Origin of the sequence: Streptomyces sp. NPDC058221 (assembly GCF_042882365.1) — a bacterium.
Taxonomy (GTDB): domain Bacteria; phylum Actinomycetota; class Actinomycetes; order Streptomycetales; family Streptomycetaceae; genus Streptomyces.
In genome coordinates this window covers 1-50,260 of the sequence record NZ_JBHVWF010000051.1, presented here as the reverse complement: position 1 = coordinate 50,260, position 50,260 = coordinate 1, and the positions used below count along the sequence as shown (strand labels likewise).

Sequence of the window (50,260 nt, the reverse complement as noted above, 5' to 3'; positions counted from 1 at the left end):
AGCAGGGACCACGCGAAGTACCCGCGCACGTCGGCGCCCGCGTCGATCGCGGCACCGACGGCGTCGACGTGGTCGTGCAGGTACGCCACGCGGCGGTCGTCGTGCACTGGTCGAGGCGGTGTACGGCGCGGAACTCGATGACGTCACCGCGAGCGCCCCCGTCGTGCTCGCCGAGTTCCCGCCCGAGGTCGCGCTCCGTGCGTGGCTTGACCGCTACGCGGCGTTCGTCGCGACGAAGCGTGGGATGCTCGACACGCTGCATGCGGGCTGGGCGTCGGGGCGGATCGCGACACCGACCACCCGGCGGCGCATCACCGCCGCGATCGGGGCGATCCTCGCGGAGGGGGTGCGAGCGGGTTCGCTCCGTGCGGATGTCGACCCCGACGACGTCACCATGATGCTTCTCGGCATCTTCTCCACGGCGGCCAGTAACACTCCGGAGCAGACCGGCCGACTGCTCGACCTCGTCGTCGACGCACTGCGCCCGAGAAGTGCGGCAGGGGACCTCCCCGGCCTGAAGGGCTGACAACCCTCGTTGCACTGGTCCCGCTCCGGATCGCCACCTCCCTGGGCCCCAGGGAGGTGGCGATCACAATCTCCTGGTCCGCCACCTCACCCAGGGACGAGCCGAGGGCAACCGGGCCGGTGACCACCCCACGCCACGCGACCCGGCTCCTGCTCACTCACCCCGAACGCCTGTGGACCAAGGACACCACGCTCTTGTCGACCCTCACTGCCGCCTGTCCCGAAATGGCCGAACTTTCCAGACTGGTTGTCGAGTTGGTCACCGTCACGGGCGACAAGGAGGGCCTTGTCGAGCTCGGGACGCCGAGCGAGCTTGCCGACGCCGCCCTGGCGCTGGTCGCGAGCTTTTCCGACATCAGCGCCGCCCGGATCAGGCACGGACTCACATGCCGCCACTTCGCCATGACCGGCGACGAACGCCGGACGGGTGTAGCTCTCGTTACACCCAATTCAGCTTGACGCTTTCCCCCCGGCTGACTGCCCCGACCATTCATGGACCAGAGCAGGTCCCCTGTTCACCGAGGTTGAACGGCAAGTTAAGACCCGGCCAGGTACCCGGTCAGCGTGGTGCCGGCCAGTTCACGCATCTCCCGGGCGAGATGCGCCTGGTCGGCGCAGCCCGCCGCCGGCGCGGCTTCGGCGTACGGCATGCCCGACCGTACGAGAGCCAGTGCGCGCTGCAGCCGCAGGATCCGGGCGAGCGTTTTGGGGCCGTATCCGAAGGCGGCCAGCGAGCGGCGGTGCAGCTGGCGTGCGCCGAGACCGACCGACCTGGCCGTGTCCGCGACGGACCGGCCGCTGTCCAATTGTCCGGCGACGAACCGCATCGCCGGGTCCGGCGGCGCGGTGCCGGCCGCCCGGTGCAGTGCGATCTCCTCCAGGGCGGTGGCCGGGTCGGCGGCCTCGGCGACCCGCTCGGTGAGCTCGCGGACCTCCGCCTCCGGCCACAGACCGGCCAGTGCGATCCTCCGGTCGCGCAGTTCGTGCGCCGGTACGCCCAGCAGGGCGGGCGCCGTGCCGGGAGCGAAGCGGAGGCCCGCGTAACTGCCGCCGTCGCTCCCGGCCGGGGTTTCCGCGTGGGTGTCCGGGCCCGCGACGAGCAGCCGGCCGCCGATCCAGAGCAGGTCCATGCAGCCGTCCGGCAGCACCGGGTGGACCGAGCCCCGCGGCACGGTCAGGGTCCACACCTTCGCGCCGTCCAGCCTCGACGCGCGCTCTTCGTACCCGTCGCCCATGCCACTAGTCTCGTCGACGGACGGACAACGGGCGGAATCGGCATTCCCGGGGGCGGTCATGGCGGCACTGATGGAGTTCACCACCGACAGCGGCGCGACGGTGACGGTGGAGGTCGACCGGCACGCCCCCGGTGCGCAGCTGGTCGCGCGGGACGGCAACTCCCTGGCCCGGTCGGCGCGCACCTTCGACCACGCGCTCCAGGGGATCCGGGCAGCGGCCGAATCGGCACTCTCGGTGTTCCGGGACGGCTCCCTGAAGCCGGACGGGGTGGAGATCGAATTCGGCGTGAAGATCACCACCGAGGCCGGGGCGGTGATCGCGAAGAGCGCGGTGGAGGGCCATCTGACGGTCAAGCTCTCGTGGTCGCCCGGTTCGACGCCCGCCCCGCCGGCACCGGAGCCCGTACGGGCCCCGCAGATGCCTCGGCCCCCGGCGGCCCCGCCCGCCCCTGCCGCCGGCTGACGGCCCCGCTCACTCGCCGGGCCGGTGCGGTTTGTCGCTCTCCTTCTCCCGGCTCGGCTGCAGCCTGGACTTCACGTCGTCGGGCGGAAGGAACCGCGACCACCGTTCCGGGAACTCGGACGGCATGTACGGGCTGTCCCCGTCGTCGCCGTAGTCGTCCTCGTCGCCCTCGCTCCCGTACCGGCTCTCCGCCTGGGTGCGGGCCACGAACTCCGCCGCCTGGACCGCGCGCACCCGGTCGTTGGCCGCTCGTGCCGCGGCCGTCGCGACCGAGGGCCACACCCGGTCGATGGCCGCGTTGACCGCGGCGCCCACCAGCACCGCGAACGCGGAGATGCCGATCCACAACAGGACGGCGATCGGTGCGGCCAGCGAGCCGTAGATCGTCGGCCCCTCGACCGTACTGGTGAGGTAGATCCGGAGCAGGAAGCTGCCGAGCACCCAGATCGCGAGCGCCATCAGCGCGCCCGGTGTGTCCTCGATCCAGGGCGAGCGGACGGGGACGGACACGTGGTAAAGCGTCGTCAGGAAGGCGATGGACAGCAGGATCACCAGCGGCCAGTACAGGACGCTTATGAGCTCGGTCCCCCAGGGGATGAACTCCACGACCCGGTCGGGGCCGACCACCAGCAGCGGCAGCACCACCGCGCCCAGCAGCAGTGCCACGACGTACAGCAGGAAGGCGAGCATCCGGGTCTTGACGATGCCGCGATGGCCGTCGAGTCCGTACATGACGGTGATGGTGTCGATGAAGACGTTGACCGCGCGGGAGCCGGACCAGAGCGCGATCGCGAAACCGATCGAGATGACATCGGGCCGGGCCCCGGTGGTGACGTCCTCCAGGAGCGGCTTGGCGAAGTCGTTGACGCCCCGCTGCGAGAGCACGGTCCCCGCGGCGTCGAGGATGTTGTGCTCGATGGAGGCGACCGTGGTGGTGCTGGTCCACTCGTCGACGTAGCCGAGCAGGCCGATCAGTCCGAGCAGCAGCGGCGGCAGGGACAGCAGGGTGAAGAACGCCGCCTCGGCGGCGAGTCCCAGGATGCGGTACTCCATGCACGAGTTGACGGTGTCCTTGAGCAACTGCCAGGCCATCTGCCGCTTGGACACGTTGCGGTAGAGCACTCGGGCCCGGTGGAGCCGGCCCGGTGGCCGCTCGGGTGTTTCGTTTGCTGCCTGCACCTCCTTACCGTATCGGCATGGCAGCCACCACCCACACAGTGTCCAACCAGGCCCCTCCCCTCCTCGGCTACGACGTCTTCACGGCGGACCGGGCGCTCACCGAAGCCGTGGAGCGGCACCTCCCGGCGGAGCTGCTCGACGAGGCGCGGGACGGGCTCGTCGAGCTCGGCCGGTCCGCCGGGTCCGCCCAGTGCGCGGAGTGGGGAGCACAGGCGAACGAGAATCCGCCGAAGCTGCGGACCCATGACCGGTACGGGCACCGCATCGACGAAGTGGAGTTCCATCCGGCCTGGCACCGGCTGCTCGGCCACGCCGTCGCCGCCGGGCTGACCGATGCCTGGGACCGGCCGGGCGGCCATGTGCGCCGGGCGGCCGGCTTCCTGGTCTGGAGCCAGGCCGAGGCGGGCCACGGCTGCCCGGTCTCGATGACGCACGCGGCCGTGCCCGCGCTGCGCACCGATCCGGCCGTGGCCGCCGAGTGGGAGCCACTGCTGACGTCGCACGTGTACGAGGAGGGTCTGCGGCCGGCCGGGGACAAGGCCGGGGTGCTCCTCGGGATGGGCATGACGGAGAAGCAGGGCGGCACGGACGTCCGGTCGAACACGACGCTCGCGCAGCCGCTGGCGGGCGAGGGCGCGTACCTGCTCACCGGGCACAAGTGGTTCTGCTCGGCACCGATGTCCGACGGATTCCTGGTGCTCGCGCAGGCGCCCGGCGGTCTGACGTGCTTTCTGCTGCCCCGGGTGCTGCCGGACGGCACCCGCAACACCTTCGCGATCCAGCGCCTCAAGGACAAGCTGGGCAACAGGTCCAACGCCTCGGCCGAGGTCGAGTTCGACGGTACGTGGGCGCGCCGGATCGGTGAGGAGGGGCGCGGGGTGCGCACGATCATCGAGATGGTGGCGGCGACCCGGCTGGACTGTGTGACCGGATCGGCCGCGCTGATGCGGCAGGCGGTGGCGCAGGCGGTCCACCATGCGACGTACCGGAGCTCTTTCGACGGACTGCTGATCGACAAGCCGCTGATGCGCAACGTGCTGGCCGATCTGGCGCTGGAGTCGGAGGCGGCGACGGTGCTGGCGATGCGGCTGGCCGCGGCGTACGACGCCGGGACGGAGAGCGAGTCGGCGTTTTTGCGGATCGCGGTGCCGACGGCCAAGTACTGGGTGACGAAGCGGTGCACACCGATGGTGGGCGAGGCGCTCGAATGCCTGGGCGGCAACGGCTATGTGGAGGAGTCGGGCATGCCCCGGCTGCTGCGCGAGGCGCCGCTCAACTCGATCTGGGAGGGCTCGGGGAACGTACAGGCGCTGGACGTGCTGCGGGCGCTGCGCCGCGAGCCACTCGCGCTGAACTCCTTCCTCTCGGAGGTCGGGCGGGCGCGCGGCGCCGATCACCGGCTCGACCGGGCGATCAAGGACCTGCTGACCGAACTCGCCGATCTCCAGGGAATCGAGGCACGGGGCCGCCGGCTCGTGGAGCGGATGGCGCTGGTGCTGCAGGGCTCGCTGCTGGTGCGCTGGGCACCGCCGGAGGTCGCCGACGCGTTCTGCGCGTCCCGGCTGGGGCGGGACTGGGGCTCGGCGTTCGGGACGCTGCCGCACACCCTCGACCTGGCATCGGTCGTCGAGCGGGCGCGGCCCGTGGAGCGCTGATCGGACAGCGCGCCGTGCTCGCACCCGCGCCGGGGCAGCAACAGGGGGTGGTGCTGCGCCGACACGGCACCACCCCCCATGCTGTACACACCGGGCTTCGAGGCCGTGGCCGCGCCGTCCGGTGTACCGCCACTCTTGTACGGACCGAGGAGCGTCGCCAGAGTTGCAGAGGGTTGCAACCATTGTGTGGAGTTGCGGCATCGGGACCACTGCGGCGGCAGGATGGGGCGTGCGGCCTTGGTCCGGTCTGATCCAAGCGAGAGGCCCGAGGGGGATGCGGCGTGGACACGAGTCCTGTCGATGTGATGCGGCTGGCTGCTATGGAGTCGCAACGGGCCACGCGCCTGGTCCACCGGGCCCGCGAGGCGTGGATAGCGGGTGACCGCTCGCCGGTCGCGCCGCGCGCCGAGATCGGCGCCTCGTGGAACCGGGCGCTGCGCAGCGGGGTCGACCCGGAGAAGTCGACCCACAGCGTGCTGCTGGAGCTGGACGAGATCGAGCACCGGCGCCGCAGCTCCACGCTGGGTGAGGTGATGCCGCTGCTCGGCGACGGTCTGGCGGCCATCGCGGACGCCTCGCAGCAGATCATGGTGGTCACCGATGTGGAGGGCCGGGTGCTGTGGCGCCAGGGCAACACGGGGGTGCTGCGCCGGGCCGACGACATCTGTCTGGCCGAGGGGGCGGCCTGGTCGGAGGACAGCACCGGCACCAACGCGATCGGTACGGCGCTCGCCTCGCGCGCCCCGGTGCAGGTGCACTCCGCGGAGCACTTCGTACGCAGTCTGCACGGGTGGACGTGTGCGGCGGCCCCGGTGCGCGACCCGCGGGACGGGCGGCTGATGGGGATCGTCGACATCAGCGGTCCGGCGTCGACGTTCCATCCGACGACGCTCGCCCTGGTGGGTTCGGTGGCCCGGCTGGCCGAGAGCGAGATCAGGACCCGGCATCTGGAGTCGATCGACCGGCTGCGCTCGGTGGCGGCACCGATGCTGTGCCGGCTGGGCGGCCGGGCGCTGGCCGTGGACGCCCACGGCTGGCTGGCGGGGGTCACCGGGATGCCGCCGGTGGACCGGCTGCCGCTGCCGAAGTCCCTCCAGCCGGGCCGGGTGTGGCTGCCCTCGCTCGGGATGTGCCGGGTGGAGCCGCTGCCGGGCGGCTGGCTGGTGCAGGTGGCGGACGGCGCGATGGACAGCCCGCCGCGCCGGGTCGTGTTGGATCTGAGCCTGCCGCGCGGCCTCGCGGTGAATGTGGTGAGCCCGGTGGGCACCTGGACGCAGCGGCTCTCCCCCCGTCACGCCGAGCTGCTGTTCGCCCTCGCGCTGCACCGCGACGGGCGTACCGCCTCCGAGCTGGCGGAGGACATCTTCGGTGATCCGACCCGGACGGTGACGGTGCGGGCCGAGATCTCCCGGCTGCGGCGCCATCTCGCGGAGGTGCTGGCGCACCGCCCGTACCGCTTCGGAGAGGGCGTGGAGGTGGAGGTGATCCGCCCGGAGCACCCCGGCGACCTGCTGCCGAGGTCGAAGGCCCCGGTGGTGATGGCGGCGCGCGGCGCCGGCTGAGCGGCGTTGAAGGCGGAGTCGGACAACAGCTTCTTCGCGCAGGTCCTGGGCGTCCGCCTGCCGGTACCGGCTTGGGCCGGGGCCGCGGGACGTGGTTTTCTGGCAGCCATGAACAACCCCGCACCCTCCGCCTCCGAGGTGACCATCTGGTCCCTGGAGCAGACCTCCCTCGCCGATCTTTCACCCTCCGCCGTGCCCGAGGGCGACATCCGGATCGTCCGGTCCGGGATACCGCTGCCCGAGTTCAGCCGTTTCCTCTATACGGCGGTCGGCGGCGACCTCCGGTGGACGGACCGGCTGACGATGACGTACGCGCAGTGGCAGGAAGCGCTGGAGCGGCCCGGGGCCGAGACCTGGGTGGCGTACGTGGACGGGACGCCGGCCGGTTACATCGAGCTGGACCCGCAGGACGACGGTGTCGTCGAGATCATGTACTTCGGTCTGCTCCCGGCGTTCCGGGGGCGCCGGATCGGCGGCCATCTGCTCTCGTACGGGGTGGCCCGCGCCTGGGACCTGGCTGAGCGGTGGCCGCAGCGGCCGCAGACGAAGCGCGTCTGGCTGCACACCTGCTCCGACGACGGCCCGCATGCCATGGCCAACTATCTGCGCCGCGGCTTCCGGCTCTTCGACACCAGGGCGGAGCCGGGGTCGGGCGCCGCCGCACCCGGACCGTGGCCGGGCTCCGGCCGGGAGCTGCTTCCGTAGCGGGAGGCCCGTAAGAATTGCCCGTGGTTGTCCGGTTTTCCGGGCGGCCGGGCGCCCGTCAGTTCAGTGACGGGCGCCACATAGTCTCACCTATCGGGACAGTCTCGTCCACATCATGGATAGTGGTGGACTGCTCCGAGATGCGCGTGACACGCTTCCGTCATGTCTGGAACTGGAATTGCCTTGGTGAGTCGACGCCACGTCGACCTCGGCCGCATGTCCAGCGCCATCTGTCCGGCGAGCTGAGAGTCTCCAGCTCCGCCGCGCTCCCCCCTTTCTCTGCAAACCCTGCGCACCGCCGCGCCCGTACGCGGGTGTGCAGTTCAGAGCCGCCCTCCTGCAGTCCCGAAGGACGTACTGTCATGGCCGCTACCCCGGAACAGCCTGCGCCCGCCGCACCCCGCCGCAAGGCAGGACGCCACCGCGGCGAGGGTCAGTGGGCCCTGGGGCACTACACGCCCCTCAACGGCAATGAGCAGTTCAAGAAGGACGACGACAGTCTCAACGTACGGACGCGCATTGAGACGATCTACTCCAAGCGCGGGTTCGACTCGATCGACCCGAACGATCTGCGCGGGCGTATGCGCTGGTGGGGGCTGTACACCCAGCGCAAGCCCGGGATCGACGGCGGCAAGACCGCTGTGCTGGAGCCGGAGGAGCTGGACGACCGCTACTTCATGCTCCGGGTCCGCATCGACGGCGGCCGGCTGACGGCGGCGCAGCTGCGGGCGATCGGTGAGGTCTCGCAGGAGTACGCGCGAGGCACCGCCGACGTCACCGACCGGCAGAACATCCAGCTGCACTGGATCCGCATCGAGGACGTCCCGGCCATCTGGCAGAAGCTGGAGGCCGTCGGCCTGTCCACGACGGAGGCCTGCGGCGACTGCCCCCGAGTGATCATCGGCTCCCCGGTGGCGGGGATCGCCGCCGACGAGATCATCGACGGGACCCCGGCGGTCGACGAGATCCACGACCGCTACATCGGCAGCAAGGAATTCTCGAACCTGCCGCGCAAGTTCAAGACCGCGATCTCCGGCTCGCCCGTGCAGGACGTGGTCCACGAGATCAACGACATCGCCTTCGTCGGCGTCGTCCACCCCGAGCACGGCCCCGGCTTCGACCTGTGGGTCGGCGGCGGCCTCTCGACCAACCCACGGCTCGCCGAACGGCTGGGCGCCTGGGTGCCGTTGGACGAGGTCTCCGATGTCTGGGCCGGTGTGGTCGGGATCTTCCGGGACTACGGTTACCGGCGGCTGCGCACCCGTGCCCGGCTGAAGTTCCTGATGGCCGACTGGGGTCCCGCCAAGTTCCGTCAGGTGCTGGAGGACGAATACCTCAAGCGGCCCCTGCTCGACGGGCCCGCCCCCGAGCAGCCCAGCAGCCGCTGGCGCGACCACGTGGGTGTCCACGAGCAGCAGGACGGCCGCCTCTACGTCGGATTCGCCCCCCGGGTCGGCCGGGTGGACGGCCCCACGCTGACGAAGATCGCCGATCTGGCCGCCGCACACGGATCCGACCGGCTGCGCACCACCGTCGAGCAGAAGATGCTGATCCTCGACGTGGAACCGGACCAGGTCGACTCCCTGGTGGCGGGCCTCGAAGAGCTCGGCTTCCAGGTGAAGCCGTCCCCGTTCCGCCGCGGCACGATGGCCTGCACCGGCATCGAGTACTGCAAGCTGGCGATCGTCGAGACGAAGGCGCGTGGCGCCTCGCTCATCGACGAACTGGAGCGCCGCATGCCGGAATTCGAGGAGCCGCTCACCATCAACATCAACGGCTGCCCCAACGCATGCGCCCGCATCCAGACCGCGGACATCGGCCTCAAGGGCCAGCTGATGCTGGACGGCGAGGGCAATCAGGTGGAGGGCTACCAGGTGCACCTGGGCGGCGCGCTCGGCCTGGAGGCCGGTTTCGGCCGCAAGGTCCGCGGCCTGAAGGTCACTTCGGCCGAACTGCCCGACTACGTCGAGCGGGTCCTCGGCAACTTCCAGAAGGAGCGCGAGGGTGACGAGCGCTTCGCGACCTGGGCGGCACGGGCCAGTGCGGAGTCGCTGTCATGAGCGAACGCGCCGCACCGTTCCACTGCCCCTACTGCGGGGACGAGGACCTGCGCCCGCACGAGGCAGGGCACGGGGCCTGGGAATGCGCCTCCTGCAACCGAGCGTTCCAGCTGAAGTTCCTGGGCCTGCTGGCCCGCGGGCTGCGGCGCAACGACGTTGAAGCGGACGGGATATGACGGACACTCTGGAGATCGAGAAGCTCACGTCGGACGAGCTGAGGGAGCTGGCCGAGCGGGCCGGCCGCGAACTGGAGGACGCCTCGGCGCCGGAGATCCTTGAGTGGGCCGCCCGGACCTTCGGCCCCCAGTTCTGCGTCACCTCCTCGATGGAGGACGCGGTCGTCGCCCATCTCGCCTCCCGGGCGCTGCCCGGCGTGGACGTGGTCTTCCTCGACACCGGCTACCACTTCCCCGAGACGATCGGCACCCGCGACGCGGTGGAGGCGGTGATGGACGTCAACGTCATCACCCTGACCCCGCGGCAGACCGTGGCCGAGCAGGACGCCGAGTACGGGCCGAAGCTGCACGACCGCGACCCCGACCTCTGCTGCAGACTGCGCAAGGTCAAGCCGCTCGAAGAGGGACTGACCTCGTACACCGCCTGGGCGACCGGACTGCGGCGCGACGATTCCCCCACCCGGGCGAACACCCCGGTGGTCGGCTGGGACGAGAAGCGGCAGAAGGTCAAGATCTCGCCGATCGCCCGCTGGACCCAGGACGACGTCGACGCGTACGTCGCGGAGCACGGTGTGCTCACCAACCCGCTGCTGATGGACGGATACGCCTCCGTGGGCTGCGCGCCCTGCACCCGCCGGGTGCTGGAGGGCGAGGACGTACGTGCCGGCCGCTGGGCCGGGAGCGGCAAGACCGAGTGCGGGCTGCACGGCTGATGACGACTGATCAGGAGACCTCGATGAGCGTGACGGAGACGGGAGCCACCATCTGGCTGACCGGTCTGCCGAGCGCGGGCAAGACCACCATCGCGTACGAACTCGCCGGGCGGCTGCGCGGCGAGGGCCACAAGGTCGAGGTGCTCGACGGCGACGAGATCCGGGAGTTCCTCTCCGCGGGCCTCGGCTTCTCCCGCGAGGACCGGCACACCAACGTCCAGCGGATCGGCTTCGTCGCCGAGCTGCTGGCGGCCAACGGCGTGAAGGTGCTGGTCCCGGTCATCGCGCCGTACGCGGACAGCAGGGACGCCGTCCGGAAGCGGCACCGGGCGGAGGGCACCGCGTATCTGGAGGTGCATGTCGCCACTCCGGTCGACGTGTGCTCGGTACGCGATGTGAAGGGGCTTTACGCCAAGCAGGCGGCAGGCGAGATCAGCGGGCTGACCGGGGTGGACGACCCCTACGAGGCCCCCGAGTCGCCGGATCTGCGGATCGAGTCGCACCAGCAGACCGTGCAGGAGTCCGCGGCGGAGCTGTATGCGCTGCTGAGCGAGAGGGGTGCAGCGTGACCACCGTCGCGACTGTGTCGGAAGGCACCGACAATCCGTACGCACTCAGCCACCTGGACTCCCTGGAGTCCGAGGCTGTGCACATCTTCCGTGAGGTGGCGGGAGAGTTCGAGCGGCCGGTGATCCTGTTCTCCGGCGGCAAGGACTCGATCCTGATGCTGCACCTGGCGCTCAAGGCCTTCGCGCCCGCGCCGGTGCCGTTCACGCTGCTGCACGTGGACACCGGGCACAACTTCCCCGAGGTCCTGGAGTACCGCGACCGTACGGTCGCCGAGCACGGGCTGCGGCTGCACGTCGCCTCCGTCCAGGAGTACATCGACGCCGGGAAGCTCCGCGAGCGCCCCGACGGCACCCGCAACCCGCTGCAGACGGTGCCGCTGACCGAGGCGATCCAGCAGCACCGATTCGACGCCGTGTTCGGCGGCGGCCGCCGCGACGAGGAGAAGGCGCGCGCGAAGGAGCGGGTCTTCTCGCTGCGCGACGAGTTCTCCCAGTGGGACCCGCGCCGCCAGCGCCCCGAGCTGTGGCAGCTGTACAACGGCCGGCACGCCGCCGGCGAGCACGTCCGGGTGTTCCCGATCTCCAACTGGACCGAGCTCGACGTGTGGCAGTACATCGAGCGAGAGGGCATCGAGCTCCCCGGGATCTACTTCGCCCACGAGCGCGAGGTCTTCAGCCGCTCCGGCATGTGGCTGACCGCGGGCGACTGGGGCGGCCCCAAGGAGCACGAGGAGACCGAGACCCGTCAGGTGCGCTACCGCACGGTCGGCGACATGTCCTGCACCGGCGCCGTCGACTCCGACGCCACCACGCTGGCCGCCGTCATCACCGAGATCGCCGCCTCCCGGCTCACCGAGCGGGGCGCGACGCGTGCCGACGACAAGATGTCCGAGGCCGCGATGGAAGACCGTAAGCGCGAGGGGTACTTCTAACATGACCACACCCATCCAGCTGGCCGAGCAGCTGTCGACGACGACCCTGCTGCGGTTCGCCACCGCGGGCTCCGTCGACGACGGCAAGTCCACTCTCGTGGGCCGGCTTCTGCACGACTCCAAGTCGGTCCTCACCGACCAGCTGGAGGCGGTCGAGGACGCCTCGCGCAAGCGCGGTCAGGAGGCGCCGGACCTGGCGCTGCTGACCGACGGGCTGCGGGCCGAGCGCGAGCAGGGCATCACCATCGATGTCGCCTACCGCTACTTCGCCACCACCCGGCGCCGGTTCATCCTCGCCGACACCCCGGGCCATGTGCAGTACACCCGCAACATGGTCACCGGCGCCTCCACCGCCGAGCTGGCCGTGGTCCTGGTCGACGCCCGCAACGGGGTCGTCGAGCAGACCCGCCGGCACGCCGCCGTCGCCGCCCTGCTCCGCGTCCCGCACGTGGTGCTGGCCGTGAACAAGATGGACCTGGTCGACTACGCGGAGCCGGTGTTCGCCGCCATAGCCGAGGAGTTCACCGCCTACGCGGCCTCACTCGGGGTCCCCGAGATCACCGCGATCCCGATCTCCGCGCTGGCCGGCGACAACGTCGTGGAGCCGTCCGCCAACATGGACTGGTACGGCGGCCCGACCGTCCTGGAGCACCTGGAGACGGTCCCGGTCAGCCATGACCTCACCGCCTGCCACGCCCGTTTCCCGGTCCAGTACGTGATCCGGCCGCAGACCGCCGAGCACCCCGACTACCGGGGCTACGCGGGCCAGATCGCCGCCGGTGTGTTCCGGGTCGGCGAGCCCGTCACCGTACTGCCCTCGGGCCGCACGTCGACGATCGCCGGGATCGACCTGCTCGGCACGAGCGTGGACATCGCCTGGGCCCCCCAGTCGGTGACCGTCCGGCTGGCCGACGACATCGACGTCTCGCGCGGCGACCTGATCGCCCCGGCGGACGACGCGCCGGCTGTCACCCAGGATGTGGAGGCGACCGTCTGCCACGTAGCGGACCAGCCGCTCACCGTGGGCCAGCGGGTGCTGATCAAGCACACCACCCGCACGGTCAAGGCGATCGTCAAGGACATCCCCTCCCGCCTCACGCTGGACGACCTCTCGCAGCACCCGGCACCCGGACAGCTCGTCGCCAACGACATCGGCCGGGTCGTGGTGCGCACCGCCGAGCCGCTCGCGCTCGACGCGTACGCCGACTCACGCCGCACCGGTTCGTTCCTGCTGATCGATCCGGCGGACGGCACCACGCTCTCGGCCGGCATGGCGGGCGCTTCCTTCGCAGCCGTCCCGGAGACCGGGACTCCGGTGGACGACGACGCGGAGTGGAACTTCTGATGGGTCAGGATGTCTTCTCCACCTTCGCGAAAGAGGGCGGCCGCGTCGGCAGCGGCGCCCTCGGCAGCGGGCAGGGCGGGGTCGCGCGATGTGCGCGATGACGTACGCGCACTGCCTGCGCGCCCGGCAGCACCACCCGCACTGCCCGTTCAGACGAAGACCTGCCGACTTCCCGGCCACCTCCCCGGACTTCCGGGGGACGTGAGCGCCGGGCCTCCGAGAGGAAAACCTCCCGTGTCTGCCCCTCGTACCACGCTGCGCCGCAGCATCGCCGCCGCTGCCGCCCTGCCGCTGCTCGCCGTGGCACTCACCGCCTGCGGCTACGGCTCCGACGCGAAGGACGACGACGCCAAGAAGGCGAACGTCTCCGCCGGGGGCAAGAAGCTCTCCGCGGACACCGTGAAGATCGGCTATTTCCCGAACCTCACGCACGCCACCGCCCTGGTCGGTATCCAGGAGGGCATCATCGCCAAGGAGCTCGGCTCCACCGAGGTCAAGCCCTCGACGTTCAACGCGGGACCCTCCGAGATAGAGGCGCTCAACGCCGGCTCGATCGACATCGGCTTCATCGGCCCCTCGCCCTCCATCAACGGCTACACGAAGTCCAAGGGCAAGAGCCTGCGCATCATCGGCGGTTCGGCCTCGGGTGGCGTGAAGCTGGTCGTCAACCCGAAGAAGATCAAGACCCTGGACGACCTCAAGGGCAAGAAGATCGCCACCCCGCAGCTCGGCAACACCCAGGACGTGGCATTCCTCAACTGGGTCTCCGAGAAGGGCTGGAAGGTCGACGCCCAGAGCGGCAAGGGCGACGTCTCCGTGGTCCGCACGGACAACAAGGTGACTCCGGACGCCTACAAGTCCGGTTCCATCGACGGCGCCTGGGCCCCGGAACCGACCGCTTCCAAGCTGGTCGAGCAGGGCGCGAAGGTGCTCCTGGACGAGTCGACGCTGTGGCCGGACAACAAGTTCGTGATCACGAACATCATCGTGTCCCAGAAGTTCCTCACCGAACACCCGGACGTCGTCGAGGCGGTGCTGCGCGGTTCGGTCAACACCAACAAGTGGATCAACGCCAACTCGGACGAGGCGAAGGCCTCCGCCAACGCCGCGCTCAAGAAGCTGTCCGGCAAGGAACTGCCGGCGGACGTCATCGACCCGGCGTGGAAGTCGATCCAGTTCACCGACGACCCGCTGGCCGCCACCCTCGACGCGGAGGCCGATCACGCGGTGAAGGCCGGTCTCCTGGAGAAGCCTGACCTGACGGGCATCTACGACCTGAAGCCGCTGAACAAGATCCTCAAGGCCGCGGGCAAGCCCGAGGTCGCCGACGCCGGTCTCGGCGTCAAGTAAGCACCCGACCGTTCCAGGATCTCCCAGGAGGTGACGACCATGGCCACGACCACGCTCACCAAGGCCGAGGACCGTACGGCGGTCGGGCACGCGGCCCGTCTCGACCACGTCTCGAAGTCCTTCGGTGGACCGGAGGGGCAGCAGCTCGTCCTGGACGACATCACCCTCGATGTCGCTCCCGGCGAGTTCGTCACCCTGCTGGGAGCTTCCGGGTGCGGCAAATCGACGCTGCTCAATCTGGTGGCTGGGCTCGACCGCCCGTCCGCGGGGTCCATCGAGACCCCCGGCGGGCGGCCGGCCCTGATGTTCCAGGAGCACGCCCTCTTCCCGTGGCTGACCGCGGGCAAGAACATCGAACTGGCGCTGCGGCTGCGCGGCGTACCGAAGTCGGAGCGTCGCACCGAGGCGGAGCGGCTGCTCGAACTCGTCCGCCTCGGCGGGGCGTACGGCAAGCGGGTGCATGAGCTCTCGGGCGGTATGCGCCAGCGGGTGGCGATGGCCCGTGCGCTCGCCCAGGACAGTCAACTGCTGCTGATGGACGAGCCGTTCGCCGCACTCGACGCCATCACCCGGGATGTGCTGCATGACGAGCTGACCCGGATCTGGCGCGAGACGAACGTCTCGGTCCTCTTCGTCACGCACAACGTGCGGGAGGCGGTCCGGCTCGCCGAGCGGGTCGTGCTGCTCTCCTCTCGGCCGGGCCGGATCGCCCGGGAGTGGACGGTCGACATCGAGCAGCCGCGCCGCATCGAGGACACCGCCGTGGCGGAGCTCTCCGTCGAGATCACCGAACAACTGCGTGGGGAGATCCGCCGACATGGCCAGCACTGAGACCACCGCCAAGGGCAGCGCCGCCGAGGACGGCGTTCCCGGGGAAGCCTCCCGGGACATGGCCGGCCTCGAAGCGGGGCTCGACGCTCTCGACGCGGTGCGGGTGACCCGGACCCCGGTGCGCCAGGTGCTGGTGCAGAAGGTGCTGCCGCCGGTGGTGGCCGTCGCCCTGGTGCTCATCCTCTGGCAGATCCTGATCTGGGCGAAGGTCACCGACGACTACAAGCTCCCGCCGCCGTCCCACGTCTGGGACGAGGTGTCCGACGCCTGGGCCCAGGGCACCCTGCTCGGCTACATCTGGACCAGCGTCTCGCGCGGTCTGCTCGGCTTCCTCCTCGCGCTCGTCATCGGCACCCCGCTCGGGCTGCTGGTCTCGCGGGTCAAGGTGGTGCGTGCGGCGATCGGCCCGGTGCTCTCGGGTCTCCAGTCGCTGCCGTCGGTGGCGTGGGTGCCGCCCGCGGTCATCTGGCTCGGGCTGGACGACAAGATGATGTACGCGGTGATCCTGCTGGGCGCCGTCCCGTCGATCGCCAACGGCCTCGTCGCCGGTGTCGACCAGATCCCGCCGCTGCATCTGCGGGCCGGCCAGACACTCGGCGCCACCGGGCTGCGCGGTACCTGGCACATCGTGCTTCCGGCGTCCCTGCCCGGCTACCTGGCGGGGCTGAAGCAGGGCTGGGCGTTCTCCTGGCGCTCGCTGATGGCCGCCGAGATCATCGCCTCCTCGCCCGATCTGGGCGTGGGACTCGGCCAGTTGCTGGAGCAGGGCCGGGAGACCAGCAGCATGTCGATGGTCTTCCTCGCCATCTTCCTGATCCTGATCGTCGGCATCGCCATCGACCTGCTCATCTTCAGCCCCCTGGAGCGGTGGGTGCTGCGCAGCCGCGGCCTCCTCGTCAAGAACTGAGTCCTGTCATGACTGCTCCGGTCCTCCTCGTCGTCGCCCACGGCAGCCGCGATCCGCGGCACGCCGCGACCGTGCACGCGCTCACCGGGCGGGTACGGGCGCTGCGGCCGGGGCTGCGGGTGGAGACCGGGTTCCTGGACTTCAACGCGCCGTCGGTGCCGCGGGTCCTGGAGCGGCTGGCCGGACAGGGTGCGGATGACGTGGTGGCGCTTCCGCTGCTGCTCACCCGGGCCTTCCACGCCAAGTCCGACATCCCGGCGGTGCTGCGGGAGGCCCGCGGCAGGCTTCCCCGGCTGCGGGTGCGCCAGGCCGAGGTGCTCGGCCCGTCCCCGCTGCTGAACTCCGCCCTGGAGCGGCGGCTGTACGAGGCCGGGGTCCGCCCCGGCGACAGAGGCTCGACCGGGCTCGTCCTGGCCTCGGCGGGCTCCACAGACCCGGAGGCGACCGCAGTGATCGCTGAAATCGCGCGGGAGCTGCGGCACACCGGTTGGTGTTCCGTGCGGCCTGCGTTCGCCTCCGCATCCCATCCGCGCACCGAGGAAGCGGTACGGGCGCTGCGGGCGGAGGGGGTACGCCGGGTGGCGGTGGCCCCCTACGTGATCGCGCCCGGCCGCCTCCCGGACCGCATCGCGACGGGTGCGGCGAAGGCCGGTGCGGATGTCCTGGCCGGGGTGCTGGGGCCGTCGCCGGAACTGGCGCGGCTGCTGCTGGACCGGTACGACGAGGCACGGGTGCCGGCGGCCCGGATGGCATCACTCAGCGCATAGCCCGGCCTGCGGGCCGTTGCTCAGCCCACGTCGAGGCTGCCCGTGCGGGTGCGTTTGAGCTCGAAGAAGTCCTCGTAGCCGGCGAGCACCCGGAAGCTGTCGAACAGCCGCGCCGCCTCCTCGCCGCGCGGCACGGCCCGCAGCACCGGGCCGAACCAGACGGTCCCGTCGACGTGGATGGTGGGCGTGCCCACGTATCCGTCCGCCTCCGGATCCTTGCCCGCGTCGTGGCTGCGCCGCAGCGCCTCGTCGTATGTCTGCGTGTGCGCGGCGGCGGCCAGTGCGGCGGGCAGGCCCAGCTCGTCGAGGGACTGGGCGACCACCTCGTCGAAGTCCTCGTTCTTCTGCTGGTGGATCCGGGTGCCGTAGGCGGTGTACAGATCGCGCAGGACGCCGTCGCCGTGCTGCTCGGCCGCGGCGGCGGCGACCCGTACCGGTCCGATCGACTTGTCGACCAGAGCCCGGTACCAGTCGGGGAGTTCGTTGCCGGTGTTGTGCAGGTAGAGGCTCATCACGTGGAAGCGGAGCTCGATGTCTCGCTGCTGCTCCACCTCCAGCATCCAGCGGGAGGTGATCCAGGCGAACGGGCAGGCCGGGTCGAACCAGAAGTCGACGACGGGCCTGCCCGGGGCCGGGCTGCGGTGAGTGGTCATGGCATGAGCGTAGCCAGCCGGTGGCGCAGTCCTGCGGGCCATTCAACGCCGGTCAGGCTGGGCCATTTTCACCCGGCCGTCCACTGCGGGTCACGTCCGCTGAGGGCCAGCGCCCGCTCGAAGCCGGAGACCTGTCCGTCCGCGGTGATCTCGGCGGCGAAGCCCTCGTACTGCCGGTAGAGCCCGGCGGTCTTCTCCACGACCTGGAGGACGTAGCCGGCCGCCCCGTCGGAGAGCCGGAACTCCTGGCCGGTGGCCCGCGCCACGTCCCAGCCGTGCAGCGCGATCTCCTCGATGAGCATCGCGGCGGTGTCGGCGGCCGGGGACGCCATGTCGCCCTCCCCGATGCTGCCTTCCCAGACGACCGGATCCGACCAGGCGGCGACGGCCCGGTCCAGCTGCGCCGCGTAGCTCTCGGCCCAGTCGGGGTCCGCCGTGAAGTCACGGGCGACGAGTTCTCCGGGCAGCTCCGTGCGCAGGGCGCGGTGCTCCATGCCGTGCGAGGTGTAGAGCACCCAGTGGTTGATGAGCGTACGGAGGTCCTAGCCGGCACACGGAGTCCGGGGGTTGTCGAGTTGGCCGGCGCGCACGGCGCGGGCCACCCGGGCCGCCTCGGCGGCGCATTCGGTCATATGGGCGTGCTCGGTCTTCATGCACAGCACGCTAGGCCCGGTGACCGCCCGGGGTATTGAAAAAAGGCGACAGCGGCTCCTCGACGGCCGCGTCGACCAGTGCGGTCAGCTCGGCGACGGACATCGAGCCGGGCTCCCGGCGCTCGCGGGCGCAGGTGTTCGCGATCCGCCGCAGCACGTCGTTGACCGGGGTGGGTACGCCGTGGAGCCGGCCGAGCAGTGTGATCTCGCCGTTGAGGTAGTCGGCCTCGATCGTGCCGGTGCCGCGGCTGAGGCTCTGCCAGGAGGAGCCGCCGCCGCGCGGGGAGCCGTCGAAGGGTTCGAAGCGGATCCGGTCGCCCCGCACCTCGGTCTGTTCCTGCCGGCCGACCGCGTCGATACCGGCCGCCGCGAGCACGGCCTGCCCCTCGGCCAGCGCCCGCTCGAACAGGCCGATCGCGTCATCCCCCGCGAGCGGACCGGTGGCCGCCTCGACGGCGTTGGCCAGGTTGGAGAGCAGCTTGCCGTACTTCCAGCGCATCACGTCCGCCACCACTGGGGCGAGCAGCTTCGCGCTCTCCAGGTCGGCGGAGATCCGCCGGGCGGTGTCGTCGGTGCCCGACGGGTAGCGGCCCAGGTGCAGGATGCCGGTGAGCGGGCTGCCTGCCGCGGACACCCGGCCGGGCTCCACGAAGGTGGCGGGCAGCCAGACGCACATGCCGTACACGCGGTCGAAACGGCGCAGCGCGAGGCGTTCGCTCTCCACCCCGTTCTGCGCGCAGACCAGCGGCAGCCGCTCGCCCGCCGTGCCGCCGCCCGCCACCGGCCGGGTGCTCCAGTCATCGAGTGCGGCGACGCTGTCCTGCGTCTTGACGGCGAGCACGAGTACGTCGTCGGGGGTCAGGGCCGGCGCCTCGGGTCCGTCGACGACGGGGAGGTGGTGGGTGCGGGTGCCGTCGGGGGTGGTGAGCCGGAGCCCGCCGGAGCGCAGTGCCTCGTAGTGGGCCCCACGGGCCACGAGCACCACGGAGTGGCCGGCCTCGGCCAGCCGTCCGCCGATGGCGCCGCCGACGGCGCCCGCTCCCACGATGACGTAGCGCATCCCGCTCCTCCGCACGGCCGCGGCTCGGGCGGTGGCGTCACCGTGACGGCTAGGCGGTCCCCCGGGCCGGAAGTTGTATCCGCCATCCAGACTACTGTTTCCCCATGTCCTCCGTATTGCGGTCCCCCGACGACTCCTTTCTCCTCGGCGGCGAACTGCCCGTGCGCCGTCTCGGCTACGGCACCGCGCAGCTGACCGGCCCCGGCTACTGGGGTCCCCCCGCCGACCGGCAGAAGTCGCTGGCCGTGCTCAGGGCGGCCGTCGACCGGGGCGTGACCCTGATCGACACGGCCGAGAACTACGGCCCCTGGGTAGCCGAGGATCTTGTGGCCGAGGCGCTGCACCCGTACCGCGACGATCTGGTGATCGCGACGAAGGGCGGCGTCGTGCGCACCAGTGACAGCACCACGCGCATCACCGGGCGGCCCGAGCAGCTGCGGGCGATGTGCGAAGGGAGTCTGCGCCGGCTGCGGACGGACCGGATCGACCTCTACCAGCTGCACAGGCTGGATCCGAGGGTGCCGATGGCCGAGCAACTGGGCACTCTGGATGCACTGCGGCAGGAGGGTAAGATCCGGTACATCGGTCTGGACACCCTCACCGCCGAACAGCTGGAGCAGGCGCTCTCCCTGACCGGGATCGCCTCGGTGCAGAACCGCTTCAATCTCCTGGACCGTTCGTCGGACGCGGTACTGAAGGTGTGCGAGACCCACGGCCTCGCCTTCCTTCCCTGGTTCCCGCTGGCGAACGGCACCCTGGCCGGCGAAGGCGCCGCGGCGCTCGCCGGGATCGCGGAACGTCACGGTGCCACCCGCGGGCAGATCGCCCTGGCCTGGCTGCTGCACCACTCCCCCGCGCTCTGCCCGACCCCGGGCACCGGTTCGCCCGTGCATCTCGCGGAGAATCTCGGGGCCCGGGAGATCCCGCTGTCGACCGAGGACATGAGCCTCCTGGAGGCGCTCGCATCCGCATGAAGGAGTACCCGCACGTGACCACCACAGCCGCCCTCGCCTCTCCGTCCCGCACGGCCCCGGTTCCGGTGATCAGGGCCGACGACGTCACTCTCGTTCGGGACGGCAAGGTGCTGCTCGACTCGGTCTCGATGACCGTGCACGGCGGCGAGCACTGGGCGCTGCTCGGCGCCAACGGTGCGGGCAAGAGCACCCTGCTCGGGCTGCTCGGCGCGATCAGGCATCCCACCCGGGGTGCGGTCGAGGTGCTGGGCCGCACCATCGGACGCGTCGATCTGCGGGAGCTGCGGACGCTGCTGGGGCATGTCGACCCGCGCCATCCGCTGCGTTCCCCGCTGACGGTGGACGAGGTCGTGCTGACGGGGCTGACCAACTCGGTCGAGCCGGTGCCGCGCCGGTCGGCCGGCCCGGAGCAGCGGGAGCGGGCGGAGCGGCTGCTGAAGATGCTGGGCATGGGCGGCAAGGAGAAGTCGCGCTGGCCCGCGCTGTCGCAGGGCGAGCGGGGCCGTACGCTCATCGCCCGCGCCCTGATGCCGCAGCCCCGGCTGCTGCTGCTCGACGAGCCGGCCACCGGTCTTGACCTGGCGGCCCGGGAGCAGCTGCTGGACAGTCTGGACGCGCTGCGCGAGGAGCACCCGGAGCTGGCGACGGTGCTGGTCACGCACCATCTGGAGGAGCTGCCCGCCTCGACCACGCATGCGATGCTGCTGCGCGGCGGGCGGTGTGTGGCCTCGGGGCCCGCTGACGGGGTGCTGACCACGGAGCAGGTCAGCGACTGCTTCGGTCATCCGGTACGGATCGCCCGCACCGACGGCCGGTGGACGGCGCGGGCCCAGCGGGCCGGACGTCGCTGACCGGGGTGCTCATCCGCCGGCCGCCGGTTCGGTGATGAAGGGCGTGGCCTGGTGGTAGTAGAGCAGCCAGCCCGTCCCGGTGAGCCGCCACAGTGAACTGCGGTGGGCGCGCTTCCCCTTGGCCTCGGTGTCGAAGGTGACGTGGACGAGGTCGTCGGCGAGCTGGGTCCCGTGCATCCGGGAGGCGGTGAGCGGCCCGGGGCGCGGGGCGGTGCCCGTGATCAGCGAGGTGATGACCGTGTCCCGGTCCCAGTGGCGGCCGGTGGAGTCGACCTCGTGGAATTCGGGGTGCAGGACCTGGACGAGGAGTTCGGTGGAGGCACGCACCAGCGGGTCGAGGAGGCGGAGTTCGCCCTCGACCGCCGCGGCCACGCCCGGGGACGGCTCGTTCACGCGTGGCCCCCGGTCATCTCCACGAGTCTGGTGACCGTGTTCCAGTTGCGTGAGGTTGCGACGAGGCCCCTGGTGAGAGAGGGGCGGGAGAGCGCGGCAGCGAGCTTGGAGCCGCCAAGACCGCCGGGGGCGTGGAGATAGAGGGCGCGTTCGCCGAGCCGGAACTCCTCGGGGAGGAATGCCGCGGCGTCCACCGGGGCGAAGCGGGTCTCGTCGACCTGCTGGTCGAAGTAGGTGATGTGGAGCTCCCTGGGCTGGAGCTCGGCGGCGGGGAACGGACAGGCGGCGGCCACGGCCGCGAGATAGCCGCCGTCCCGGACCAGACACGGGACGTCGAAGCCGAACCGCTCCGCGATGGCCTGCTCCAGTTCCGCCGCGAGTGCGTTCTCGTCGTCCGATTCGCTGCTGAAGACGGCGTTGCCGCTCTGCAGGTGGGTGCGGACGTCTCCGTGGCCCAGTCCGGTGAGCAGGGTGCGGAGTTCGGCCATCGGGATCTTCCGGTGGCCGCTCACGTTGATCCCGCGCAGCAGCGCCGCGTACATCGTCATGGGCACACCATAGGACGATCACCCCGCGCCGTGCGGCCGCCGCGCCCCGTGGGGGAGGGCGCGGGGGCCGCCGGTCAGCGAGCGGTGCTGTTACTCAACGACCTTCAGCAGCTTGTTCGCCGTGCCTTCGGTGGCGTTGCTGATGGCGTCCGGGGTGGCTCCGTCGGTCAGCGCCGAGGAGACGTCCGCCGGGGCGGCGTCCGGGTGTCCCGCCAGGTAGAGGGCGGCGGCACCGACGACGTGCGGAGTCGCCATGGACGTACCGGAGATGGTGTCGGAGCCGGTGTCGCTGTCGTTCCACGCCGAGGTGATGTCCGAACCCGGGGCGTACAGGTCCACCAGCGAGCCGTAGTTGGAGAACGACGACTGCTCGTCGTCCACCGTGGACGAGGCGACCGTGATGGCCTCCGGGACGCGCGCCGGGGAGCTCTCGCTCGCGTCGCCCGACTCGTTGCCTGCGGCCACTCCGTAGGTGACTCCGGAGGCGATGGACTTCTGGACCGCCGCGTCGAGCGCCTCGTCCACGCCGCCGCCGAGGCTCATGTTGGCGACGGACGGGCCCTCGTGGTTCTCGGTGACCCAGTCGATACCGGCGACGACCTGCTCGGTGGTGCCCGAGCCCGAGTCGTCGAGGACCCGGACGGCCACGATCTTGGCCTTCTTGGCGACGCCGTACGTCGCGCCGGCGATGGTGCCGGCCACGTGGGTTCCGTGACCGTAGCCGTCGTCGGCGTTGTCGTCGTCGTCCACGGCGTCGTAGCCGTAGCTGGCCCGGCCCTCGAACTCCTCGTGCGTGATACGGACACCGGTGTCGATGACGTACGCGGTGACGCCCTCGCCCGCGCTGTCCGGGTAGTTGTACGCGTTGTCGCCGGCGGTCTCGGCCTGGTCGATGCGGTCCAGGCCCCAGGACGGCGGGTTGTCCTGGGTGGCGTCGACGTGGAACTTCTTGTTCTGGACGACCTTGGAGACGGCCGGGTCGGCGGCGAGCCGCTTGGCCTCGGTCTGCGAAAGACCGCTGGCGGAGAAGCCGTTGATGGCGGAGCTGTAGTTGCGCTTCAGCTTGCCGCCGTACTCCTTGGCCAGCTTCGACTTGTCGGCCTTGTGGTCCAGCATGACTATGTAGCTGCCGGACACGGCGGTTGCCGCGTCGGCACCGTAGATCTTGCCCGTGGCGGGGGCGGGTGCCGCTCCGGCCATGGAGCTGCCCAGCAGGGTGACTCCGGCTGCGGCGGCCACGGCGGTGATGGCGGCGGTGAGCTTGAAACCGCGTGCGCGCTTGTGAATTGCCATGAAGAGGGGTCTCCTCGTCATTCTTTTGTGGGGGGATTGGCCCTCGGCCGGAAGATCTCCGGGGGCTGGCTCGAAACCCTCGCCCATTGACGCGCTCAGATCAAGACCTTCATACGTCTGTGACTTACTCAACAAGCTTTCGTAATAAGAAACCGGCCAGGGGCGCCCAAGTCGGGCGTGCGACCCCCCAACGCCCTTTACGTGCAAGGGGTGTGCATCCTGCGCCTCGGGGACACGACCGTCCGCGGGACGGCGACGGCGCCCGTCGGCCCGGCAGACAGCGGGAGGAGAAGGCCTGAATCCGCCCCTGCGTTCGAACCGGGCGCGGCGCGGCCCCTTCCCGTCCCCCGGCTCGCGGGGGACGGGAAGGGGCCGGCGGACCCGTCAGCGCTGGTAGCGGGCCAGCACCCGGTTCCCGTCCTGGACCAGACGCTTCCTCAGCTCGGCCGCGTCGATCGCGCCGCTGTAGTACTCCTGGAACGCGGGAGTGGCCACCTTGTCCTTCCACTCGGGGTAGCCGCGCACGGACTGGGCGGGCGCGGAGCGCAGTGCCCCCGCGAGGGCGGCACCGGTCGCCCAGCCCCGGTCGGCGGTGTGCAGCGAGGGGTCCGCCAGCGCCTCCTTGCCGGTGGGCAGCATCCAGTCGCCCTTGGCGAGGCGCACCATGTTCGCCGGCCGCAGCAGGAAGTCGATGAACTCCACGGCTTCCTTCTTGTGCGGACTGTCCTCGGCGACGGACAGGGTCTGCGGGCTCACCCCCTGGGCCAGGCCCGCGCTCCCGGCCGGGGCGGGCAGCACCGTCCACTCGAAGCCCTTCGGGGCCTGTTCGACCACCTGCTGGCGGTAGGAGAATCCCAGCGGCACCATGGCGTACTTGCCGCCGAAGAGACCGGGAAGGGCGTCACCGCCGCCCATGCCGAGGGCCGTACGGGCGGCGCTGTGGTCGGTGTTGACCTGGTCGTGGATGGTGTCGGGGACGACGAGGTCGCCGTCGTCCACGGCCAGCGTGACCTTTCCGTCGGCGCCGCGGTGGAACATCTCGCCGCCGGCCGAGAGGCCGAGGTTGAGCGTGACCGATACCGGCTCCTTGAGTGGCCAGGCGACTCCGTAACGGCCCTTGCCCGTGAGCTTCTTGGTGACCTGCCGGAACTCCGTCCAGCTCCAGGGCTTCGCCGGGGTCGGGATGCGGACCCCCGAGGCCTTCAGCAGTCTGGTGTTGGCGATCAGGACGCGCGGCTCCTGAAGGAAGGGCACCCCGTAGACACCGCCGTCGAAGGTGCTGGTGCTCCAGCTCTGCCGCGGGATGTCCTTGGCCAGCCGGTCCGGCAGCAGGGCGCGCAGATCGGCGAGATAGCCGCCGTAGGCGAAGTCCGCGAGGTCGTCGGACGCGTCATGGATGACGTCGGGTGCCTCGTCCCCCTCGAAGGAGGTGAGGAGCTGGTCGTGGACGCTGTCCCAGCTGCCCTGGACGTACTGGACCTGGACATCGGGATGGCTCGCGTTCCACTCCTTCACCAGCTGCTTGTTGGCGTCGACGGACTCCTTCTGCCAGGCCAGCGACTGGAAGCGGAGCCTGACCGTGCCGTCCGTCCGGCCGTCTCCCCCGCCGCAGCCGGTGAGCAGCAGGGCCAGCGCGGTGGCCGCCGCGGCTGCCGTACGTGCCACTGCCCGCATCAGCTCTTCACCGCCCCGGCCAGCATGCCGCCCGTGATCCGCCGCTGGATGAACGCGAAGAGGACGAGCGAGGGAAGGGTGGCAAGGAACGCGGCGGCGGCGAGCGGCCCCAGGTCGCTCGCACCCTCCGCGCCGAGGAAGTGGGTCAGTACGACCGGCAAGGTCTGCTTCTCCGGTGTCTTGAGCAGGACGAGCGCGAAGAAGAACTCGTTCCACGCGGTGATGAAGGCGAAGAGCGCGGTGGCGACGATCCCGGGTGCCAGCAGCGGGGCGGTGACCGAGACGAGCGTACGCAGCCGGCTCGCGCCGTCGACGGCGGCCGCCTCCTCCAGTTCGGGCGGCACCGCCCGCACGTATCCGACCAGCATCCACAGAGCGAACGGCAGCGACCAGACGACGTACACCATGATCAGCCCCCACAGCGTGTTGATCAGATGCAGGTACTTGAGCACCAGGAAGAGCGGAATGATCAGCAGGACGAACGGGAACGCCTGGCTGACCACGACCCAGCCGGTGGCGGCGGCGGAGAGCCGCGAGCGGTGGCGCGCCATCACATAGGCCATCGGGGTGGCGATGACGACCGCGATGATCCCGGCCGAGACGGCGGCGGTCAGCGAGTTGGCGGCGGCCTGCAGCAGCGGCTGCTCGTCGAAGGCGGCCCGGAAGTTGTCGAGCGTCGGGTGGTGCGGAATCCAGGTGGGGTGCAGGGAGCCGAGCTCGGGCGCCGGTTTGAAGGCGGTGGAGATCAGCCAGAGGAACGGGAACGCCAGGAAGACCAGGTAGCACAGCAGCGCGAGGTACTGTCCGGCGCGCACGGACCTGCGGGTACGCATGCTCATCGGTCCTCGCCTCCCCCGAGCCGGCCCACGAGGTACACGGCGAGGATCACGGAGATCACCGCGACCATCACACAGCCCATCGCCGCGGCATAGCCGAACTGTCCGTACCGGAAGGCCTCTTCGTACGCGAAGAGCATCGGCAGCCGGGTACGGCCGCCGGGGCCGCCGTTGGTCAGCACGTAGACCAGGGCGAAGGAGTTGAAGTTCCAGATGAAGTTGAGCGCGGTGATGGAAAGGGCGACCGGTCTGAGCGCGGGCCAGGTGACGGTGCGGAAACGGCGCCAGGCGCCCGCGCCGTCCAGTGCGGCCGCCTCGTGGAGTTCGTGCGGGGTGTTCTGCAGACCGGCCAGCAGGGCGACCGTGGTCTGCGGCATCCCGGCCCAGACCCCGACGAGAATCACCGCGGGCAGCGCGGTGGCGAGGCCGGTCAGCCAGTCACGGCCGTCACCGAACCCCAGATCACGGATGGTCTCGTTGAGGATTCCGGCGTCCGGGTTGTAGACGAGCCGCCACATGATGCCGACGACGACCTCGGGCATGGCCCACGGGATGATCGCCAGGGCCCGCGCAAGCCACCGCATCCGCAGCTTCTCGTTGAGCAGCAGCGCCAGACCGAGAGCCAGCACGAACTGCGGGACGGTGACACCGACCGCCCACACCAGACCGATCCGGAACGAGTCCCAGAACAGTCCGTCGTGCAGCAGGTCCTGGAAGTTCAGTACGCCGACCCACTGGGTGGACCTCGTGCGGCCCGACTGCGAGTCGGTGAAGGCCAGCACGATGCCGTAGAGCAGCGGCCCGACGCTGAGGACCAGGATCGGGATCAGGGCGGGCAGCACCAGGAACCAGGTACCGGCGTTCCTGTCGACCCCCGCGGACCCCTTGCCGTGCGGACCGCCCGGCGGACCGTGCCGTCCGGGCTGCACGGTTGCACTCGCCAATGTCATGAATGGACCCCCTTTGCGTCATTCGACCGGCTTGATACCGTTCTGGCCGCTCAGGTGGCCTCCGTAATCGTGCTGAGGCGCCGCCGGTTCGTCAAGGCAACCTGCACAGATGCGAAAATCGGATCCATGAACGAGATGCGAGCGCGCGAGGTACTGACCGCTGCCGGGCACCCCGGCGACGCGGAGCTGCTCGCGCTGGGCGAGAACGCGGTGTTCGCCGTGGGCGACCTGGTGGTCAAGATCGGCCGGGATGCCGTACGGAGTCCGGAGCTGCGGGTGCGGGCCGAGCGCGAGGTGGCTGTGGCGCAGTGGCTCGCCGCGTCCGGCGTCCCGGCGGTACGGGCCGCCGATCCCACCGCGCGGCTGGTCGAGGGACACCCGGTCACGCTGTGGCACCGGCTTCCCGACGCGGTGCGGGCCGCCGAGCCGAGGGATCTGGCGCCGCTGCTCACCGCGGTGCACGCGCTGCCGGCCCCCGAAGGTCTCGCCCTCCCCCGCCGGGAGCTGCTGGGCGGGGTCGAGCGCTGGCTGCGCCTGGCGGGCGACGCGATCGACCCGGCAGACGCCGCCTATCTGCGCGAACGGCGTGACGGTTTCGCGACGGCCGCCGACGCGCTGGTGCCGCACCTGGACCCGGGCCCGATCCACGGCGACGCGCTGCCGCGCAATGTCCATGTCGGTCCGGACGGGCCGGTCCTGGTGGACCTGGAGACCTTCTCGACGGATCTGCGCGAGCACGATCTGGTGGTACTGGCCCTGTCCCGCGACCGGTACGCGCTGGCGGCGGACGCCTATGACGCGTTCACTTCGGCGTACGGGTGGGACGTACGGGAGTGGGACGGCTGCGCGGTGCTGCGCGGGGCGCGGGAGACGGCGAGCTGTGCGTGGGTCGCGCAGCACGCACCGGCCAACCCGAAGGCCCTCGTGGAGTTCCGCCGCCGGGTGGCGTCGCTGCGGGACGGTGACGCGGGAGTGCGGTGGTACCCGTTCTGAGGCGCGGCTCACCGGGCGCGCGCCGGTGAGCGCGGTGTCCCCAATCGCCGGACGGGCTGACGAGCTGTCCTCAATCGCCGGACGGGCTTGATTTTGGCTCAGGTTGCCGCCTGCCTGCAGGCAAGAACCCCGACCCGCACGATCTTGGCCGCGCCATCCCCTGCCTGCAGGCAAACGGCAAGACCGGCATATCAAGTCCGTCCGGCGATTGAGGACGCAGCACGGCCGAAGGCCGGGCAACCGGACGCGCCCTCAGCCCGAGACCGGCACCGGCTCCCGGACCGGCCAGCGGCCGTCGATCACCGCGTCCGCCTCGCCCTTGCGGCGCAGGAACCGCTGGAAGTCGGCGGCCCACTCCGCGTACCAGTCGATCTGGCGCTCGTGGAGCTCGGGCGCCGACAGCGAGGCCACCGAGCCGTGCCGCGCGGCTATCGCGTACGCGACCCGCACCGCGGCCAGCGCGTCGGCCCCCGCGTCGTGCGCGCCGCCGTGCACCACGCCGTACTCGACGCAGACCGCCTCCAGATTGCGCTTGCCCTTGCGGTAGCGGTCCACCGCCCGGTCGATCGTGTACGGGTCCACGACCGGCCCGATCCCCGCGCCGCCCAGGCGCTCGCTCAGGGACGGCAGCCCGTGCCGGTACAACTCCGCGGTCAGCAGCGTCAGGTCGAACGCGGCGTTGTACGCGACGACCGGCACGCCCCGGCGCCAGTAGCCGGTCAGGGTGTCGGCGATCTCGTCGGCCACCTCGCGCACCGGCCGGCCCTCCGCCGCCGCCCGCTCGCTGCTGATGCCGTGGATCGCCGAGGCCTGTGCGGGGATCCGGATCCCCGGATCGGCCAGCCAGGTGTGCCGGTCCGCCGGCTCGCCGTCGCTGCCGTCGACCCGGACGACCGCGGCCGTCACGATCCGGGCCTCCAGCGGCTCCGTACCCGTCGTCTCCAGGTCGAAGCCGACCAGCTCATGCCGGTGCCAGCTCATCCCGTACCTCCTTCGTGGTGCTTCCCCCAGGTGACGACCACCCTCGCACGGGCCACTGACAACGCCGGTGGACGGCCCCTCAGGAGACCGGCCGGGAGTCCGTCCAGACGGACTCGAACTCCTCGCGGTACGTCTCGAACAGTCCGTGCTCGCTGTCCTGCCCGGACCGGACCACCGCACGTCCGCCGCCGCGGAGCACCAGCACGGGCGCCTCCATGCCGCGGGCCCGGCGCAGATACGTCTGGACGACACCCACCGCGTCGGCCCCGTCACCGTCCACCAGGTAGGCGGTGAAGCGCGGCGTCTCGTCGAAGACATGGATCTCGAAGGCGCCCGGATCGCGGAGCTTGGAGCGGACCCGGCGCATATGGAGGATGTTCATCTCCACCGACCGGCTCAGCTCGCCCTTCTTGAGGCCCAGCTCCCGTTCGCGGCGCTTGACCGCACTGCTGGCGGGGTTGATGAAGAGCAGCCGGATCCGGCAGCCCGTCTCGGCCAGCCGGATCAGCCGGCGGCCGGAGAAGTTCTGCACCAGCAGATTGAGCCCTATGCCGATCGCGTCCAGCCTGCGGGCACCCCCGAAGAGGTCCTCGGCGGGCAGCTGGCGCTGGAGCCGCACCCGGTCGGAATGGACGGAGACCACGTCCGCGTACCGGTCGCCGACGAGCTCCTCCACGGCGTCGACGGGGAGCCGGTCGGCGGAGGGCACAGCGGCGCCGCTGCCGAGGATCTCCAGCAGCCGCGCGGAGGCCCGCTCGGCCTGGGCGAGCACCGCCTCGTTGAGCGCGCGGTTGCGGGAGACCACGTTCCGGGCGACCTCCAGCTCGTCGAGTGCCAGCTCCACATCGCGGCGGTCGTCGAAGTAGGGCTCGAAACAGGGCCAGTGCTGAACCATCAGCTCACGCAGCTGGGGCAGCGTGAGGAAGCTCAGCACGTTGTCGTCGGCCGGGTCGAGCAGATAGCCCTTGCGGCGGGAGACCTCGCGCACGGCGACGGCGCGCTGCACCCACTCCTGCCCGGCGGGGCCGGCAGCGGCCACCACCCAGTCCTCGCCGTGGACCGGTTCGTAGATGGGCCGGAGCACCGCGGCCACCACGGCGCGCAGCCGCTGTTCCACGAGATTCAGCCAGATATAGGCACGCCCGGCCCGCTGCGCACGCGTGCGCACCTCACTCCAGGCGTCCGCGCCCCAGTCCAGTTCCGCGCCGATCTCCAGAGGCTGGGCGAGCGACACCGCCCCGGGCGGCACAGCGGTGGAGTCCCCCTCGTGACCAGCGTCACCTGGGGGCAGCTCGAACCCTCCCGAGCTCACCCGCACACCGCCTTCCGCTCCCCCACCAACGATCAAGGAAGGGTACTCCGGGAGCGGGAGCCGGTGCAGCCGGATGCACAGGCTGATTACTCAACTCCCCTACGGCACAAGCCTGTTCCGAGAGACGAGATCTGCCGTAGTGAGCGGATTCATAGTGATTAAACACCCCATGGCAAGCCGCATACCGGACAGCCGGCCGGATGGGGCCGCCGAATTCCGGTTCCGGGCGACACGGAGGGCCCGATGTTGACCGGCCCAGGGCGACGCCGCCCCCCGTTTGACGGCCGGTCCTAGGTAAGGGCCGCTCTTTCGGGGAAGATCTGCCAGGGAGCCCGCATTCCCCAGGCGACCGCATCAGAGTGGAAGAGTCGAAATCTATGCAGGTCTGGCCGGGACAGGCGTACCCCCTCGGTGCCACGTACGACGGCGCCGGGACCAACTTCGCGGTCTTCTCGGAGGCCGCCCACCGAATCGAGTTGTGCCTGCTGCACGACGACGGTTCCGAGACAGCGGTGGAACTCCGGGAGACCGACGCTTTCGTGCGCCACGCGTATCTGCCCGGGGTTATGCCCGGGCAGCGGTACGGATTCCGGGTCCACGGGCCGTACGAGCCCCAGCGCGGCGCCCGCTGCAACTCAGCGAAGCTGCTCCTCGACCCGTACGCGCGGGCGGTCGCCGGGCAGATCCAGTGGGGCGAGGCGGTGTACGGCTATCCGTTCGGCCGGCCCGACGCGCGCAACGACCTCGACTCGGCTCCGCACACGATGACGTCGGTCGTGGTCAATCCGTACTTCGACTGGGGCGACGACCGGCGGCCCCGTACGGACTACCACCGCACGGTGATCTACGAGGCCCACGTGAAGGGCCTGACGATGCTTCATCCGGGGCTGCCGAAGGAGCTGCGCGGTACGTACGCCGGGCTGGCGCACCCGGAGGTCATCGCGCATCTTACGGAGCTGGGCGTCACGGCGATCGAGTTGATGCCGGTGCACCAGTTCGTGCAGGACCACCGGCTGGCGGACGCGGGGCTCGCCAACTACTGGGGCTACAACACCATCGGCTTCTTCGCCCCGCACAACGCCTACGCCTCCTGGGGCGACCGGGGCGAGCAGGTGCTCGAATTCAAGCAGGCCGTACGGGCGCTGCACCAGGCGGGCATCGAGGTGATCCTCGACGTGGTCTACAACCACACGGCGGAGGGCAACCACCTGGGTCCGACGCTCTCCTTCCGGGGCCTGGACAACGCCTCGTACTACCGGTTGACCGACGACCAGCGCTACTACATGGACACCACGGGGACCGGGAACTCCCTGCTGATGCGCTCCCCGCACGTACTCCAGATGATCATGGACTCGCTGCGGTACTGGGTGACCGAGATGCATGTGGACGGGTTCCGGTTCGATCTGGCGGCCACCCTGGCCCGTCAGTTCCACGAAGTGGACCGGCTGTCGTCGTTCTTCGACCTGGTGCAGCAGGACCCGGTGGTCAGCCAGGTGAAGCTGATCGCCGAGCCGTGGGACGTGGGCGAGGGCGGCTACCAGGTGGGGAACTTCCCGCCGCTGTGGACGGAGTGGAACGGGAAGTACCGGGACACGGTGCGAGACCTGTGGCGCGGTGAGCCCCGGACGCTGGCCGAGTTCGCCGGACGGCTGACCGGCTCGTCCGACCTGTACCAGGACGACGGCCGGCGGCCGCTCGCCTCGATCAACTTCGCCACCTGCCATGACGGGTTCACCCTGCACGACCTCGTCTCGTACAACAACAAGCACAACGACGCCAACGGCGAGGGCAACCGGGACGGCGAGAGCCACAACCGGTCCTGGAACTGCGGCGTGGAGGGCGAGACGGACCGGCCCGAGGTGCTGGAGCTGCGCGAGCGGCAGATGCGGAACTTCGTCGCCACCCTGATGCTGTCGCAGGGGGTGCCGATGCTGAGCCACGGTGACGAGTTCGGCCGCACCCAGCTGGGCAACAACAACGGCTACTGCCAGGACAGCGAGCTGTCCTGGGTGCACTGGCCGGACCCGGCCGAGGCGGCGGCGGACGACGGCGAGGACACGGACCCGCCGGGCGCCGACGGGCTCGGCAGCAGCCTGCTGGAGTTCACCCGGGCCATGGTGTGGCTGCGCCGCGACCATCCGGTCTTCCGGCGCCGCCGGTTCTTCCACGGCCGGCCGGTGGAGGGCACGCACGACGAGCTGTCGGACATCGCCTGGTTCACGCCCGAGGGCGATGAGATGACCCAGCGGGACTGGGGGGCCGCGCATGCGAAGGCGCTGACGGTCTTTCTGAACGGGCACGCCATCTCGGAGCCGGGCCCGCGCGGCGAGCGGATCTCCGACGACTCCTTCCTGCTGATGTTCAACGCGAGCGCCGAGACGCTGGAGTTCGCCGTGCCGGTCAACCACGGGCGGCAGTGGCATGTGGTCGTCGACACCGCGCGCCCCGTCGGGGTGCTGCCCGGCGCCGGGCCGAAGGTGACGGGGGGCGATCGGGTGACGCTGGTGGGCCGGAGCATGGCGGTGCTCCAGCGGCCCGCGTAGGGGAAGGCGTGCGGTGTACGGGGCCGCCGGTCGAGCCCTTGTGTGCGACGGGGTGACACAGGCGGCCCGGATCTGGGTACGAACGTCCCCATGACGCCATCCGCCACGTACCGGCTCCAGCTCCAGCCGGACTTCCCGTTCTCGGCCGCCGAGGACGCCGTGCCGTACCTCGCCACGCTCGGCGTCTCCCATCTGCATCTGTCCCCGGTCCTCGAAGCCGTGCCCGGCTCGCGGCACGGCTACGACGTCGTCGACCACGGCCGGGTACGCGCCGAGCTGGGCGGCGAGGACGGGCTGCGGCGGCTCGCCCGGACCGCCCGGGAGCACGGACTCGGGATCATCCTGGACATCGTGCCCAACCACATGGCGGCCGACCCCCGGCACAATCACGCCCTGTGGGAGGTCCTTCGCGAGGGGCCGGGCTCCCGCTACGCCGGCTGGTTCGACATCGACTGGGCGGCGGGCGACGGAAAGATCCTGCTGCCGGTGCTCGGCGGACGGCTCGGCGACGAGATCGGCGGGCTCCGCGTCGACGGAGACGTGCTGCGCCACGGCGAGCAGGAGTTCCCCCTCCGCGCCGGCACCGCGGGGCTCGGCCTGCCCGAGCTGCTGGACGCCCAGCACTACCGGCTCGGCTGGTGGCGGCTGGCCCGGACCGAGCTGAACTACCGGCGGTTCTTCACCATCTCGGAGCTGATCGGGCTGCGGGTGGAGGACCCGGAGGTCTTCGCCGCCACCCACGCCAAGATCCTCGAACTGCTCCGGGACGGGACCGTCGACGGCCTGCGGATCGACCATCCCGACGGACTCGCCGACCCGGCCGCCTATCTGGAGCGGCTCTCCGCGGCGAGCGGCGGTGCCTGGACGGTGGTGGAGAAGATCCTCACAGGCCCCGAGCCGCTGCCGGCCGGCTGGGCCGTGGCCGGGACGACCGGGTACGACGCGCTGCACCGGATCGACGGCCTCTTCGCCGACCCGGTGGGCGCCGCCGAACTGCTCGGCCACTACCGCGAGTCCGCCTCCCCGGCCGGCGACCGGGGAGGCTACTGGACGGCGACCGTGCGCCGGGCGGCATACCGCGTCGTCACCCATGAGCTGGCCGCCGAGACCGCACTGCTGACCCGGCTCGCGTCACGCGTCTGCGCCGGGGACCCCGCGCTGCGCGACCACGCCCCGTGGGCGCTGCACACCGCGGTGCGCGAACTGCTGGTCCGGGTGCCGGTCTACCGGCCGTACGTGACGGCCGGCGGCCCCTGCACGGAGTCGGCCGAGGCGGCGCTCGACGCGTCGGCGGTGAGCGATGCCAAGGCGGCGTTCGCCGTGCGGGAGGAGGCGTCCGCCGTCGATGTGGTGCGCGACCTGGCGCTGGGGCGGCTCGGCGAGGGTGGCGACCGGGCCGCGTTCTGCGCCCGGTTCGCGCAGACGGCCTCCGCGCTGCGGGCCAAGTCGGTCGAGGACACCGCGTACTACCGGTACGTGCCGCTGGTCTCGGCCAACGAGGTGGGCGGCGATCCGGGCAGGCCGGCGGTGGCGCCGGAGGAATTCCATGCGTTCTGCACCCGGCTGGCACGGGACTGGCCCGCCACCGGCACGGCGCTGACCACGCACGACACCAAGCGCAGCGCCGATGTCCGGGCCGCAGTCGCGGTGCTCTCGCAGTGCCCGCGGCAGTGGTCGCAGCTGGTGACGGAGCTGGCCCGGAAGGCCCCGGCCGCCCCCGACCCGCAGCTGGCCTGGCAGGCGTGGCAGACCGCGTTCGGCTGTGTGGGGTTCCCGGCCGGGGAGCAGGCGGCGCGGCTGGAGCCCGCGCTGCTGAAGGCGGTGCGGGAGTCGGGGCTCTTCACCAGCTGGACCGAACCGGATCCGGTGTACGAGCGGGCGATGTCGGACTTCGTGGCCGCCGGTCCGGCCGCCGGGACCGGTCCGGTCCGGGCGCTCCTGGACGGGTTCGCGGCCGGGCTCGCCCCGCATGTGCGGGCCAATGTGCTCGGCGCTGCGCTGGTGCATCTGACGATGCCCGGGGTGCCGGATCTCTACCAGGGCACCGAGCGCGAGTACCTGGCGCTGGTCGACCCGGACAACCGGCGGCCGTTCGGCCGGCCCGCCGCCGGCGCGCCCGCCTCCGAGAAGGAGGCGCTCACGGTGGCGGCGCTGCGGCTGCGGCGCGAGCGCCCCGGAGTGTTCGGCGAGTCGGGCACGTATACCCCGCTGGCGGCCTCCGGTCCGGCGGCCGGGCACTGTCTGGCCTTCTGCCGTTCGGGCGAGGCGGTCACAGCGGTGACCCGGCTGTCGCTGCGGCTGGCGGATGAGGGCGGCTGGCGCGGGACGGAGCTGGCACTGCCGGACGACGGGGTGTGGCGGGATCTGCTGACACCGGGCCGGGAGTTCTCCGGGGGCACGGTGGCGGTGGCCGAGCTGTTCGCGGAGCGGCCGGTGGCGCTGCTCAGCCGGGCCGTACCAGCAGGGAGCGCGGGCCCCGGGTGAGCAGGCCGGTGGCGGCGGGCCTGAATCCGTCGGCCCAGCGGAGCCGGGGCATCGCGTCCAGCAGGGCGCGCAGACCCTGTTCCGCCTCCAGCCGCCCGAGCACCACGGCCGGGCAGCCCGCCGGGCCTGTGGTGGTGCGGTCCTGGTCGCGGCGGAAGGGGTCGAACAGGTCGGGTACGGCGAACCGTTCCGGATCCCGGCCCGCCGCGCCGATCAGGCAGGCGACGGGGGCGCGGGCCGGCAGGGTGCCACCGCTGAGGGTGACGTCGGTGAGGGTGCGCCGCAGCACCACCTGGACGGGCGGGTCGCGGCGCAGTGACTCCGTCCAGGCCCGGCCGGCGAGTGCCGGTTCGACGCGCAGGGCGGCCAGCAGGTCGGGGTCGTCCAGGAGGTTGGCCAGGAACGAGGCGAGCGCCGTCTCGCGCAGACCGGTGTGCCGGGTGCAGGGCCCCTCGTCGGCCTGCGTGGAGTTCCCCGTGCCTGTCCGGTAGGGGCCGGTGCCGGCGGGCAGCCAGTGGCAGAACTCCTCGACGAGATCGGCCTGCCGGCGTCCGGCGATGCGCCGGGCCAGCACATAGGCGGTCCGCTCGACGCGTTCGGCCAGATGACGGGGCACGGAGCCGGTCACCACCGCGTACCGGTCGCGCGGCAGGCAGCGGGCGTTGCCGTGGCAGAGGCCGAGGGGCGCGGGGCCGCCGCGGGGCGCACCGTCGTGCGGGAAGCCGGTGAACGCCGGTCCGGTGAGCGCGGTGGCCACGTCGTCGTACCGGCTGATCAGCCAGGCGCCCAGCGGGGCGTCGTAGCTGAGCGGGTACTTCTCGCGGAGCACCCGGTAGAGCCGGTACGGGTCACGGGCCGCGCCGGGGGCGAGGAGGCTCGGGCCGCCGGGGCGGGCCGTCCGGCGGTACCGTGCCGGGGCTGCGGCGCGCTGGTCGGGCAGGGGGGCCGGGGCGGGTATGTCTCCGGGGGCGTCGGGCTGCATCCGTACCCCCGGGTGGTCGGTGCGCCGGTGTGCGGCGCGGTCCCCCTCAGGGGATCACCGGCGCGGGCCCGGCGCAGTCGGCGCGCGGCCGTCCGGGTGACACGGTGCCCGGCCGCGGACGGCGCCTGCGGCCCCGGCCCGGTCACCGGCCCGGTGGCCAGGACGCGTCCAGGAGTTCGGTGAACGCGGCTGCCGCACCGGTCAGTTCCACCCGGGAGAAGACCGCGAGCGGGCGGGCCCACGGCGGGTCGACGGTGAGCACCGCGCAGTCCTCGCCGACGGCTCCCCGCACGACGTGCGCGGGCGCGGTCGCGATCCCGACCCCGGCCGCCGCCATCCGGACCGCGGTCGAGGTGTGCTCGGTCCGCACCGCCGTACGGGGGACGAAACCGGCTTCGGCACAGGCCCAGTCCAGGAACGGCCGGCCGTGCACGACGGCCTCCATCGCGCATCGCACCCAGGGGCGGTCGGCGAGCTCGTGGAGGCGGACGGAGGTGCGTCCGGCGAGCCGGTCGTCGAACGGGACGACCAGGACGATCTCCTCCTCGCCGATCGGGACGACCGGTCCCGGCCAGTCCGCGGGCGGCGGGCCGACGGCGAGGTCGGCGGTGCCGCGCTCGATCTGTTCCTCCAGGGCGCCCGTGGTGGCGTACTCGTGCAGCACGAGGCCGACCCCGGGGTGCGCGGAGCGCCAGCGGGCGAAGACATCGGGGAGGATGCCGACGGCGATCGCGTGCACGGTGGCGATGTGCAGTTCGCCGCCCTCCGCGCCCGCCGCCGCCCGCGCGGCGCGCCGGGCCTGGGCGGCGCTGCGCACGGACCGTTCGGCGTGCGGCAGGAAGGCCCGGCCCATCGGGGTCAGCCGCACGCCGCGCGGCAGCCGTTCGAGCAGGGCGCCACCGACGGTCCGCTCCAGGACCTTGATCTGGTGGGACAGCGCCGGCTGGGTGACATGGAGCAGCTCGGCGGCCCGGGTGAAGGAGGACTCCTCGACGACGGTGAGGAAGTACTCCATCTGTCGCAGACTCATCGCGCCGCCCCTCCCCCTTCGCCCGGGCATGAGCGGTGTGAGACATAAACGCTGTGCATCGGACCCACATAAACATTGCCTTGGACTCATGACAAGGGCCGGGCGGAGGGTGGGAGGCATGACACAGACGGAGAAGGTGACCGACACCGATGTGCTGGTGATCGGCGGGGGAACGGGCGGCTACTCGACGGCGCTGCGGGCCGCGGGGCTCGGTCTGCGCGTGCTCCTCGTGGAACGCGACAAGGTGGGCGGCACCTGTCTGCACCGGGGCTGCATCCCCAGCAAGGCGATGCTGCACGCCGCCGAGCTCGTCGACGGCATCGCGGAGGCGCGTGAGCGCTGGGGGATAAAGGCGAATCTGGAGTCGGTGGACTGGCCGGCGCTGGTCGCGACCCGGGACGACATCGTGGACCGCAACCATCGCGGGGTGGTCGGACATCTCACGCACGCCGCAGTCGAAGTGGTGCACGGCAGCGCGGAGTTGACGGGCCCGCGCAGCGCCCGGATCAGCGGGTACGGGGAGGTCACCGCCCGGCGCGGCATCGTGCTCGCCACCGGGTCGCGGCCGCGCATGCTGCCGGGCCTGGTGGCCGACGGGCGGCGGGTGGTGACCAGTGACGACGCACTGTTCGCCCCGGGGCTGCCGGAGTCGGTACTGGTGCTGGGCGGTGGGGCGATCGGGGTGGAGTACGCCTCGCTGCACCGGTCGATGGGCGCGCGGGTCACCCTGGTGGAGGCCGCCGACCGGCTCGTACCGCTGGAGGACGTGGATGTGTCCCGGCATCTGACCCGTGGGCTGAAGAAGCGCGGCATCGACGTGCGGGCGGGTGCGCGGCTACTGGAGACGGTGGTGCTCGACGACGGAGTGCGTGCCACCGTCCGTACGCCGCGCGGCGAGACGGTCACGGTGGAGGCCGAGCGGCTGCTCGTCGCGGTGGGCCGCGCCCCGGTGACGGACGGTCTGGGGCTCGCCGCGGCCGGGCTGGCCACCGACGGGCGCGGTCATGTCGCGCCGGCGGACTGGGACCGGCTGGAGACCGTCGTGCCGGGCGTCCACGTGGTGGGCGACCTGCTGCCGCCGCCGTCGCTCGGCCTGGCCCACGCGTCCTTCGCCGAAGGCCTGTTGGTGGCCGAGACGCTGGCGGGGCTGCGTACGGCACCGGTGGACTACGCCGCGGTGCCCCGGGTGACGTACTCCGCCCCGCAGACCGCTTCGGTGGGGCTCTCCGAGGCACAGGCCCGGGACGCCGGGCACGACGTCGTGGTCAACACGATGCCGCTGAGCGCGGTAGCCAAGGGCATGGTGCACGGGCAGGGCGGCATGGTGAAGGTGGTCGCGGAGCGGAGCGGCCGGGTCCTCGGCGTCCATCTCGTGGGGCCGAACGTCTCGGAGATGATCGCCGAGAGCCAGCTGATCGTCGGCTGGGACGCCGAACCGTCCGATGTCGCCCACCACATCCACGCCCACCCGACACTCTCGGAGGCGGTCGGCGAGGCCTTCCTCACCCTGGCGGGCCGGGGACTGCACCAGCAGGCGTGAGGGACTCCGTCGTCACGCGGGCGGTCTGAGTGCCGGCGCGGAGAGCCGGAAGGTCATCCTGCCGAAGCTCACCTGGTCCCCCTCACGCACCGAGACCGTCCCGGTGACGCGCTGTCCGTTGACACAGGTGCCGTTGGTCGAGCCGAGGTCGCGCAGCAGCCACCGGCCGCCGTGCGCGGTGAGTTCGGCGTGCATCCGGGACACGGTCTCGTGGCTGAGGCGCAGCCCGTTGCCCGGATCCCGGCCGATGAGCAGGGGGCGCGGGCTCGGCGCAGGCAGCAGCAGCTTCGGCAGCCTCTCGGCCCGCCAGGCCCTGCGCACCCGCTCGGGGAAGCCGGAGACCCCGCCCACGGCCCGGATCAGCTGCCGCGACCAGCGGCCCCCGTTGTCCAGGTCGGCGGTGAGCGCCTCCAGCTCCTCGGAGCGGTTCGCGGTCAGGGCCAGCTCCATGCGCCGCATGAAGGTGTCGTGGGAGAGCTTTCCCTGCGCCGCCCCTTCTCTGAGCACACCGAGAACACGGTCGCGCTGGGCGTCGGACAGCCGCGCGGGACAGGTGTGGAACTCGAAGGAGGACGTCACACAACCAATTGTCGGGCCGATCGCCCCAAGGTGTCCAGAACGGCCGCTCTTTCCGCGCTCCTGACCTGCGCGGGCCGCCCCGCGGCGCACGCCTCCACCGGGAAATACGGGGGCGTCCGGAAGCGGACGTTGCTACTGTCTGCGGCCGTGCCGCCCCGGCGACCGCCGGGCGCGAGCGCGTACCTCCAGGAGACTTTGTGCCCGTTGCACCAAACGAACTGACCGTCCGTCCGCTCGCCGGACCGCAGGAGCTGGGACTCTTCCGGCAACTGTCCTACGTCCTCGACCACGAGCTGGCGGACGACCTCGCCTCCGGCCGCCGGCGCCCGGAGTGGATGTGGGTGGCGCTTCGGGGCGAGCGGGTGGTGGCACGGATCGCGTGGTGGAGCCAGGACGGCAGTGCGCCGCTCCTCCTCGACTTCTTCGACCTCGACGACACCCTGCCCGGGCCCGAGCGCGACGAAGTGGGTCTGCGGCTGCTGGAGACGGCGAGCGCCGCGGTCGTGCCGGCGGGTGGCCCGCGGCCCGAGTACGGGCGGTACGTGCCGCCGGACTGGCGCGAGGACCCGGTGGTCCGCGATGGCGTCGAGGCCAGGATCCGGGTCATGGAGCGCACGGGTGCCCGGATGCTCGTCGAGCGGCTGCGCCTGGAGTGGCGTGCGGGGACGCCGGTGCCCGCCGACGGCGGCCGGCTGCGCTTCCGCCCGGTCGCCGGCCGCGAGGACCTCCTCGCACTGATGACGCCGGTGATGGAGGGCACCCTCGACGGCCACGGACAGCAGGACCTGGCCACAGGGCTTTCGCCGCTGCAGGCCGCGGAGAAGCAGTACGACGAGGAGCTGGCCAACTACCGCACCCCGCAGGAGTGGTGGCGCGTCGCCGAACTCCCCGGCGGTGAGCCGGTCGGCTTCGTGATCCCGGCCCGCAACAGCTACAACCCGATCATCGCGTACATCGGGGTGCTCCCCGCGCAGCGCGGTCACGGCTACATCGACGAGCTCCTCGCGGAGGGCACCCGGGTGCTCGCCGGCCAGGACGGGGTGGAGCGGATCCGGGCCTCGACGGACGTCGGCAACGTGCCGATGGCGAACTCCTTCGAGCGTCTGGGGTACGTCACCTTCGAGCGCTCCTTCGACATGGTGTGGGACTGACGGCACCGGCGCCGCACGGGGCCGCCCGGACCCTCTATGGGCTGTCCGGCGTGCCGGCGCTCTGCCGCTTCTGCTCCCTGATCACGTCGCGGTACCAGGCGTAGGAGTCCTTCGGGGTGCGGCGCAGGGTCTCGTAGTCGATGTGGACCAGGCCGAAGCGCTTGCTGACGCCCTCGGTCCACTCGATGTTGTCGGTGAGCGACCAGGTGAAGTAGCCGCGTACGTCCACGCCCGCGTCCATGGCCTCCCGCAGCGCCCCGAGGTGGCCTTCGAGGAAGGCGATCCGGCGGGTGTCGGCGGTGGGTTCGTCGACGGCGCAGCCGTTCTCGGTGATGTACAGCGGCGGGAGCCGGTCGCCGTAGCGGCCGAGCAGCCCGACAAGCGTCTCGCGCAGTCCGTCCGGGACGACCGGCCAGCCGAAGTCGGTCTTCTCGTAGCCTTCGATCTCGCGTATCCCGAAGGGCAGTCCGGCCGGCATGCCGAAGCCGGCGAAGGTGTCGAGGGCGTCGGCCCTGGGCGCGCCCACGAGCGTGGGGTTGTAGTAGTTGACCCCGTACCAGTCGAGCGGGGCGGAGATGGTCCGCAGGTCGTCCTCGACGGGCCCCGGCATCAGAGCGGCGAAGTTCTCGTCGGGGTAGCGGCCGGTGAGGAGCGGGTCGGCGAAGAGCCGGTTGGTGAGTGTGTCGTACAGCTCCGCGGCGAAGCGGTCCTCTTCGGACTCCCCCGCGGTCCAGACCGGGGTGTGCGAGACGGCGATGCCGATGTTGCCGGCTCCCGCGGCCCGCAGGGCGCGTACGGCCAGGCCGTGGGCGAGCAGTTGGTGGTGGGCCGCCGGCAGCGCGTCGAAGAGGAGGGCGCGCCCGGGGGCGTGCTCGCCGAGTGCGTAGCCGAGCAGGGTCACTTCGGCGGGTTCGTTGACGGTGATCCACATGGGTACGCGGTCGGCGAGCCGTTCGGCGACGATGCCCGCGTACTCGGCGAAGCGGTAGGCCGTGTCCCGGTTGAGCCACCCGCCCGCCTCGTCCAGCGGCAGCGGGGTGTCCCAGTGGTAGAGGGTGGGGGCCGGGGTGATGCCCCGGGCGCAGAGCTCGTCGACGAGGCGGTCGTAGAAGTCGAGCCCCTGCGGATTGACCGGCCCGCTGCCGCCCGGGACGACGCGCGGCCAGCTCACCGAGAACCGGAAGGCGTCGGCGCCGAGGCCGGCGAGCAAGGCGACGTCCTCGCGGTAGTGCCGGTGGAAGCCGGTGCCGCGGCCGGTGTCGGTGCCGTCCTTGATCCGTCCGGGCTGCGCGGCGAACGCGTCCCAGCCGGAGGGCCCCTTGCCGTCGGTGTCGGCGGCGCCCTCGGTCTGGAAGGCGGAGGCGGAGGCTCCCCAGAGGAAACCGGGCGGGAACGTCGGCACAGTCATCTCGGCCTCCACAGCCGTAAGAGGGAGTGCGTATGGCAGAACCTGGCAGGGCAGTGATCAGGACCAGACCTTAATGGTCAGTAATGGGCTCGATCCAGTGTCGTGGGCCGGTGATCGCACCTTCTGCCGATCATGGGCCGGTATACGGAGACGAGGGAGCGCTGCATGTTGTTCGAGGTGTGGGCACCGGACGCGGAGTCTGCCGCGCTGCGGCTGGCGGGCGAACTGCGGGCCATGGAGCGCGATCCCCTGCGGGCGGGCTGGTGGACGGCCGAGGCGCAGGCAGCGGACGGTGACCGCTACGGCTTCGCGCTCGACGGGGGGCCGGTGCGCCCCGACCCCCGCTCGCGCCGCCAGCCGGACGGGCCGGACGGCGAGAGCGCCGTCGTCGACCACTCCGCGTACGCATGGCACAGCGGATGGGCCGGGCGCGGGCTGCCGGGCGCCGTCCTGTACGAGCTGCACATCGGTACGTACACCGCCGAGGGCACCTTCGACGCGGCGGCCGCGCGGCTCGGGCATCTCGTCGAGCTGGGCATCACGCATGTCTCGCTGATGCCGGTCTGCCCCTTCCCCGGAGTCAACGGCTGGGGGTACGAGGGGGTGTCACTGTGGGCCGTGCACGAGCCGTACGGCGGCCCCGAGGGCCTGAAGCGATTTGTCGACACGGCGCACGGACTGGGTCTTGCCGTCGTCCTGGACGTGGTCCACAACCACCTGGGACCGTCCGGCAACTACCTCCCCGCCTTCGGCCCGTACTTCACCGAGACGCATCACACGCCGTGGGGCGCGGCGGTCAATCTGGACGCCCCGGGCTCCGACGAGGTGCGGGCGTTCCTGCTGGGCAGCGCGCTCGCCTGGCTGCGCGACTACCGGCTGGACGGTCTGCGGCTCGACGCGGTCCACGCCCTGGCCGACACCCGGGCGCTGACGTTCCTGGAGGAGCTGTCCGCGGCGGCCGACGCGCTCAGCGCCGAACTGGGCCGCCCGCTGCCGCTGATCGCGGAGTCCGACCTCTGCGACCCTCGGACGACGACACCCCGCGAGTCCGGCGGCACCGGCCTGCACGCGCAGTGGAACGACGACTTCCACCACGGTCTGCACACCGCCCTGACCGGCGAGGCCCAGGGCTACTACGCGGACTTCGCCGTCGCCCCGCTGGCCGCGCTCGCCAAGACGATGACGAGCGCCTTCTTCCACAACGGCACGTACTCCGCCTTCCGCGGCCGCACGCACGGCCGCCCCGTGGACGTCACCCGCTCCGCCGCCCACCGCTTCGTCGGCTACGCACAGACCCACGACCAGATCGGCAACCGGGCACTCGGCGACCGGCTCGCCGCCTCCCTCTCCCCCGGGCTGCTGGCCTGCGCGGCAGCGCTCGTACTGACCGGGCCTTTCACACCGATGCTGTTCATGGGCGAGGAGTGGGGCGCCCGTACACCCTGGCAGTTCTTCACCGACCACACCGACCCGGAGCTCGCCGAGGCGGTGCGCAACGGCAGACGCCGGGAGTTCGGCGCGCACGGCTGGGCCGAGGAGGACATCCCGGACCCGCAGGACCCGGCCACCCGGGACCGCTCCTGCCTGGACTGGAGCGAACCGGAACAGGAGCCGCACGCCCGGCTGCACGCCTGGTACCGCGAGCTGATCGCGCTGCGCCGTGCCATGCCCGATCTCTGCGACCCGGATCTGGCGACGGTGAAACCGGCCTACGACGACGAGGCCCGCTGGCTCGCCTTCCGCAGGGGCGATCTGCGGATCGCGGTCAACCTCCACGAGAAGCCGGCCACCATCCCGCTCGGCGGTGGCCGGAACCGGAGCGGCGGGGGCAGGGTGCTGGCCGCCTGGCAGCCGGTCGAGGCACCCGGTGCGGACGGCGTGCTGCACCTTCCGCCGGAGTCGTGCGTGGTGCTGGCCGACGACTGAACCGCGGCGGGGCCCGGCCGCGCCCACTCCGGCGGCTACTCGACGATCGCCAACTCGCGGGCGGTGGCGTTGAGGCGTCGGCCGCCGTCCTCGGTGACGGTCACGATGTCCTCGATCCGGACACCGAACCGGCCGGGCAGATAGACGCCGGGCTCCACGGAGAAGCACATGCCGGGGACGAGCGGCTGCTCCTCGCCCTCGATCATGTACGGGGGCTCGTGGGTGGTGACGCCGATGCCGTGGCCGGTGCGGTGGATGAAGCGTTCGCCGTAGCCGAACCCGGTGATGACGGCGCGGGCGGCCCGGTCGATCTCCTGGCAGGCGGCACCGGGACGCACCGCGTCGCAGCCGGCCGCCTGGGCCTCCCGCACGATGTCGTGGACCCGCTGCTCCTCGGCCGTGGGTTCGCCGACGTGGACCGTGCGCGAGGTGTCGGAGCCGTAGCCGTGCTTGAGGCCGCCGAAGTCGAGCACGACCATGTCGCCGCGCCCGATGGTGCGCTCGCCTGCCTCGTGGTGCGGGTTGGCGCCGTTCGGCCCGGAGCCGACCACGGTGAAGTCGACCTGGGAGTGCCCGTACTCGGTGAGCAGCCGGGCCAGATCGGCGGCGACGTCGGTCTCCTTGCGGCCGGAGAACCGGACCTTCAGGATCTCCTCGTACGTGGCGTCGGCGGCGGCCCCGGCCGCGGCGATCCGGTCCAGCTCAGGAGCGTCCTTCACGGCGCGCAGCATCGGCAGCGCCTCGGTGAGGGAGGCGTACGAGGTGCCGGGCAGCTGCTGCTGGAGGCTGAGCAGATGCAGCGCCCAGGCGTTGTCGCTGATCGCGAACCTGCCCCGTGCGTCGAGCAGCGGCGCCGTGGCGGCGTACGGGTCCTTGCCGTCCGTCCAGTCCCGCAGGGTCAGGGCGGGTGCGCCGACGGCCTTCTCCGCGTCCGGGGCCTCCAGGGCCGGCACGACCAGGACCGGGTCCTGGCCGGCCGCGAGGACGAGGAGGGTGAGGCGTTCGGTGGCCGCAGGGGGCTGGTACCCCGTCAGGTGGACCATGTCGGGGCCCGGCGCGACCAGCACTCCCGCCAGTCCTGCTGCGGCGGCGCTCTCGGCGGCACGCGTCATCCGGGCCCGGTAGTCGTCGGCGGTGAACGGCACGGGCTGGTTCGGGCTGGACATGCGGGACCTCCTGGGGCCTGTCGTCGAACTGCCGTCTGCCGCGCGGCGCCAGGCCCTGGCGGCACGGAACGGCTCCCTGCATCCTGCCCGTCCGGACGGGCGCACGCGAGCGGTCAGGAGCGCGCGCCGCTTCCGAGCCGCACGACGAGGTCGGCCAGGTCGCGGCCCCGGTCGACGAGGTGTGCGTTCGACTCGTCGGACCCGGCGACCCAGCGCTCCGCGTCGGCGCGCGGCTTGCCGAACCGCACATGCCGGTCGACGAGCCTGCGGACCCGTACGTCCCGGTCGAGCTCCAGGAACCACACCTCGTCGAGCAGCCCGCGCACCGGCGCCCAGCCGTCCTGTGCGTGCAGCAGGTAGTTGCCCTCGGTGATGACCAGCGCCACGTCCGGCGCCACCGGGACGGAGCCGGCGACCGGTTCCTCCAGGGCCCGGTCGAACGCGGGGGCGTAGACGACGGTCCCCGGTTCGGGCGACCGCAGCCGCCGGAGCAGGGCGGCGTACCCGGCGGCGTCGAAGGTGTCGGGCGCGCCCTTGCGCGTGGCGCGGCCGAGCCGTTCCAGCTCGGCCCGGGCGAGGTGGAAACCGTCCATGGGGACCAGGGCGGCGAGCGGCCCGAGGGCGTCGGCCAGCTGTCCGGCCAGCGTGGACTTCCCGGCTCCCGGCGGTCCCGCGATGCCGAGGATGCGGCGCTTCCCGGTCAGGGCGAGCCGGCGCGCGCGGGCCGTCAGCCCGGTGAGGTCACTGGAGTCCATGCCGGATAGTGTCCCGCTGCGGGCCCGGTGCCGCGGGCCGCACCCCCTGCCCGCCCCGAGCAACGAGGACCCCATGCCGCACATCGCCCTGGTCACCCTGGTCGTCCGCGACTACGACGAGGCACTCGCCTTCTACACGGACGCCCTCGGCTTCGAGCTGGTGGAGGACACCGACCGGGGCGACGGATCCCGCTGGGTGGTGGTGCGGCCGCGCGGTACGCAGGGCACGGGGATGCTGCTGGCCCGCGCCAAGGACGAGGAGCAGGGAGCGAGCGTCGGTGCGCAGACCGGTGGCCGGGTCGGCTTCTTCCTGCACACCGAGGACTTCGCGGGCGACCACGCCCGGATGCTGGCGGCCGGGGTACGGTTCCTGGAGGAGCCCCGGCACGAGGTCTACGGATCGGTCGCGGTCTTCGAGGACCTGTACGGCAACCGCTGGGACCTGCTCCAGCCCGCGTGACCCGTGGCAGTCAGCGCCTCCCGTTGCCCTCCAGGTACGCGAGCACCGCGAGGACCCGGCGGTGGACCGTACCGTCGTCCGGTTCGAGGCCGAGCTTGGCGAAGATCGAGCCGATGTGCTTGCTCACCGCCCGTTCCGTGACGACGAGTTCGGCGGCGATGGTGCCGTTCGCCTTGCCCTGGGCCATCAGCTCCAGGACCTCCCGCTCGCGGGGCGTGAGGCTCAGCAGCGGCTGCGCCGAGGACTTGCGGGTCAGCAGCTGGCTCACCACCTCCGGGTCGAGCGCGGTGCCGCCGGCCGCCACCCGGTCGAGGGCCTCCAGGAACTGGTCGACCCGGCCCACCCGGTCCTTGAGCAGATAGCCGATGCCCTGCGCGCCCTGCGCGAGCAGTTCGGCGGCGTACATCTCCTCGACGTACTGGGAGAGGACCAGGATCGGCAGCTCGGGGAGTTCCCTGCGGGCGGCGACGGCGGCGCGCAGCCCCTCGTCGCGGAAGGTGGGCGGCAGCCGGACGTCGAGCACGGCGGCGTCCGGGCGGTGCTCCAGCAGGGCGGGCAGCACCTCGGGCCCGGCCGCGACGTCGGCCACCATCTCGTGTCCCGAGCTGGTGAGCAGCAGGATCAGGCCCTCCCGCAACAGGGCGTTGTCCTCGGCGATCACGATCCGCACGGCAGCTCCACTTCGATGTCGGTCGGCCCTCCGATGGGGCTGCTGATGCGGGTGGTGCCGTCCAGGGCGGCGATCCGCCGCCTGATCCCCACCAGCCCGCTGCCGGCACTTTCATCAGCGCCGCCGCGCCCATCGTCGCCGATGGACACGAGCAGTACGCCGGGGGCCCGGTCGATGCGTACGCGCGCGGCCGTCGCGCCGCTGTGCTTGCTGATGTTGGTGAGCGCCTCGGCGACCACGAAGTAGGCGGCGGCCTCGATCGCCGCGGGCAGCCGCCGCCCGTCCTCGACCCCGTCGAGTTCCACGGTGACCGGGATGCCCGCCCCGGCCGCCAGCGCCCGTACGGCTCCGGCCAGTCCACGGTCCGTCAGCACCGGCGGATGGATGCCCCGCACGACGTGCCGCAGCTCGGCGAGGGCCGCGTCGGCGCCGTCCTGGGCCTCGTCCAGGCGCTGCCGCGCGGCGGCCGGGTCCCGGTCCAGGAGCTGCTTGGCGAGGCCGACCCGCATCGACAGGGCGACGATCCTGGCCTGGGCGCCGTCGTGCAGATCCCGTTCGATGCGCCGGAGTTCGGCGCCGTGCGCCTCGACGGCTCCGGCCCGGCTCTCCGTCAGCTGCTCGATGCGCTCGGTGAGCTCGGCGGACGGCGAAGCGGTGAGCAGGGACCTGGTCCAGCTCGCCGACAGCTCGGCGAGCACGGGGTGCCAGCGCAGCACCCAGCCGCGACGCACGGGCGGCGGTGTGCCGTACTCGTCGGCCGTGCACCGGTCCAGCAGGTGCACGGCGGACAGCGCGATCCCGTCGACCAGCATCCCGACCGGCCACAGCACCATCGTCAGATAGCCGAGCCCGTTGCCGATGAGCGCCTGGACCGGCAGCCACACGGCCTCGCGCCGGACCGTCGGGTCGGTGAGCACCCGCCTGACGCGCTCGGACAGCTCGCCCCGGTCCAGCGGCAGATACGCCGTCGGGCGGAACGGGACACCGAGGTATGCCGCCGCCCTGCGCCGCTCGAACTCCGCGCACCGGTGCAGCACTTGTGCCGCCTCCGGCAGGGCGGGAAGCCCGATGATCACGACCGCGAGCAGCATGGCCGCCACCACCAGGAACGCGCCGACGTAGGCGAGCAGCGCCACCGGGATGCCGATGAGCAGGTACTGGGAGGCATGCCACGAACGCCGGACGGCCGCCGTCAGCGGAAGGGGAGTGCTGCTCATGCCGCACCACGTTACGGGCCCGGCGCCTCCGGTCCAGTGGTGCCGGCTCCCGGGCCGTGGTGGAGCAGGCTGCACCCCCGGCCCGGGAGTCCGCACCCTGGCCCCCCGCACACCCCCGCTCATAGCGTCTACGCAGGTCAGGAAGTACGGAAGAAGTGAGGGACCAGGGTGGACACAGTCACGGCAGTGCGCACGGCGGCGCTGGAGCTGGAGTCGGTGAGCCGGCGCCACGGGCGGCGCGGCAGCGGCCGGGAGACAGTCGCCCTGGACGAGGTGAGCTGCACGGTCGGGGCGGGGACCTTCACCGCCGTGGTCGGCCCGTCCGGATCCGGAAAGAGCACGTTCCTCCAGTGCGCGGCCGGGCTGGACCGTCCGTCGTCCGGCACGGTACGGATCGCGGGCACCGATCTCGGCGGGCTCTCCGAGGCCGCGCTGACCCGGCTGCGCCGGGACCGGATCGGCTTCGTCTTCCAGGCGCACGCCCTGAACCTGGTGCCCTCGCTGAGCATCGAGGAGAACGTGGTGCTGCCGCTGGTGCTGGCCGGCGCCGATCCCGGGGCCGCCGGGGTGCTGGGCCGCGGACGGCGGCTGCTGGACCGGGTCGGGCTGTCCGGCCGGGGCGGTGGCGGGCCGACGACCCTTTCCGGCGGTGAGCAGCAACGGGTCGCGGTGGCAAGGGCGTTGGTGACAGAACCGGATGTGGTCTTCGCTGACGAGCCGACCGCGTCGCTCGACCCGGAGTCGGCGGCGCTGGTACTCGGGCTGCTGCGGGACGCGGTACGGCTCGACGGCCGCACGGTCGTGATGGTCACCCATGATCCGGTGGCGGCGAGCTGGGCGGACACCGTGCTGACCATGGACGGCGGCCGGCTGCGATGAAGGGGACGAAGACACGGGACAGGGAGCCCCGTACCGGTGACGGGGCGGTCCGTGGCGCGGACGTACGGGCCGGGATGCGGCGGGCCTCGGCGTTTCTGGCCCGGCGTTCGCTGCGGACACACCGGCGGGCCTGGGCCGCGGTGTTCTCGGCGGGTGCGGCCGCGTCGGCACTGGTCGGGGCATTCGCCCTGGTGCTCGGCTCGCTGCTGCCGGCGCAGCCGCCGGTGGAGCGGTACTCAGGGGCCGCCGCGGTGGTGGTGGCCGATCAGCGGGTGACGTACACGGCGAAACCGTGGGGCAGCGAGCCGCAGACGGTCAGCGCCCATCTGCCGGAACGGGTGCGGCTCGACCGGTCCGTGGTCGCGCGGGTGGCGGCGGCCGACGGCGTCGCACGGGCGGTCGCGGACGATTCGGTTCCGGTGGTGGCGGGGCACGGGACATCGGCCGTGGGGCGCTCCTGGCCGGCTGCCGCGCTGACTCCGTACGAGCTGACCGCGGGACGCGCGCCGCACTCCGCCTCCGAGGTCGTCGTGGACTCCGCCCTGGCGGCCGTGAGCGGCGGGCCCGGTGGCCGGGTGACGCTTCAGGCCGGCGGGGCGGCGCGGCGGTACACGGTCACCGGGGTGGCCGGCACCGATCGCCGGGGCGGGGCACCCGCCGTCTTCTTCACCGGGGCCAGGCTCACCGAGCTGGCCGGGCACCCCGGCACGGTGGACGCGATCGGCGTCGTGGCCGGACGAGGTGTCTCCGCAGACGCGTTGCGCGCAGCGCTGGGTGCTGCCGTGGCCGGCCACGGCGGGGGCGAGCGCGGGGCTCGGGTGCTGACGGGCGCCGGGCGGGGCGAGGCCGAACAGCTCGACGCCCTCGGCGCACGCGGGGATCTGCTGTCGATGCTGGCTTCGGTCGCCGGGACGGCTCTCATGATCGCCCTGCTCGTGATCGCCACCACGCTCTCCCAGGCCGTCCACCAGCGGTCCGGCGAACTGGCACTGCTGCGGGCGGTCGGCGCGACTCCCCGGCAGCTCCGCTCGGCGGTCGGCCGCGAGGCGGGCCGGGTGACGGGCGCCGCCGCGCTGCTGGGTGCGGTCGGGTCCGTGCCACTGGGGCTGCTGATGCGGTCGCTGCTGACCACGGATCCGCTGCCGCTGCCCGTGCCCCTGTGGCTGCCGCTCGCGGCGGGTGCGGCGGGCGCGCTGGTCATCGCGCTCGCGGCCCGGCCGGTGGCACTGCTCGCGGCCCGCTCCATCACCCGGCTGCGGCCGGCCGCCGCCCTGAGCGCGGCCGGGGCGCCCGAGCCGGACGAGCCGGGGCGGGTGCGTACGGTC

47 protein-coding genes and 3 pseudogenes are annotated in these 50,260 nt (G+C 71.9%); 28 read left to right on the top strand and 22 right to left on the bottom strand.

Annotated features, from left to right (window positions below):
• A partial coding sequence (locus ACFVW8_RS18355; RefSeq protein WP_389691126.1) for a family 1 glycosylhydrolase occupies positions 1 to 89 on the bottom strand: 89 nt, incomplete at its 3' end.
• Positions 90 to 97: 8 nt separating this feature from the next.
• Here ACFVW8_RS18355 and ACFVW8_RS18350 point away from each other — a divergent pair.
• Positions 98 to 526, top strand: a pseudogene (locus ACFVW8_RS18350) (TetR/AcrR family transcriptional regulator); the annotation flags it as partial.
• Positions 527 to 584: 58 nt separating this feature from the next.
• Positions 585 to 903: pseudogene (locus tag ACFVW8_RS18345) on the top strand (hypothetical protein); the annotation flags it as partial.
• Positions 904 to 1,061: 158 nt separating this feature from the next.
• On the opposite strand, the gene ACFVW8_RS18340 reads toward ACFVW8_RS18345, so the two are convergent.
• Positions 1,062 to 1,760 carry a helix-turn-helix domain-containing protein gene (locus ACFVW8_RS18340; protein ID WP_389691118.1) on the bottom strand — a complete coding sequence of 233 codons (699 nt, stop codon included), beginning with the start codon at positions 1,758 to 1,760 and terminating at the stop codon, positions 1,062 to 1,064.
• A gap of 58 nt (positions 1,761 to 1,818) precedes the next feature.
• Between ACFVW8_RS18340 and ACFVW8_RS18335 the strand changes: the two genes are divergently transcribed.
• Complete coding sequence (locus tag ACFVW8_RS18335) at positions 1,819 to 2,223, top strand: CU044_2847 family protein (RefSeq protein WP_389691116.1); 405 nt, start codon at positions 1,819 to 1,821, stop codon at positions 2,221 to 2,223.
• 9 nt (positions 2,224 to 2,232) lie between these two features.
• On the opposite strand, the gene ACFVW8_RS18330 is transcribed toward ACFVW8_RS18335, so the two are convergent.
• Positions 2,233 to 3,345: a YihY/virulence factor BrkB family protein gene (locus ACFVW8_RS18330; protein ID WP_389691124.1), complete on the bottom strand. Its 1,113-nt coding sequence runs from the start codon at positions 3,343 to 3,345 to the stop codon at positions 2,233 to 2,235.
• Between the two features lie 74 nt (positions 3,346 to 3,419).
• On the opposite strand from ACFVW8_RS18330, the gene ACFVW8_RS18325 reads away from it, so the two are divergent.
• The 14 genes from ACFVW8_RS18325 to ACFVW8_RS18260 all read left to right on the top strand — a co-directional run bounded on the left by ACFVW8_RS18325 (position 3,420) and on the right by ACFVW8_RS18260 (position 16,974).
• Positions 3,420 to 5,057, top strand: a complete 1,638-nt coding sequence (locus tag ACFVW8_RS18325) for an acyl-CoA dehydrogenase family protein (RefSeq protein ID WP_389691114.1) — start codon at positions 3,420 to 3,422, stop codon at positions 5,055 to 5,057.
• Between the two features lie 320 nt (positions 5,058 to 5,377).
• On the top strand, positions 5,378 to 6,619 hold the full coding sequence (locus ACFVW8_RS18320) for a GAF domain-containing protein (protein ID WP_389691122.1): 1,242 nt from the start codon (positions 5,378 to 5,380) through the stop codon (positions 6,617 to 6,619).
• Between the two features lie 108 nt (positions 6,620 to 6,727).
• Positions 6,728 to 7,324, top strand: a complete 597-nt coding sequence (locus ACFVW8_RS18315; RefSeq protein ID WP_389691112.1) for a GNAT family N-acetyltransferase — start codon at positions 6,728 to 6,730, stop codon at positions 7,322 to 7,324.
• Between the two features lie 162 nt (positions 7,325 to 7,486).
• Positions 7,487 to 7,570 (top strand): putative leader peptide, encoded by an 84-nt coding sequence (locus ACFVW8_RS18310; RefSeq protein ID WP_309486338.1) that lies wholly within the window; start codon positions 7,487 to 7,489, stop codon positions 7,568 to 7,570.
• Between the two features lie 116 nt (positions 7,571 to 7,686).
• Entirely contained in the window at positions 7,687 to 9,384 is a 1,698-nt protein-coding gene (locus tag ACFVW8_RS18305) for a nitrite/sulfite reductase (RefSeq protein ID WP_389691110.1), read from the top strand.
• A complete protein-coding gene (locus tag ACFVW8_RS18300) occupies positions 9,381 to 9,560 on the top strand; it encodes a hypothetical protein (RefSeq protein WP_389691108.1) in 180 nt (59 codons plus the stop codon). The genes ACFVW8_RS18305 and ACFVW8_RS18300 overlap by 4 nt, the downstream gene beginning before the upstream one ends.
• Positions 9,557 to 10,273 carry a phosphoadenylyl-sulfate reductase gene (locus tag ACFVW8_RS18295; RefSeq protein ID WP_389691106.1) on the top strand — a complete coding sequence of 239 codons (717 nt, stop codon included), beginning with the start codon at positions 9,557 to 9,559 and terminating at the stop codon, positions 10,271 to 10,273. The genes ACFVW8_RS18300 and ACFVW8_RS18295 overlap by 4 nt, the downstream gene beginning before the upstream one ends.
• A gap of 23 nt (positions 10,274 to 10,296) precedes the next feature.
• Positions 10,297 to 10,842 carry an adenylyl-sulfate kinase gene (gene cysC / locus ACFVW8_RS18290; protein WP_389691104.1) on the top strand — a complete coding sequence of 182 codons (546 nt, stop codon included), beginning with the start codon at positions 10,297 to 10,299 and terminating at the stop codon, positions 10,840 to 10,842.
• Positions 10,839 to 11,774, top strand: a complete 936-nt coding sequence (gene cysD / locus ACFVW8_RS18285; protein WP_389691102.1) for a sulfate adenylyltransferase subunit CysD — start codon at positions 10,839 to 10,841, stop codon at positions 11,772 to 11,774. Before cysC ends, cysD begins: the two co-directional genes overlap by 4 nt.
• A 1-nt stretch (position 11,775) precedes the next feature.
• Positions 11,776 to 13,119 carry a sulfate adenylyltransferase subunit 1 gene (locus ACFVW8_RS18280; RefSeq protein WP_389691100.1) on the top strand — a complete coding sequence of 448 codons (1,344 nt, stop codon included), beginning with the start codon at positions 11,776 to 11,778 and terminating at the stop codon, positions 13,117 to 13,119.
• Between the two features lie 234 nt (positions 13,120 to 13,353).
• Positions 13,354 to 14,469: an aliphatic sulfonate ABC transporter substrate-binding protein gene (locus tag ACFVW8_RS18275; RefSeq protein WP_389691098.1), complete on the top strand. Its 1,116-nt coding sequence runs from the start codon at positions 13,354 to 13,356 to the stop codon at positions 14,467 to 14,469.
• A 39-nt stretch (positions 14,470 to 14,508) separates the two neighbouring features.
• Entirely contained in the window at positions 14,509 to 15,300 is a 792-nt protein-coding gene (locus ACFVW8_RS18270) for an ABC transporter ATP-binding protein (RefSeq protein ID WP_389691096.1), read from the top strand.
• Positions 15,287 to 16,207 (top strand): ABC transporter permease, encoded by a 921-nt coding sequence (locus tag ACFVW8_RS18265; protein WP_389691094.1) that lies wholly within the window; start codon positions 15,287 to 15,289, stop codon positions 16,205 to 16,207. The genes ACFVW8_RS18270 and ACFVW8_RS18265 overlap by 14 nt, the downstream gene beginning before the upstream one ends.
• 8 nt (positions 16,208 to 16,215) lie before the next feature.
• Complete coding sequence (locus tag ACFVW8_RS18260; RefSeq protein ID WP_389691092.1) at positions 16,216 to 16,974, top strand: sirohydrochlorin chelatase; 759 nt, start codon at positions 16,216 to 16,218, stop codon at positions 16,972 to 16,974.
• Positions 16,975 to 16,994: 20 nt separating this feature from the next.
• Here the strand turns inward: ACFVW8_RS18260 and ACFVW8_RS18255 are convergent, their stop codons facing one another.
• The 3 genes and pseudogenes from ACFVW8_RS18255 to ACFVW8_RS18245 form a co-directional block, all read right to left on the bottom strand.
• Complete coding sequence (locus ACFVW8_RS18255) at positions 16,995 to 17,627, bottom strand: DsbA family protein (protein ID WP_389691090.1); 633 nt, start codon at positions 17,625 to 17,627, stop codon at positions 16,995 to 16,997.
• Between the two features lie 68 nt (positions 17,628 to 17,695).
• Positions 17,696 to 18,280: pseudogene (locus ACFVW8_RS18250) on the bottom strand (TIGR03086 family metal-binding protein).
• 10 nt (positions 18,281 to 18,290) lie between these two features.
• A complete protein-coding gene (locus tag ACFVW8_RS18245; RefSeq protein WP_389691088.1) occupies positions 18,291 to 19,340 on the bottom strand; it encodes a ketopantoate reductase family protein in 1,050 nt (349 codons plus the stop codon).
• A 104-nt stretch (positions 19,341 to 19,444) separates the two neighbouring features.
• On the opposite strand from ACFVW8_RS18245, the gene ACFVW8_RS18240 reads away from it, so the two are divergent.
• Positions 19,445 to 20,314: an aldo/keto reductase gene (locus ACFVW8_RS18240; protein ID WP_389691086.1), complete on the top strand. Its 870-nt coding sequence runs from the start codon at positions 19,445 to 19,447 to the stop codon at positions 20,312 to 20,314.
• A 14-nt stretch (positions 20,315 to 20,328) separates the two neighbouring features.
• Positions 20,329 to 21,165 (top strand): ABC transporter ATP-binding protein, encoded by an 837-nt coding sequence (locus ACFVW8_RS18235; protein WP_389691084.1) that lies wholly within the window; start codon positions 20,329 to 20,331, stop codon positions 21,163 to 21,165.
• Positions 21,166 to 21,174: 9 nt separating this feature from the next.
• Here ACFVW8_RS18235 and ACFVW8_RS18230 read toward each other — a convergent pair whose 3' ends face one another.
• The 6 genes from ACFVW8_RS18230 to ACFVW8_RS18205 form a co-directional block, all read right to left on the bottom strand.
• Positions 21,175 to 21,558: a DUF4440 domain-containing protein gene (locus tag ACFVW8_RS18230; protein WP_389691082.1), complete on the bottom strand. Its 384-nt coding sequence runs from the start codon at positions 21,556 to 21,558 to the stop codon at positions 21,175 to 21,177.
• Positions 21,555 to 22,106 carry a DUF1697 domain-containing protein gene (locus ACFVW8_RS18225; RefSeq protein ID WP_389691080.1) on the bottom strand — a complete coding sequence of 184 codons (552 nt, stop codon included), beginning with the start codon at positions 22,104 to 22,106 and terminating at the stop codon, positions 21,555 to 21,557. The genes ACFVW8_RS18230 and ACFVW8_RS18225 overlap by 4 nt, the downstream gene beginning before the upstream one ends.
• A 90-nt stretch (positions 22,107 to 22,196) precedes the next feature.
• Positions 22,197 to 23,399: a S8 family serine peptidase gene (locus ACFVW8_RS18220; RefSeq protein WP_389691078.1), complete on the bottom strand. Its 1,203-nt coding sequence runs from the start codon at positions 23,397 to 23,399 to the stop codon at positions 22,197 to 22,199.
• Positions 23,400 to 23,783: 384 nt separating this feature from the next.
• Positions 23,784 to 25,073, bottom strand: coding sequence for an ABC transporter substrate-binding protein (locus ACFVW8_RS18215; RefSeq protein ID WP_389691076.1), 1,290 nt, complete (start codon positions 25,071 to 25,073; stop codon positions 23,784 to 23,786).
• Entirely contained in the window at positions 25,073 to 25,912 is an 840-nt protein-coding gene (locus ACFVW8_RS18210; protein WP_389691074.1) for a carbohydrate ABC transporter permease, read from the bottom strand. The genes ACFVW8_RS18215 and ACFVW8_RS18210 overlap by 1 nt, the downstream gene beginning before the upstream one ends.
• Positions 25,909 to 26,859: a carbohydrate ABC transporter permease gene (locus tag ACFVW8_RS18205; protein WP_389691072.1), complete on the bottom strand. Its 951-nt coding sequence runs from the start codon at positions 26,857 to 26,859 to the stop codon at positions 25,909 to 25,911. Before ACFVW8_RS18205 ends, ACFVW8_RS18210 begins: the two co-directional genes overlap by 4 nt.
• A 126-nt stretch (positions 26,860 to 26,985) precedes the next feature.
• Here ACFVW8_RS18205 and ACFVW8_RS18200 point away from each other — a divergent pair, with 126 nt between their 5' ends.
• The gene (locus ACFVW8_RS18200) at positions 26,986 to 27,852 is read left to right on the top strand and encodes a phosphotransferase enzyme family protein (protein WP_389691070.1); all 867 of its coding nucleotides are present in this window, start codon (positions 26,986 to 26,988) and stop codon (positions 27,850 to 27,852) included.
• 252 nt (positions 27,853 to 28,104) lie between these two features.
• Here ACFVW8_RS18200 and ACFVW8_RS18195 read toward each other — a convergent pair whose 3' ends face one another.
• Positions 28,105 to 28,833 carry a 3'-5' exonuclease gene (locus ACFVW8_RS18195; RefSeq protein ID WP_389691068.1) on the bottom strand — a complete coding sequence of 243 codons (729 nt, stop codon included), beginning with the start codon at positions 28,831 to 28,833 and terminating at the stop codon, positions 28,105 to 28,107.
• Between the two features lie 79 nt (positions 28,834 to 28,912).
• The gene (locus ACFVW8_RS18190) at positions 28,913 to 30,145 is read right to left on the bottom strand and encodes an SAV2148 family HEPN domain-containing protein (RefSeq protein ID WP_389691066.1); all 1,233 of its coding nucleotides are present in this window, start codon (positions 30,143 to 30,145) and stop codon (positions 28,913 to 28,915) included.
• Between the two features lie 377 nt (positions 30,146 to 30,522).
• Here ACFVW8_RS18190 and glgX point away from each other — a divergent pair, with 377 nt between their 5' ends.
• Positions 30,523 to 32,688 (top strand): glycogen debranching protein GlgX, encoded by a 2,166-nt coding sequence (gene glgX, locus ACFVW8_RS18185; RefSeq protein ID WP_389691064.1) that lies wholly within the window; start codon positions 30,523 to 30,525, stop codon positions 32,686 to 32,688.
• 90 nt (positions 32,689 to 32,778) lie between these two features.
• Entirely contained in the window at positions 32,779 to 35,172 is a 2,394-nt protein-coding gene (gene treY / locus ACFVW8_RS18180) for a malto-oligosyltrehalose synthase (protein ID WP_389691062.1), read from the top strand.
• Here treY and ACFVW8_RS18175 read toward each other — a convergent pair.
• Together ACFVW8_RS18175 and ACFVW8_RS18170 are read right to left on the bottom strand one after the other, a co-directional pair.
• On the bottom strand, positions 35,132 to 36,154 hold the full coding sequence (locus tag ACFVW8_RS18175) for a cytochrome P450 (protein WP_389691060.1): 1,023 nt from the start codon (positions 36,152 to 36,154) through the stop codon (positions 35,132 to 35,134). The two genes, treY and ACFVW8_RS18175, sit on opposite strands and share 41 nt — an antisense overlap.
• Positions 36,155 to 36,296: 142 nt before the next feature.
• Complete coding sequence (locus tag ACFVW8_RS18170) at positions 36,297 to 37,184, bottom strand: LysR family transcriptional regulator (protein ID WP_389691058.1); 888 nt, start codon at positions 37,182 to 37,184, stop codon at positions 36,297 to 36,299.
• Positions 37,185 to 37,302: 118 nt separating this feature from the next.
• Here ACFVW8_RS18170 and lpdA point away from each other — a divergent pair, with 118 nt between their 5' ends.
• Positions 37,303 to 38,724, top strand: coding sequence for a dihydrolipoyl dehydrogenase (gene lpdA / locus ACFVW8_RS18165; RefSeq protein WP_389691056.1), 1,422 nt, complete (start codon positions 37,303 to 37,305; stop codon positions 38,722 to 38,724).
• 12 nt (positions 38,725 to 38,736) lie between these two features.
• Here lpdA and ACFVW8_RS18160 read toward each other — a convergent pair whose 3' ends face one another.
• A complete protein-coding gene (locus tag ACFVW8_RS18160) occupies positions 38,737 to 39,303 on the bottom strand; it encodes an FHA domain-containing protein (RefSeq protein ID WP_389691054.1) in 567 nt (188 codons plus the stop codon).
• A 197-nt stretch (positions 39,304 to 39,500) separates the two neighbouring features.
• Here ACFVW8_RS18160 and ACFVW8_RS18155 point away from each other — a divergent pair, with 197 nt between their 5' ends.
• Entirely contained in the window at positions 39,501 to 40,454 is a 954-nt protein-coding gene (locus ACFVW8_RS18155; protein WP_389691052.1) for a GNAT family N-acetyltransferase, read from the top strand.
• 34 nt (positions 40,455 to 40,488) lie between these two features.
• On the opposite strand, the gene ACFVW8_RS18150 is transcribed toward ACFVW8_RS18155, so the two are convergent.
• Positions 40,489 to 41,862: a GH1 family beta-glucosidase gene (locus ACFVW8_RS18150; protein WP_389691050.1), complete on the bottom strand. Its 1,374-nt coding sequence runs from the start codon at positions 41,860 to 41,862 to the stop codon at positions 40,489 to 40,491.
• A gap of 165 nt (positions 41,863 to 42,027) precedes the next feature.
• Between ACFVW8_RS18150 and treZ the strand changes: the two genes are divergently transcribed.
• On the top strand, positions 42,028 to 43,788 hold the full coding sequence (gene treZ / locus ACFVW8_RS18145; RefSeq protein ID WP_389691048.1) for a malto-oligosyltrehalose trehalohydrolase: 1,761 nt from the start codon (positions 42,028 to 42,030) through the stop codon (positions 43,786 to 43,788).
• A 35-nt stretch (positions 43,789 to 43,823) separates the two neighbouring features.
• On the opposite strand, the gene ACFVW8_RS18140 is transcribed toward treZ, so the two are convergent.
• Positions 43,824 to 44,954 carry a M24 family metallopeptidase gene (locus ACFVW8_RS18140; RefSeq protein WP_389691046.1) on the bottom strand — a complete coding sequence of 377 codons (1,131 nt, stop codon included), beginning with the start codon at positions 44,952 to 44,954 and terminating at the stop codon, positions 43,824 to 43,826.
• Between the two features lie 113 nt (positions 44,955 to 45,067).
• Complete coding sequence (locus tag ACFVW8_RS18135) at positions 45,068 to 45,709, bottom strand: nucleoside/nucleotide kinase family protein (protein ID WP_389691044.1); 642 nt, start codon at positions 45,707 to 45,709, stop codon at positions 45,068 to 45,070.
• 73 nt (positions 45,710 to 45,782) lie between these two features.
• Here ACFVW8_RS18135 and ACFVW8_RS18130 point away from each other — a divergent pair, with 73 nt between their 5' ends.
• Positions 45,783 to 46,169, top strand: a complete 387-nt coding sequence (locus ACFVW8_RS18130) for a VOC family protein (protein WP_389691120.1) — start codon at positions 45,783 to 45,785, stop codon at positions 46,167 to 46,169.
• A gap of 10 nt (positions 46,170 to 46,179) precedes the next feature.
• Here the strand turns inward: ACFVW8_RS18130 and ACFVW8_RS18125 are convergent, their stop codons facing one another.
• Together ACFVW8_RS18125 and ACFVW8_RS18120 are read right to left on the bottom strand one after the other, a co-directional pair.
• Positions 46,180 to 46,839, bottom strand: coding sequence for a LuxR C-terminal-related transcriptional regulator (locus ACFVW8_RS18125; protein ID WP_389691042.1), 660 nt, complete (start codon positions 46,837 to 46,839; stop codon positions 46,180 to 46,182).
• On the bottom strand, positions 46,827 to 48,056 hold the full coding sequence (locus ACFVW8_RS18120) for a sensor histidine kinase (RefSeq protein WP_389691040.1): 1,230 nt from the start codon (positions 48,054 to 48,056) through the stop codon (positions 46,827 to 46,829). The genes ACFVW8_RS18125 and ACFVW8_RS18120 overlap by 13 nt, the downstream gene beginning before the upstream one ends.
• A gap of 168 nt (positions 48,057 to 48,224) precedes the next feature.
• Between ACFVW8_RS18120 and ACFVW8_RS18115 the strand changes: the two genes are divergently transcribed.
• Positions 48,225 to 48,935 (top strand): ABC transporter ATP-binding protein, encoded by a 711-nt coding sequence (locus ACFVW8_RS18115; protein WP_389691038.1) that lies wholly within the window; start codon positions 48,225 to 48,227, stop codon positions 48,933 to 48,935.
• Positions 48,932 to 50,260, top strand: a 1,329-nt coding sequence (locus ACFVW8_RS18110) for an ABC transporter permease (protein ID WP_389691036.1), incomplete at its 3' end; no start/stop codon positions are given. The genes ACFVW8_RS18115 and ACFVW8_RS18110, both read left to right, overlap by 4 nt.

Coding starts and splice junctions, on each gene's coding strand:
- ACFVW8_RS18175 (WP_389691060.1), bottom strand. CDS start 36,154: ATGCAGCCCGACGCCCCCGGAGACATACCCGCCCCGGCCCCCCTGCCC.
- ACFVW8_RS18220 (WP_389691078.1), bottom strand. CDS start 23,399: ATGGCAATTCACAAGCGCGCACGCGGTTTCAAGCTCACCGCCGCCATC.
- ACFVW8_RS18240 (WP_389691086.1), top strand. CDS start 19,445: ATGTCCTCCGTATTGCGGTCCCCCGACGACTCCTTTCTCCTCGGCGGC.
- ACFVW8_RS18310 (WP_309486338.1), top strand. CDS start 7,487: ATGTCTGGAACTGGAATTGCCTTGGTGAGTCGACGCCACGTCGACCTC.
- cysC (WP_389691104.1), top strand. CDS start 10,297: ATGAGCGTGACGGAGACGGGAGCCACCATCTGGCTGACCGGTCTGCCG.
- ACFVW8_RS18300 (WP_389691108.1), top strand. CDS start 9,381: ATGAGCGAACGCGCCGCACCGTTCCACTGCCCCTACTGCGGGGACGAG.
- ACFVW8_RS18260 (WP_389691092.1), top strand. CDS start 16,216: ATGACTGCTCCGGTCCTCCTCGTCGTCGCCCACGGCAGCCGCGATCCG.
- ACFVW8_RS18195 (WP_389691068.1), bottom strand. CDS start 28,833: ATGAGCTGGCACCGGCATGAGCTGGTCGGCTTCGACCTGGAGACGACG.
- ACFVW8_RS18255 (WP_389691090.1), bottom strand. CDS start 17,627: ATGACCACTCACCGCAGCCCGGCCCCGGGCAGGCCCGTCGTCGACTTC.
- ACFVW8_RS18265 (WP_389691094.1), top strand. CDS start 15,287: ATGGCCAGCACTGAGACCACCGCCAAGGGCAGCGCCGCCGAGGACGGC.
- ACFVW8_RS18170 (WP_389691058.1), bottom strand. CDS start 37,184: ATGAGTCTGCGACAGATGGAGTACTTCCTCACCGTCGTCGAGGAGTCC.
- ACFVW8_RS18150 (WP_389691050.1), bottom strand. CDS start 41,862: ATGACTGTGCCGACGTTCCCGCCCGGTTTCCTCTGGGGAGCCTCCGCC.
- ACFVW8_RS18130 (WP_389691120.1), top strand. CDS start 45,783: ATGCCGCACATCGCCCTGGTCACCCTGGTCGTCCGCGACTACGACGAG.
- treY (WP_389691062.1), top strand. CDS start 32,779: ATGACGCCATCCGCCACGTACCGGCTCCAGCTCCAGCCGGACTTCCCG.
- lpdA (WP_389691056.1), top strand. CDS start 37,303: ATGACACAGACGGAGAAGGTGACCGACACCGATGTGCTGGTGATCGGC.
- ACFVW8_RS18215 (WP_389691076.1), bottom strand. CDS start 25,073: ATGCGGGCAGTGGCACGTACGGCAGCCGCGGCGGCCACCGCGCTGGCC.
- ACFVW8_RS18135 (WP_389691044.1), bottom strand. CDS start 45,709: ATGGACTCCAGTGACCTCACCGGGCTGACGGCCCGCGCGCGCCGGCTC.
- ACFVW8_RS18200 (WP_389691070.1), top strand. CDS start 26,986: ATGAACGAGATGCGAGCGCGCGAGGTACTGACCGCTGCCGGGCACCCC.
- ACFVW8_RS18305 (WP_389691110.1), top strand. CDS start 7,687: ATGGCCGCTACCCCGGAACAGCCTGCGCCCGCCGCACCCCGCCGCAAG.
- ACFVW8_RS18205 (WP_389691072.1), bottom strand. CDS start 26,859: ATGACATTGGCGAGTGCAACCGTGCAGCCCGGACGGCACGGTCCGCCG.
- ACFVW8_RS18245 (WP_389691088.1), bottom strand. CDS start 19,340: ATGCGCTACGTCATCGTGGGAGCGGGCGCCGTCGGCGGCGCCATCGGC.
- ACFVW8_RS18270 (WP_389691096.1), top strand. CDS start 14,509: ATGGCCACGACCACGCTCACCAAGGCCGAGGACCGTACGGCGGTCGGG.
- ACFVW8_RS18335 (WP_389691116.1), top strand. CDS start 1,819: ATGGCGGCACTGATGGAGTTCACCACCGACAGCGGCGCGACGGTGACG.
- ACFVW8_RS18325 (WP_389691114.1), top strand. CDS start 3,420: ATGGCAGCCACCACCCACACAGTGTCCAACCAGGCCCCTCCCCTCCTC.
- ACFVW8_RS18280 (WP_389691100.1), top strand. CDS start 11,776: ATGACCACACCCATCCAGCTGGCCGAGCAGCTGTCGACGACGACCCTG.
- ACFVW8_RS18295 (WP_389691106.1), top strand. CDS start 9,557: ATGACGGACACTCTGGAGATCGAGAAGCTCACGTCGGACGAGCTGAGG.
- ACFVW8_RS18140 (WP_389691046.1), bottom strand. CDS start 44,954: ATGTCCAGCCCGAACCAGCCCGTGCCGTTCACCGCCGACGACTACCGG.
- ACFVW8_RS18320 (WP_389691122.1), top strand. CDS start 5,378: ATGGAGTCGCAACGGGCCACGCGCCTGGTCCACCGGGCCCGCGAGGCG.
- ACFVW8_RS18210 (WP_389691074.1), bottom strand. CDS start 25,912: ATGAGCATGCGTACCCGCAGGTCCGTGCGCGCCGGACAGTACCTCGCG.
- ACFVW8_RS18315 (WP_389691112.1), top strand. CDS start 6,728: ATGAACAACCCCGCACCCTCCGCCTCCGAGGTGACCATCTGGTCCCTG.
- treZ (WP_389691048.1), top strand. CDS start 42,028: ATGTTGTTCGAGGTGTGGGCACCGGACGCGGAGTCTGCCGCGCTGCGG.
- ACFVW8_RS18340 (WP_389691118.1), bottom strand. CDS start 1,760: ATGGGCGACGGGTACGAAGAGCGCGCGTCGAGGCTGGACGGCGCGAAG.
- glgX (WP_389691064.1), top strand. CDS start 30,523: ATGCAGGTCTGGCCGGGACAGGCGTACCCCCTCGGTGCCACGTACGAC.
- ACFVW8_RS18225 (WP_389691080.1), bottom strand. CDS start 22,106: ATGACGATGTACGCGGCGCTGCTGCGCGGGATCAACGTGAGCGGCCAC.
- ACFVW8_RS18120 (WP_389691040.1), bottom strand. CDS start 48,056: ATGAGCAGCACTCCCCTTCCGCTGACGGCGGCCGTCCGGCGTTCGTGG.